Below are 57,671 nucleotides of genomic sequence, written 5' to 3' on the forward strand. Positions count from 1 at the left end.
GTCCATTGACCAAGGCGCGTTAACGTATTCGGCGGAGAACAAACCAAGCAGCGGGTCGCCGAACCAGGTATAAGAGAGAAACATCAAAATGACGGCCATCAAAAAATGCGGCGTTGCCATTCCGAGAAAGCTTAGCCCCGAGAAGAAGTAATCGCCTATCGAATATTGCTTGACCGCGCAGTAGATGCCGATCGGAATCGCCACAAGATATTGGAAGGCCATTGTCACCAACGACACGGTTAACGTCAGGCCCATATATTGCTCAATGACGTCTAGCACAGGCTTGTTATAGTTAAAGGAGAAGCCAAAATCCCCTTGCAATACGATATCCTTAACCCAAATGAAGTACTGCTCGTAAACGGGACGGTCAAGACCAAGGTCCTCTCTCATCGCAGCCATGTCTTCCTGCGTGAATACTTCTCCGGCAACTGAAGCTTCTGCCGCGTAATTGGACACGTAGTCGCCGGGCGGCAGCTGTATAATGTAGAACACGATAACGGAGATAAAAAACACGACCGGGATGGCCAATAAAATACGCTTCAACGTATACTGTAGCACCTGTTATCCTCCCTTCCCTTTGACCATTATGCGTCCGTCACTCGAAGCGGATGTCTTCCGAATGAACATGCCGCCGCAAGGGCAAGCTGCGACTCGCCCCTTGCGGCACGCTTTTATGAACTAAAGGTTACGGCTTTAAATAAAACTGTGCGGGGTGAGCCGCTCCAAGCGAACGGAACTCGTCAGCCCAAATCAGATCCTTCGGAATGTTGCCCATCTTATTCGAAGCGGCAATCAAGGTCGGCGTTGGGCCGGCATAACCGATTACCCATTGGTTTTTCATGTGCAACTTAACGATCTCATTGCTAAGCCGGTTAATCTCTTCGGGCGTTTTGGCCGCTTTGATCTGATCCCAGTACTCCAGAATTTTGGCAATGTCGCCTTCTGGTTTTACGCCCTCCTTGCCTCCAGACGAAACGTACAAGCCGTATTGTCCATACCACGGAGTCAAGACGCGAAGCGGAACAAGCGCATCGGGACGGTAAGCTACGTTTACGACCGAAATGTTCTCGATGCTGACCGGTACTTGATTGGAATACTTCAATTCCTGCAGCGTCGCTTGATCGACGAGCTTCACGTTCGTCTTAATGCCCATATCCTCGTAATACTTCTTGAGGAGCTCGGTGTAATTAGCGCTATCCTCCGAAGAATCCATAATGGTGAGGGTCACGTCCGAACCGTCCGGGAACAGCCGGAAATTGTTCTTGTCGCGCTTCGTTAATCCAATCTCGTCGAGCAGCGCGTTCGCCCGTTCTGGATCGAAGCTCGACCATTGATCGGCCCAGCCTTCCTGGTAACCGACAAGCCCTTCCTGAACGGAAGCTTGGATCGGGTCCGCGATGCCGTTCGTCACGATCTCCGTAATCTCGCTGCGATTAACGCCAATCGAAAGCGCTTCTCTAAAGCGGATATCCTGGAACAATTTGCGAAGATTAGGATCGTCTATGGTTTGGTTGAGTTGAATACCCGAAGTCATCCAAGCGGGCTGCTGCCAGGAGATAACACGGTAATCGCCCTTCTTCTCGTTTTCCTTCAATACGGTAAAATCCTGCGCTCCGAACGTAGACAAATTAAAGTCGCCTGCCAGCGTACCCAGAACCCGCTGACTCGGATCTTGGATTTTCGTTGCGACGATTCGGTCCATGTAAGGCAGCTGATTGCCTTCCGGATCCGTTTTCCAATAATACGGATTCCGTTCCATGATGAACTGATCGCTATTCGGATCGTTCTTGGCTACCCATGGCCGAAGCGTAGGAATTTGCGGATAAAGCCAGTAATAATAACCGGTTTCCTTCAGGAAAGCCGTCGTATCCTCGAAGCCCCACTGCTTGGCGATCTCCAGTGCTTTTTCCTCGCCGACAAGCTCCGGCAGAATCGTCTTGTGGAAATGGGCCGGTGCGAAAAACCATTTATTGTCGATAGCGACACGTTCTAAAAACTGAACGCTCGGATACTTATGAACGACCTTAAACGTATAATCGTCTACCTTTGTGACAGTAGCCAATGCCTTATCACCCGTAACCGGATCAACCGAGTAATAAGCATCGTAGATCGCCTTGCCAAAGGTTTCCTTCGTCAACATATGCTCCCAATAGAAAAGTACATCGTCCGCCGTAAAGGGCTCACCGTCGGACCACTTCATGCCCTCCCTGAGATGAATCGTAAACTCGGTTGAATCCTCATTGACTTCATAACTCTTGGCTACGTTTGGTTCGACGCCGCTGCCGTCCTTGTTGAAACGGAAAAGCGCCTCCTCCGTCGGCTGTCCGACGGACCACTTGTCACCCGGACCTGTCCAAGCCATCTTCCAATCGCCGCCGTATTGTCCGATTTCGTCAACCACTGGCTCCACCATGACGTCAGCCTGCACGGGGAGACGTTCCGACAACGGAGGAAGAGTACCACCTGCTACAAGCTTGGCAAGCATAGGGGCCTCCTTGGCCGCTGTTGTATCCGTACCACCGCCTCCGCCACCCTTGTCTTCATCCTTGTCCGTGCCCTTGTCGCTGCTAGGCTCTCCAGCCGCATTCGACGGCGCCGGCGAATTATTATTATTCGTACACCCTGCCGCAATAATAGAGATGATAACTAATAGAACAGCCAGTAGCTTCCGCTGTCTCCTCAAATGAACCCCTCCATTCGTGAACTTTGCTTCATGGACTATGCTGCGCTCCCCTTATTTCTTGCCTTAAGCCGATTCTCGGCTGCCCGGATGAAGTCAATATTCACCTCCGCAATGTTAATTTTTTGTAAATTGTATGCGCTTTATTTGAAAGAATGTCATCTTTTAAAGCGGTTTAAAATACGAATCCCAAAAAAATATAAAGCGCTTCACTTACATACCTGAACACTCGGTTTTACCCTATCCCTATAAAAAGGCGACACTTTGCAGTAAACGCCATGCCTTACTTGCGTGAGATTAAATTTCTCTTTCAAACAAAAAAACTCCCGGAAAGGGAGTTAAGATGCCAAATGCATAACCAGGATTATCCTTTGACTGCCCCTTCCGTAATGCCTTGAATGATCCACCGCTGGAAGAACGCGAAGATCAGGACAATCGGAATCGACGAAAGGATCAGGGATGCAAGAATAAGCGCCCAGTCCCGGCTGTATTTGCCGAAGAACATGTTGATCGTCAGAACAAGCGTATATTGACGGTAATCGTTCAAGAGCAGCACCGGCAGCAGGAAGTCATTCCACAGCCAAAGCAAGTTCAGCACAACAATCGTAAACGTAATGGGCAGGAGCAACGGGAAAATGATCAAGAAGAACCCTTTCCACTCGCCGCAGCCGTCCATGCTCGCGGATTCGTCCAGTTCCCGGGGGATGCCTTTAACGAAACCGTGATAGAGGAAAATCGCCATATTGACGCCGAGCCCGGCGCAGACGACTCCGAGGCCAAGGGGCGAACCCTGCAGCCCGAGATCGCGAGCCATCTTAGTCAGCGTAACCATGATCGTCTGGAACGGAATAAGCATGGACGCGACGAACAGCATGAAGATCCAGCTGCTCAGCCTACTTCTGGTGCGGGACAGCTTATAACCAGCCAGAGAGCTGCACGCAACGATGCCTACGATGCCCGTTACAGTTACGATGACGGTATTCCAGCCGCTTCGGAGCATGTTCGCTTTCTTGAATGCTTCCGTGTAATTATCGAATTTCAATGCAGACGGCAAGCCCAACACGGAGTTGTATACTTCGCCCTCCGACTTGAACGAATTGACGATAGCCATGTAGATCGGGAAAAGAAAGTATACCGCCAGAACGGCAAGCACGGCCCAGGCCAGAACGGAATAGATGCGTCTGCTCATGCTTCCACCTCGCGCTTCTTCATCATCGATACTTGGATCATGGTGATGACGAGAATGATCAGGAACAGGATGATTGCTTTGGCGCTGGCATAGCCGTACCGGTTATTGCCTTGGTATGCTTCCTCGAGAATATTCATCGTGATGACCTGAGTTCCCCGTCCCGGACCTCCCCCGGTTAAGGCATAGACCAGATCATATACCTTGAACGAGCTGTTTAAGGTTAGGAAGATACAGATCGTCAATGCGTGAGCGATCAGTGGCAGCGTGATGTACCGCAGCATGCGGAATGGCGTCGCCCCGTCGATGATTGCCGCTTCCTTCAGGTGTAAGGGAATTCCCTGGATGGCCGACATGTAAATCAGCATCAGCGTGCCGACCCCGCCCCATAAGGATACGAGCAGAATCGACCAGAACGACACCTGAGGATCGCCGAGCCAGGACAGATTGAGGAATTTGAATACGGCGTACTCGGACAGGGCCGGAATAACCTTCGAAAAGACGAATACCCACATAAACGTACTAATAATGACGCTCAGCATGTTCGGCATAAAGAAAATCGTCCGGAACAGCCCTTTGGCCCGCGTACGGGATTCAATGAGTATCGCCAGCAGCAGGGCGACCACGTTCTGGAAGACGACCGCGAAGATCACATACTTGGCGGTAAACCAAATGGCCGAACGGAAGTAACGGTCATCCCTCAGCGCCTCGACGAAATTTTGAATGCCGACGAAGCCGTAGGTCTTGTTCAGTCCGTTCCAATCCGTGAAGCTGTAGTACGAGCCTTGGAGCATCGGGATAACCAGAAAAAGCAGATAAAGCACGAAGGCGGGCAGCACGAACAAAATGAGCGAAAAAGTCGCTTTGTAGCGTCGGCTCGTCATGATTGCATTCACTCCTTAGGGAAGACATACCCCGCTCCCGCTTGCCCCAGAGAAGGCCTTGCGGAAGCAGGATACGCTCGTTTTGATCCGGGTTCGGGTTACTTGGCGGCTGCCGCGTTGGCTTCCTTCCATGTCTTGTCCAATTGCTTGATGACGTCTTCTTTGGACAGCTTCTTGTCGAAGTAGGATTGCAGCGCTTTGCCCGACTCGTCTTTAACCGCGGATGGAATCGCAGGGTCCCTGTAGGACTGGCCTTTGTTCACGTAAACGGCGGCGTCTTCTACCCAAGGGTAAGGCTTGAAGGTATGGTTCTTGGAAACCGGGTTGAATTTCAGGCTTTGGTACAGATCGTTCGACGCTTGGTCGTCGAGGATAAAGTTAAGCAGGTCGATCGCCACTTCCTTGTTCTTGCTTGTCGGAGGCACGGACAGAGCCGTAGATACCGATACGTTGATGCGCAGCGAAGCCGGGTCGTCGTTAATCGGCAGCGGAGCAACGCCGAATTCCGCCTTGTCGTTCATCTTCAGGATACTGTCCGCATCCCATGTACCTTGTACCCACATCGCCGCTTTGCCGTTCGCAAAGTCGGCCGCGCCATCGTCGTTGCCTTTCTCGAATGCGCGATCCGTGCCATTCGCGTTGACAAGATCGATAATGTCGAACATCTCCTTGATGTCCGCGAAGCTGCCTTGGTCGCTGTTCATTTTATCCAAGAAGTCCGGGTGACTGCTGTTAACGAGACCGCCTACCGTCAGCGGCAGGAATAATTGCGGAATCCAGCTTTCCTTGTAGCTGAGCAGGAACGGCGTCACTTTGTTGTCCTTCAGCTTCTGCACAACCGCTTTCATCTCGGTGAGCGTATTAGGCGGCGTGATGCCTAGATCGGCAAAAATCTTTTTGTTATACAGGTAGCCCCACGACAAACTTTCCATTGGCACTGCAACAACTTTGCCGTCCATGGAGACGAGGTCCTTGATGCCGTCGATCAACTTGCCCGCGAGCGGCTGGTCGGACAGGTCGGTCAGGTAGCCGGCTTTGTAGAAGGTAGGCATATCGTTTCCGGCATGCAGACTGAATACATCGGGTACGTCGCCCGTGGCGAGACGGGTTTTCAAAATCTGCGGTGCGTTATCCGCGCCCGGATATTCGGAGTTAAACGTGACTTCGATGTTTTTCTCGGCCTTCTCTTTCTCCGCGAATTTCTCGAAGTAGCCGTCGAACTGCTCGCGGAAACGGTCTAGGCCGCCGAGAAAGATCTTCAGCTCGACTTTCTTCGGCGCTCCCGAAGGTTTATTATCGGCCGACGTATTCGAAGGAGCATCGTTCGCCGTATTTCCGGCTCCCGCTCCGTTATTCGCGTTGCCTCCACCGGAGCAGGCCGCCGTTAGTCCCAGTATTGTAACCGCTGTCAAGATCGAAATCGTTTTTTTCATTTCAAGACCTCCCTAAGTATGGATAACGCTTACGTCATTGAGTATAACGGGAGGCAGCACCTTTGGCATTGGACCGCATTTGCGTGTTTTTATGGACGATATTGATATGATTCACTGCCCGGCCGATTCTTTTCTCGCCTGCGCGGGCGTTATACCCGTCACTTTCTTAAAAATGCGGTGAAAATAGGTGAGGTCGGAATAACCGACGGCTTCCGCCGCGTTTTTGATCGATACGGAGGATTGCAGCAGCCGGTTCGCCTCTTCCACCCGCTTCGTCACGATGTAGTCCATGACCGTCGAGCCCGTTGCCTGCTTGAATGTCCGCGACAGATGCTCTTTACTGACGAAGTAGAGGCTCGCGATCGACTCCAGCGTGATTGGCTCCGCGAACGAACGGTTGATAAATTGGCGGATATGCTCGATATCGATGCGATGCTTGCTTTGGCGCAGCTGAATCGTCTGTTCCAGCACCGTCCCGTACGAGGATCGGAGCATGCCGATCCACTGCTCGAGCGGCGTGAAGTCGGTCACGAAGAACGATGCTGCCTGCTCCGGAAGCGCTTTAGCGGAATCGATGCCGGCTTTCGCCATCAGCTCGTCCAGCAGCAGCATGAAGTGCTTATACAGTAAATGATGCAGACCCGGAGCGGTGTTTGCCTGCAATCGCAGCAGCGTTTCGAGCCTCGCGAACGACTCGCGAACGTCCTCGGCCCGCAGCTCCTGAAACTGCCGCGAGATTTGCTCCTTGTATTCCGTTACCACACTCATGAGATCCTTGTCCATGGGCTGCGCGGCATGAAGACCCCGCGCGATCCGCAGCTCCGATACAGCCTTCTCCAGCGCCCGGTTCAATTCTTCCGCTTGCACGGGTTTCAAGATATATTCATCCACTCTGGAGAGGATCGCCTGCTTCGTGTACGCGAAATCGTCGAAGCCGCTGATGACGATCTTCCGGATGAAGGGATAATCCTCCGTCAGCTTCTTCAGCAGCTCCGCGCCGTCCATTCCGCGCATGCGCATGTCCGTGATTACGATGTCCGGATGGATCTCGTTGATGATCCGCAGCCCGCTTAGCCCCTCTTCCGCTTCCTCCACTTGCTCGATCCCGAATCGCTCCCAATCCGCGAGTCGCTTGATGCTGTCGCGCGTCCAGAATTCATCGTCGATGATAACCGCCTTCATGTCTTCTCCCCCTCTTCTTGCGCGGGGATGAGCAGCTTCACCGTCGTTCCCGCATTCCACTCACTAGAGATGAATAGTCCGTATTCGTCTCCGAAAAGCAGCTTGATCCGCGCGTTGACGTTGCTTATGCCCATGCCCTCTCCGTTATCCTGCCCGTCCGCCGGCTGGCTGAGCTGACGACGGATTTCAGCCAGGCGCGCTTCATCAATGCCCATGCCGTTATCGGCGATATCGATTTCAATTTCGTCCAGCACCTTCTCTACACGAATGGATATCGTCCAGGCATCCATTTTCCCTTCCAGTCCGTGAAAGAAGCAATTCTCCACGATAGGCTGAAGCGAGAACTTCGGAATCCTGCAGCCCAGACATTCCTCATCCGCATCGATCCTAATCTCGATCATGCTCTGAAAGCGCAGCTTCTGAATCTGCAGGTAGTTCCGGGCATGCTCCAGCTCGTCCGCGATCGTGACCAGATCCGATTTCATTCGGATCGTATAACGGAACAGATCGCTAATCGCGCGAACATGGTCATTGATCTCCGGCACGTTCCGGGACAGTGCGATGCCTCCGATCGCCTGAAGCGCGTTGTGCAGAAAATGAGGATTAATCTGCGCCTGCATCGCCTTTACCTGGGCTGTCCGTTTCTCGATGGTGGCTTTGTACTCCGTCTGGATCAACTCCTTGATCCTGCTCAGCATGGAGTTGAACCGGCGCTCCAGCGTGCCGATCTCATCGCTTCTCGGCTCACGGATATCCACCTCAAAGTTTTGGATTTCGACCGCCTTCATTGACTGCGTCAGCCGGATGATTGGCCGTGTCGTCATATACGCGATGAACACGGAAGCCGCGATCGCCACGATCGCGAACGCCAGCGCCGTGATGAGACTGAAGTTCAGCGTCGAGGAGGCGCCTTCGGTCACGTATTCAATCGGAATGAACTTCACGACCCAGACTTGGCCAGATACGCTTGGCTGATAGAACAGGAAGCCCCGCTTCGACTCCGTATAGCCCTGTCCGTTCGGTTCGGCTAGTGCCGCCTTCACCATCTCCGGATCGGTCGTGATTCGCTCGGAATAAGGATTATACATAACGTTGCCGTCCGCATCCGCCACGAACACCTCGCTGTTCGATTCCGAGCGGATCATGTCAAGCACGCTGTTCATCATTTTCCACCGAACCTCGAGCCTGACGCCCCCGAGCACCTCCCTGTCCGGGAACCGGTTCATGCTCCTCACGATAGAGAAGGTGTTCTGCCCGTTGTTCAGCAGCAAATTCAAGCTTTCGTGAGACTGTCCGACAGCCCCCCAATCAACCTGCGGCGTGTTCAACTGATCGGTAGAAATACCCGCATCCTTGTCGACGACATAGAGGCGATTTTGCGATTTCAGATACAGCGCGACCTGCGCGATGTTCTTGTTATTGGCGCTGTATAACGACTTCAGCTTGTCGATCGTATATTGGTTCACGAACGACGGTGTGCCCTCACTCTGAATGGCACCGCCGGTCGCGTTCGGAAACAGCGTGCTGTCCAGAAGAAGCGAATAAGACACCGCCTGCAATTGATCGAATTTCTCGTCGAAATATTTGGCCGCCCATTCCATCCGGGATTCATTCGACCGGATAACCTCCGAAGCGAGCGAATGCTTGGTCGTCTTCGTCGCGAACAGCGTAACGAGAGACAGCGGCAGCACGGCGATCAGCACCATGAGCAGCATCAGCTTGTACCGAAGACTGATTTGAAACGGACGGACCATTCCCCGCAAAGCATTCCTGACCCACTTGATCTTCATCGGCATCCCCTCTTGTACGTATGATGGCATCTACAGTTTGACCTCGGGCCTGCCAAGTTGTCAACGCTTTCATTATTCCAGGCTTTGAGCTTATGAGACGAGTCGATTCATGGAAGATTCACTTGAACCGTTAGCAACTCCATTCCCCTTAATAACAAAATCCGCTGCAGCTGTAAGCCGAAGCGGATTTTGTTGCGTCCAACATGTATAAAAAAAGAATAGGTTCCGTACGTCAACCTTGCCGCTGTCTTCTCTTCACTCCGCTAGTTTCTCCTATCCATATGGAGCCTAGTAACAAGACAGCGCCGATAAGCTGCTGCAACGTCATCTTCTCTCCGATAACCAGAGCTGAGATTAGTAAAGAAGTCACGGGGTCGATGTAACTCAATACGGCGATGCTTTGGCCGTTTAGTCCTTTCATGCCGGCAAAGAAAAGATAGAAACCAATCCCGCCATGAACGACACCTAATACAAGGATCAAGATAACCGTGGCTCTGGTGACCGAAATAAGGTTGAAGCCTTCCGTAAACAGTACGAATGGAGATAGAATCATAACGGACAAGCCTAGCTGCAGAAGCGTATTGGCCAGCCCATCCAGATCCCGAATAAACTTGTTGACTAGTGTCAATGCGGTATAGAATCCCGCCGCGATGAGTCCGTAGCCGATACCAAGCAGTTGATGCCCGTTTGTTTCCACCCTGCCGTTTTGCAAAATAAAAAACAAACCCAGTAGAGCCATGCCGATACATAACGCCTTTTTGAGCGACAACTTTTCTTTCAGAACGAGAGGCGAGAGCATAACAACAAGAACAGGGGCAAAATAATAGCTTAATGCCGCATTGGCGATCGTTGTTTCTTTGTATGCCTGAAACAGAAAAATCCAATTACCGCTTAAAGCGATGCTTGCAACAAGCAAAGCGGCAGCATTCTTTTTTACGCTGCGCCACGATACTTTCTGCTTTGTCCACACAAAGACGACAAGCAGAAAAAGGGCACCGATCAGGCTCAGGAACAATGCAATTTTGCTAGAGGAAAGATCGATAAATTTTGCAAATACGCCAACTGCACCAAAGATGATCATAGACAAGACAAAATACATTTTTTCCTTCATTTTTTATCGCATCACTTTATCCTTTCGTTTGAGTTCTGCTGCAATGTAGTGTATCATCCCTTTTATCATTACAAAAGCGAATGTTTGTCATAGATTTAATGATAAAACCAGATGTATTGGATGTGAATTTTAACATGGATAAAAATATCCAGAAATTTTTAGCTTTAATCAAAACAGTCGAGTACGGGAGCTTTACTAAAGCAGCCGAGGCACTGAACTATTCACAATCAGGGATCAGCCGCATGATTAGCGACTTGGAAGCAGAGTGGAAAATATCTCTTCTTGAACGAGGACGATCCGGCGTACGTCTGACTTCAGAAGGTCTTAAAGTACTTCCTTACGCGAAAAATGTGTGTAATGAATATCAGAAATTGCAAACGCAAATTGACGAATTACACGGACTCCAATCAGGATTAATTCGAATTGGAACCTTTTCGAGTGTTGCTACCCACTGGCTTCCGAATATAATCAAAGCCTTTCAAAAGGAGTATCCGAATATTGACTATGAGCTTTTGCTTGGCGATTATACGGAAATTGAAAGCTGGATTGCGGAAGGGCGTGTAGATTGCGGCTTTCTAAGGCTTCCCACACGCACAGAACTGGATACGATTTTTTTGGAGCAGGACAAGCTGCTTGTAATCCTGCCTGAAAATCACCTGCTAGCCGATTGTGATCGTTTTCCTGTCACAGCATTAGGCGAAGACCCCTTTATGCTTTTAGAGAAAGGTGCAAAGGCTGAAATATCGGAAATATTTGAGCGATGCAATATTACACCTAAGGTACAGTTTACAACCTGGGATGATTATGCCATTATGTCGATGGTGGAAAGCGGGTTAGGTATCAGCATTTTACCGGAGCTTATTTTGAAGCGTATTCCCTACCGAATCGTAGTAAAAGAACTCGAAGCACCTGCCTATCGCGAGATTGGCCTTGCCATGAAAGACAAGGAATCCGCACCGCTCGCGGTCAAGCGATTTTTAGATTATTTGCAGTACAGGACTCGCGAGAAAATCTAGAGCAAGGTATCATTCTACTCCAACGAAAATGGCAACTGATCATCTGGATCAGCTGCCATTTTCGATGTTCTTAACTAGCGCGTTCATCTCTTCTTTCAAGCTTGTACGCCCAGCCGCGATCTACTCCACCGCCCGGTACTCCATCCAGTCAAAATGTGCCGGCGAAATAGAGCGTACCCCATTGCCTGTTGCGTACATGGCGATAAATACACCGGTGAACCCGCCGGCTACCTCCGTAGCCAGCATTCTGCACTCCCCTTGACCCATTCGGACAGGGTCTTCCACTTCGCTTCTGGCGAAGCCAAAAACATAATCGGCTCTATCCCCTCGAATGCTCAATACAACGGTGTCATGGGGCCACGGCATCTCGCTTTCCACCTTCCAGAGCGTGCCGAGCCTTCGGCGGAAAATCAGCTTGCGCGCGCCTGCTATTTGCGTGACCGCAAGCTCGTAATGGAAGCGTTCGTTCATATACACGGCGATACCCGCTTCTTCCCCATCCCGCTTTGGCGCAAAGGTGAGGTGAGTACTTGCCCGGAATGAAAAATGCTGCTGTCTGCGCCCGACAAAAGAAGGAACGCCCGTTTCGTTTAAGGTATCCCCGGAGCCGTATAACGTCAGGCTGCCTTTCTTCGCGGAAAGCGACCAATTGCTTGAATCCGGCGAACGCAGGAAATTCCAGCATGGGGCAAGCGACGCGTCTTCGAAGTTATCTCTAACCGCAGGCTCCGTCTTGGGCTGCAACGGAAGATTTCCCGCGGGCATAATTTCATCGGCTGTTCCGTTATCTCCAATGACTGGCCACGCATCCTCCGTCCAAGCAACGGGGGCCAAGAAGGTCTCCCTGCCCAGATAATGATGATTGGGATAACCGGCAGGGCGAATGCCGAGGAAAACGGCCCACCAGCTGCCATCCGGCCCATGAGTAAAGTCAGCATGCCCCGTTGCATGAATGGATTTTAATTGACTGCGATGGGTTAGGATCGGGTTGTGCGGATATCCCTCGTATGGACCGTCCGGCCTCTTGCTCCTCGCAACGGTGACCATGTGACCGTACTCCGTCCCTCCCTCCGAGATCAGGAGATAGTACCATTCGCCAATGCGGTAAACATGCGGGGCTTCCGGATATTGACCGCCGGTTCCCCTCCACAGCAAGCTTACCTCGGACAGGCGTTCCCCGGTTTGAATATCGATTTTGCTCTGATAGACGCCTTGCCCGTTGGCATCATGAGAAGTTGTGTAATAGACGGAGCCATCTTCGTCGAAAAACAAATCAGGGTCAATACCCGGCTGGTCTACAAAGACGGGATCCGACCACCTTCCTCTCGGGTCGTCTGCGTAGACGAAGAAATTCCCCCCGCCGGATACATTGGTCGTCGTCATGAAGAACGTTCCGTTGTTATAGCGTATGGTTGGCGCGTAAATTCCGCCCGAGCTTCCGGCCTTGCTTAAATCCAATTGTTCCGTACGCGTTAGAACATGTCCAATCTGCTCCCAATTAACGAGATCCCTGCTGTGAAATAAGGGAACGCCCGGAAAATATTCAAACGAGCTTGTCACCAAATAATAATCTTCTCCCGCCCGGCAGATGCTGGGATCCGGATGAAACCCGCTAATAACGGGATTGCAGTATGACTTCACTATTTTCTCTCTCCTAGGTCGAATTTCATTAAGGTCTATTCATTCCAAAGCTTGACGCGGTCCTGTACATACTTCGTAAAGCCTTTTTCCATTTTCTCGACTCCTGCATCCAGCAATTGCTTCTGGTAACTATCCCACATCTTATCGAAGTCTTCCGGCTTTGCCATCACCATTTGCGGAATCTGCTTCCATGTAATGTCTTTCATTTTATTGGCGAGGATGGTCACTTCGTCATCACCTGGTACCGCTATATTCCAAGCGGCTCCCCATGCTTTGACCGGGAACTCTTCCTCTTTCGGGAACAGGTCTTTCCAGGTTGTAGCGTTATAAGCCTTGAGCGTTTCCTTATCGGCGCTTGTATACGTGCTCACGATTTGCTCCGGGAAATTCTTCGTATAATAATTGCCCGTGGAATCCTTGACGCCGTCACCGTAATGCGCGCCAATATTAGAATAGAAGCCAATGCCGGATTCTTGGCTAAAAGCCGTATTATCGTTAATGATGCGCTTCTGAACATCTTCCGGAACTACGCGTTTACCATCCTGGATCGTATAATGCTTGCCTTCAATTCCCCAGTTGTTAAGTACCTGGGCTTGCTCCGATGCCAGATAATCCAGGAATTTAATCGCCCTTACCGGATCTTTGCAGGATGTTGTAATGCCTACTCCCCAGCCAGCCATAAAGCCCGTGGCTTGGAAGCGGTTATCTTTATAAGCGTCCGACAACATAACCGAGTAATGCCCGTAGGTTTGGTCAAGCTTGTTGTCAGCTTTCAGTGCTTTTTCGCCGTCCGCATAACCCCAATCCGCGTCGATCAAACCGATTACCCGACCGGAGGCAATCTTCGCCAGGTACTGGTCATTCTTCTCTACGAAGCTTTCTTTATCCAGCAGGCCGATGTTATACATATGGTTTAGCCACTGAAAATACTCTTTCTCGCCTTCCGTACGGTAATGATAGGTAGCTTCATTCGTTTTCGGATCAATATAATACTCGCCGTCGCCCGATTTGCCAGTCGTTTCGGCTGCCGGGTTGGTTACGGTAATATACGTATGCCAATCATCCCCGTTGAGAGTGAGTCCGATGTTTTTATTCCCGTTTTCATCCGTCGGGTGCTTCTCCAAGTAGGATTTGATTACATTCTCGTAATCCTGCAGGGTCTTGACCTGCGGGTAACCCGCTTCCTTCACCGCGCGGTGCTGCAGCTCGAATCCGCCTCCCGCTACAAACGTTTGTCCGTCAACAGCCGAATAGGTCGGAATCACGTAGATGGACGGATCGTCGTTGCTGTAGCGCAGCCGATTAATTTGATCGCCAAACAGCTTCTTCAGATTCGGGGCGTACTTCTCGATCAAATCCGTCAGATCAAGCATGGCTCCCGCATCGACCAATTTGTTCAAATCCCCTTTGGGGCTGATCAGATCGGGATAATCCCCGCTGGTCGCGATGAGGGCTACCTTCTGTGCAGGATCGCCAACCGCAAACTCGGCATCAAGCGTAACGCCTGTCTGCTTTGTAATTTCTTTGCCTACATCATCCTGCATATTTCTCCAATTCGGATTGCCATCCTCGCTGAAGAACGAGAAGGTAACCGGGGAGGTCTCATTTCCCTGCTCTTTTCCCGTGTTACCGCTTACAACATTGCCATTGCCGTTATTTCCCGCGCATCCGGCCAATACGCCTACCGCGAGCGTAAAGACCATGCCCAGCTTCGAGATTTCCCCTGCTTTTACCATCCTGTATACCCCCATTTAAATTAAGATTCGTATATCGTATAAACAGGTTACCCTGCCGATACCGCTGTCAGATCAATCAGCTTTTCACCGCGCCAAGCGTCATCCCCGTAACGAAATACCGCTGCAGAAACGGATAGACCAGAAGAATCGGAACCGTAACAATGATTGTGATTGCCATTTTGACCGATTCCGGAGAAATTCTGTTCATCACTTGATTCATGCTCGTCCCGTTAACCTCTTGACCGCTGCTGCCCACCTGGGTGCTCTGCAGCACTTTCATTAACTCGAACTGCAGCGTGGTCAAATGCTCCTTCGAGCCGTTGTACAAATACGTATCAAACCAGGAATTCCATTGGCCAACCGCCAGGAACAGCGCAACCGTGGCCAGTGCCGGCAGCAATAACGGAAGAATAACGCGCCAGTAGATCGTAAAATCATTGGCTCCATCCAATTTCGCCGATTCCTGAAGGGCATACGGCAGCCCGTCGATAAACGAGCGAATAATAAACACATTGAATGCGCTTACGAGTCCGGGCAGCACATACACCCAGAACGTTCCGATAAGATGCATATCGCGCATGAGAAGGTAGAAAGGGATGAGTCCGCCCGATACATACATCGTCAGAGCCAGGAATAGGGATAAAAATTTACGTCCGTCGAATTCCGTCCGGCTCAGCACGTAAGCCAGCATGGAAGAGCTGATAAGCCCCAATACCGTACCGGCCAAGGTCCGCAGCACCGAAATCTTGAGTCCCGTAAGCAGCCCTGCGAACGAGAAAATAAGCGAATAATTGTCAAACGTCAGGTGACGGGGAAAAACCGTAATGCCTCCCCTTACCGTGTCGGTTGAATCATTCAGGGATATAGCCAGCACATTCAGGAACGGGTAAAGGGTACAGACCGCTACCAGCGAAATAACGAGATAAACGATCACGTCAAAGAGCCGATCCGTCAGTGAGATGCGAACTTTCACTATTTCAAGCCCTCCTTACATAATGCTTTCTTTGGTGATCTTCTTGAAAATGCCGTTCGCGACGAATAGAAGGATCAGACTTACCACGGAGTTGAAAATGTTAATTGCGGTGCCGAAGGAATAACGCCCCATTCCCAGTCCGTAGTTAAGGGCATACAGGTCAAGTACTTCGGATTTCTCTTTTACCAGACTGTTCCCGAGGAGAAACTGCTTCTCGAACCCGATGCTTATCAGATGTCCGATTGACATAATCAGCAAAATAATAATCGTGGAACGAATACCCGGCAGCGTAATATGCCAAATCTGCTTCAACCTGCTTGCACCGTCAACACGGGCTGCCTCGTAGAGTTCCGGACCAATCCCGGCAATGGCGGCCAGATAGATAATGGCGTTCCAGCCGGTTTCCTTCCAAATATCCGCGCTCGTCACCAGGTACCAGAACAAATTTTCCTTGGCCATAAACTGAATCGGCTCATGAATGAGATGCAAGCCTACCAAGATTTGATTCACAACGCCATTCTCGGCTGAAAGCATCTTCGTCACAATCCCCGCAACAACCACCCAGGAGACAAAATGCGGCAGATAGGAAACCGTCTGTACGAAGCGTTTCAGAAACGAAATACGGACCTCGTTCAACAGAACGGCGAAGAGGATCGGAATCGTAAAGCTCGCAATGAGCCCCATAAAACTCATCGCCAAGGTGTTTCGCAGCGCATTAAAAAATTGATCATCCTGAAACAACATCCGGAAGTTATCAAAGCCGACCCACTTCTGGTCGAAGAAGGACTTCCCTACTCGAAATTGCTGAAAAGCCATCGTCCAGCCCCATAACGGCATATAACTGAATACAAAAACAAAAATGACAAAAGGGACCGACATGTAATAAAGATACCGCTGCCGGACAATGCGCTGCCAAATGCTTATGACGGACAAATCTGCACCACTCCTCTGCTGTTTTTCTTGTTCACTTAGCATTATAATGGAGCAAATTAGACCTAATCCTTGATTTTAGGGTCTTAAAATAGCATGATTAGGACATCAAACCAGCTTACGTCATGTTTTTGAGGGGAGTTTTAAGTCTTATGACAAGCGTCCATTTAAATTGGTTTACCTCCGACGAGCAATTTCTGTTCTATATCGGATATGGCGGGCATGACGAGGACATGTATCTTCACGATCACGTGGATTTTTCCGAGCTCGTTATCGTTTTGAACGGAAATGCTACTCATATCGTAAACACCGAAGCTTCGTTTATTAAGAAGGGGGATGTCTTTGTTATTGACGGCGCTGCCTCTCATGCCTACAAGGATCCCCATGATTTCCGGATCTGCAACATCATGTACCGTCCGGACATCCTTGCATCAGCCGGTCCCGATCTGCGATCCTCCAACGGCTTCCGGGCGTTGTTCGTCCTGGAACCGTTTTATCGGAATATCCAGTCCTTCAGCAGCAAACTCAGCTTGCCGATCCCGGGCCTGGAATACGTATCCTCCCTCGTCGCCTTTATGATTGAGGAATACGCGGACAAGCTTCAGGGCTATCAGACTATGCTGCGTTCACGTTTCATGGAGCTTGTCGTTTATTTGTCCAGGCAATATCAGACTCAGGGCCAGCAAGGAATCCAAGGAAATCTGATGCATTTGGCGAATGCGATTTCCTTTATGGAAGACCACTATCTTGAGCCGCTTACGCGTGAGCAGATTGCCGAGAAATCGGATATTTCGGTAAGGCACTTAAACCGGATTTTTCAGTCCTATTATCAAACGACGCCCTTTGCCTATCTTCTGCGCCTCCGCCTGGAGCATGCGTGCAATTTGCTTAAGACAACCCATGTCCCGATTACGGAAGTTTCGTATAAAAGCGGATTTAACGACAGCAACTATTTCACCCGACAGTTCACCAAGGTTTACGGGATGTCTCCGAAGGTGTACCGCAGGGAGCAGTTTAATTAACCCCACAAAAAAACACCGCGCTGCGTGCAGCGGACGGTGCTTCCGAAGGTTCACTTAAACATCGTGGAAATATATTTGGCGATGCGGACGCTAATCTCGGCGCGGGCCGCGTAGCTACAACAAACCCAGTACCGGAGCGGTACTGGGTTGTCTTGTCACGGAAACTCTATTCGCTGTGCAGGGCTCTCCTCAATGGACTCCGTTCTTTGCTGCACCAACCCTCCGAGTATATAACTTTCACTCCCATGTGCTGTTGTTCGCGAAATTCCATGTTCGCTCAGCTTCCCTGCCATTTACCGTATAAAAATAATTGGTCACCGTTCTGTTGTGGAACGATGCCACGCCAAGATTATGATCGCCCACGTACCTGGAATTGGCGGCGTTGTTCACGCGCTGCTTGAAGAGCCGAGCAGGCTTGACTTCTTCCCTCGTCTTCTTCACGACAACCTTCCGTCCTTCGGCTAGATCCCATTCGATCATTGCGAAACCGTCGGTATCCGGGTCGCCGGTCAGCATGCTTCCGTCTTCCGTCAGAATGGAGGCCGGATCCGACGTCGTCAGATTGGCTGGGATCTTGGTGAAGGTACTGCTTGCATAGTTCTTGAGGGCACTGCTCGTCAGTTGAAGGAACCGCGCAGACCACAACGGCTCGTAAGTTGGCGAGGTGCCCCGCGGCGTCTTTGGGAGCGCCGTTCCGGCCGGCAGCCATTTCATGATCTCCCTCAATGTGAAATCGTCGTATATGACGGTCTTCATCGTCGAGGTGAATGCGTAATGGACATCCCCCGATAGAATAACGACATCCCGATCAGCCATCAGATTAAGGAATAGCAAGAGATGCTGACGATTTGCCGACCAGCTCTCCAAATCCAAGAAATACGGCCCAGCCACCGCGGATACGGCGTTCTGCAGGTCCTCGATGAATTTGTAGCCGAACACGGGTGCTGCGATCACGAGAACAAGCGGCAGATCGCGATTCTGATGCTTCAATAAGACATCCAGCTTACCTTTTGTCGCCGACCAAGATTGCGGATTCTTCAGATAAGCAGGAGCGCCTTCGTTGCTGCCACGCAGTCCGTCCTTCATGCCACGCTGCGTCCGAGTGTCGAGAAAATAGATGAATGGATAGGTTGGCGTATGAAACTCCCAATCGCGCAGTTCCCAGAATAACGCTTCGGTGCGTTTGTACTGCTTGTGACGATCGCGTATCCGGTCCGCAATTTCGTAAAGCATCTCATCGCTGTACAGATCGGGCTGATTCCCATACCCTTGCATCAGCCAGAAGGCCATCAAGCCATTAGCGACAATCCGGTTGCCTAGCGGGGTTTTGCGGACCTCCTTTTGCCATCTGACGCATAAATTCCAATCATCTGTAATGTCGTGATCGTCAAAAATCATATAGGTCGGGATATTCGCCAGCAGTCGCCGCACATCCCCGAGCGTGCTCGTGAAGGAATAATGTTTTCCAAACGGAGTTTTCCAATTATTCACGTTCCACATCAGCCCGTACATGGCCAAATATTCGGCGAACGTGACCAGATGGTTTTCGCTTTCCCCGGATGTGAACTTGGCGTACCTGGAGACGAAATCTTTCCTCCCGCCGATCCCGGGCAGGCTCGCCGCGACGGGCAGTTTCTCGGGCTCCGCCCCTTCGATTCGCCTGGCCAGTGCCATGACTTCGTTCATAACGGCCGGATCCACGTCGTCGGCATAGATTTGGTCGCCGCCCAGACAAAGAATGGCGGGTCGTTTATCCAGATCGCCAGCGTTCGCGGCAATAAGTTTGTCGCCATTATGAAGCGCATCCAGCTTGCCGCCCTGCTCGTCATGGATTTTGCGGCAGGAACCATACATCACGTTCAGCTTCTGCGACGGGCTCTGCAGGAAGAACGTCGGAAGCTTGCGCTCTCCGTAAGCAAGGCCGAGCCCGTCCGTCGCCACGATCGTCTCGAATGGCTGGTAATCCGCCTGCTCATTAGGGTCCAGCACTCCGATGCTGTACTCGAGCAGCGTGCGCACGGGAAACAGCTTGCCTTGCTCGCTTGGGATCACGCGACCGAAATAAAAAAACAGCGAAGGCGAAACCTGGATAGGCACGGGTGTATCGTCATGTCCGAGCCAGTAGTCCTTGCCGTGCTCCCTGACCGAGAAGATCAGGTTGACCGGCTTGAAGACGGCCAGACAGATGACGACGAGATCCTGCTGGGCCCGCCGAAGCAAAGGACCTACAAAGATATCTTTTGCGTCCAATGGATTTCCCTCCCGTCAGAGCTGCCGCCCGGTCTTCGGATCGTACACGACCTCTACGGGCACAACTTGATCGGTGGGAAGCACCTCGATCCATTGATCGAAGATCTGGAAATGCCGGTCTGTATTGTTGGGATCAGGATTCTGGCTGTTCGGATCCGCGCGAAATCCCCCTTGCAGCGGATAGAAGCCATGCTCGAACACCTTTTCCACCGGGGTGGAATGGACTTTATTATCATCGTTTATTTCCGTGCTCGGATACGTCTTGACCGTGTTCGACTCCGTGTTCTTATCGGCAACTTCGAGGCAGAGAAAGTCAATGGCATGACGGATCGTGACGTCCGCGGCGGGATCCAATCCGAGTCTCGTGCGAATGGCGGTCAGTTCGTCATCCGTTGCGGCATAAGAGGCATCAAGTCCGTCGGAGCCTTCGACGTCGGCATTCTGCAGCCAATTGAGCGCGGCTTGCTCCTTCCCGGGACGGATCGGGATGACCGCTTTCACCCAAGGCGCGTTCAGAAACGCGTTGCGCAGGTTATCGCCGTCCAGTTGAAGCAGCCAGCCGAGCGAGCTGCCCATCGGAGCCGGCGCAGATTTTTCTGTTATAAGGTAATTGTCCTGACGCACAGTGCTGTCACTCCAGGTGACGATGCTGTCGGCCAACTGCGACTGGAGGTCCGGCAGATTGAGATGCTGATATGCACGGGGCTTCCACCATTCCGGGGCTACGAAATACAGCATCTTGTCGATGTCGAAGATCGACAGCAGCAGCTCGGAGAGGACATGCCGACTGCTGTCGCTAGCCGAATAATATTGAAAGCCGGTCATGAGCGAACTAATCAGTTTGCGGTAGACGGCGATCCGCTCCTCTTCCCGCAATTCTTCGTAATTTCGCTTTGTGATGCCGCGCGCCAGCTCGACGCGCTCTTTGGCGGATTTGACGAACGTTTCCTTGGTGATCCGGTTATTCTCGGCGGTAGCCGCTTCTCCCTTCAGCTTTTTCGCGGTATTCGCGGCGGTGATCTCCGCCCGTTTAGCCGCACTCGCGGTGCATTTCACGACGGTGCCGACCGCGAAATCGATCCGTTTGTCCCACTCGATGCCGCCAGATCCCGTAATGACGCCGATCTCGATTTGTCCGCTCCCGTTGAACCTCGCACCGAATGCCCAGACGCCCGTGAAGTCTTCGCCGGACGCAGAGAGCTGCGCGGCTTGAAAAACGCCCGCTTCCTTGACGATTTCAAATCCTTCCGGAGGTGCTGGAGGGTCCATGACCGCTACCGTGACAAATCCGGTTTTCCGTTTATCGCCAAAGTTCCAGACCGCATTTGTCTTGAGCGGGATGAATTGGTCGGCCGGCACGGGTATTTCGGTCTGATCTGGAACCGGCAGCAGATTGGACGGCTGCGCGATATGGATCAGATTGGCGAGACCGAGGCCTTCGCCCGGCTCGTCAACGTAAGCTTCCCAGCAAAGATAGGTGCCGACATCCTGGACCTGCACCCCGACCTGCCTCATCTTGCGGCGCAACTCGTAGTTGACCAGCTTCTCCGTGGTATTCGTCAGCACATAGCGCTTACTCGACGTATCCGTAACCTCCGTAATCGTCTTGAACGTCGATTTATAGTTTTCCCGGATTTCACTGGAGAGCTTCTCGCTCTGCTGCCGCATCTTCTTGTGAACCGTCTCTCTTGCTACCTGCTGCGTCTTGTCCATATTCAGGCTGGCGGTGGCTGATGCACTGCCCGTTCCCCATGATTGATTGACCGTAGAGGTAACGCCGAGCTTCAAATCTTCCTTGTTGTCCTCCTTGACCGCTTGGCTGATCTCATCCTGATCCGTCGTGCTCGTCTCCATCTTCTTCGTCGTCTCGAGGGAGGTCTCGACCGTCTTCTCAACGGTCGTCTTGCGGGTGCTGACTTCGATCAATTCGACAGTCGAGCCGGGACTTAGCCATACATGGCCGGTCGGCGTTCCAAGAAAGCTGTCCAGCTCGAAAAAATATTGCCGGTATAAATGAACGATGCCAAGCGGGGATAAGGAGACGTCCTTGACGTCCTTCTTTGGATCAAACGAGAGATACGGATCTGCAGCGAGATCAGGGGCAGTCTTCTCGAGCACGTCATAAAAGGCTTTTTTGGCATCGAAATCCGGGTTCGTGTAAAAGATTCGAGTCAACCCGTCCGCCCGTTCGTTGATAAAGAGCTCTTGAAGCACGCCAGCAATTTCGGTCTCGTTCTCGAGTGCGAGGCGAATGTCGGCTTTGCTTTGCTCGCGCAGGCGATTCGTCAACTCCGGATTGTTCGCATTAGTCCTGATGATCACCTTGCATTGGTTTATGGAAGTTTCGGAGTAATACTCGATGACCTGGTTGTTCAAAATGCCGCGCAGTTCATCCTCATTGACGAACTTCTTCCACTCTTCCACGCTTTTCGGCATCGCGCCATACTCGCGAAGATTATTACTGATCGTACGGAGCAGGATGGAATCCTGCTCCTTCAGCGTCGGACCGGCGAATCCTGCCGGCACGAGGTTCGGCGCCGTTACGTAGCAGTCAGCATTGATGTCGATTGGCGTCCGATTCGCCAGATATCGCTGCAGCCGCGGCAGCAAGCCGCTCTTTTCCAGCTTTATGCCCATTTGCAGCTTGTCGAGCACGCGTTTCGATTTCCAGCCGATCAGCGATTGATGCACACCGAACAGCTCACTCGCATACGGCAGCACGGACTGATAATCGACGAGATCGGTAATTCGTTTCACGTTCGTCATTGGGCGATTCTCCATTCGTTGGAATTTTATCGGAAAATGTATCCGCCGTGGGACTATGGCCCATGTGGCAAATAGAATATAGCACACGGTAGGACGAGTCGCATGCACCGCCAGTATGGAGTGGATTGTAACCTCGGACTTATTCCTTCCCTTCCATTCATCAATACCCGACATCGTTCGCCAGCCTGTATCCCTAGTCGGGTCAACAGCTGCAGCACGGTGCTTTTGCCTCCGCCCGCCCCCCGCGCCCGCTCCCAACTGTTTGAAATTACCTTTAAATATCCCTTGCATAGCGAACGTACATTCGGTATATAATAAGATACGAACATACTTTCGCATTTGTATTGGAGTGGGGATTATGGAACGTGTCATTATGCTGATTGACTGCCAGTCGTTCTACGCGTCCGTCGAGAAGGCCGCGCATCCCGAATATAAGAATGATCCGGTCGTTGTGGCCGGCGATCCTTCGAGGCGTTCGGGCATTATTCTGGCTGCTTGTCCGCTTGCGAAGCAGTACGGCGTCACAACGGCCGAGACTCTTGGCGAAGCGCTTGGCAAATGTCCGCAGCTCGTCATTATCAAACCGCGAATGCAAGCCTACATTGAAGTCTCGCTTATGATTACCGATATTTTTCGTTCGTTTACCGATCTGGTGGAGCCCTTCTCCATCGACGAACAGTTCCTGGACGTTACCGGCTCCTTGTCATATTTCGGCTCTGCCCAAGAGATTGCAACGCAGATCCAGACCAAGATCATGCTTTATACTGGCGTATGGGCGCGGGTTGGCATGAGCTCCAACAAGATTCTGGCCAAGATGGCGACCGATATTTGGGCGAAAAAGAACGATACGGGTCAGTTTACTCTTCCGAAGTCCGAGGTGAAATCTTTGTTATGGCCGCTGCCGGTGAGCAAAATGTTTGGCGTTGGCTCGCGCATGACCGCGCATTTTCAGCGAATGGGGATTACGACGATCGGGGAGCTGGGCAGCCTTCCCTTGCCGGAATTCAAGCGTCGGCTTCAGGCGCGGATGGGCCGCAACAGCGATATTCAGGCAGAGCTGTTCTGGCAGACGGCAAACGGCATTGACCCAAGCCCGGTCAAGCCAAGCACCCATGACGCGCAGCAAGCGGTCGGTCATCAGATGACGCTTCCCAGGGATTACAGCAAACCGCAGGAGATCGACGTTGTCCTGCTGGAATTAAGCGAGGAGGTTTGCCGCCGCAGCCGCGCGAAGGGCTATATGGGCTGCGTGGTTGCAGCAGGCGCGCAAGGTGCGGACTTCGAACGCCCAACCGGCTTTTTCCGTCAGATGACGGTACCTGATCCGACGAATATTACGAAGGAAGTATTTGCTGCGGCCCGCACGTTATTTTACGCCCATTGGGACCGGTTGCCCGTACGCAAGCTTGGTATCACCTTGTCTAAGTTGGTACCCGACGATCAATATCAGCTTACCCTGTTCGGCAACAGGGAGAAGGAAAGAAAACTGGATCGCGTCACGGACGCGATCCGCCATAAATTCGGAACGACCTCGATTCTCCGGGCGTCCTCGCTGCTCGAGTCAGCCCAGGCCCGTGAACGCAGCGTCAAAATTGGAGGACACTACAAATGAGCAAGAAATTGGAGGGAAACGGCCGCTGGGAATCCAGCCGCATGATGCTGCCTGAGCACCGGGAGCAATATTTGGAGCGGCGTGAGCCGGCGAAGGCCTCCGGCCCCGTCCCCGTTCCAACCAAAGAGGAACTTGAGCTAATTCGGGATTATGTGCTCCTCCCTATGATGCTGACGATCGTGGACAAGAACTGCAAGGACATTGAGTTATCCTTCTACTCCATGAGGCAGCTGTACATGAAAGCCTCGCGCGTCCTGATGGGGCATATACACACGGATCTGACCGCTGTTCGCAAAGCGCTTAAGGAGCGCAATATCCGGGTCTTCCTCGAGGAGAGCGACAGTGAGCACGGAGCGATTCATTACAAGTTCGTTTGCCGCGGCTACGAGGACCGCTTCTCCATGATTCGCGATGCGGCCCGCGCCGAGATCAGCGTGCGTATCGCCAAATATATCTCATTGATGTTTAAATAACCTTCCGAACACCGCGCCCGCTGGCAGCAGCGGGCGCGGTGTTTTTATCTGGTCCTCTGCTCCTCCTGCCTCAGCTGCTGGGCAGCAAGCACGGCAAGCTCAATTTTGTTCAGCAGCAGGCCGTATTCGTTCGTCAACTCGAAGCTGCGGGGGAGCTTCAGCTTTCGGAAATACGGCAGGATGCCGTCAGCCGAGCCGAACCAGTCTTCCCGCTTCGCGGTCTCGAGCTCCTGGTTCGCCCAGGCATCGCGAAGCTCCGGGCTGTAGAGAGGCGCGGCTCCCGGCAGAAGCTTGCCGCCTAACAATCGCTCCTTGTACAGCGCTGTGGGCGGCTCCCGGCGTACCCGGGCGAACAGATGCGGGGCATAGTCCGCCCTTGACCCGGTATGGCGCGCATTCGCCGCAAAAGCCAGCGCCCCTCCCCGTACCCGGGGTACGCCGAATAAAACGGCATACAACGATTTGCCGAATTCGATCCGTTCGGACAGATCGTCGAAGTCCTCCATAATTAATCCCGCCAGCCGCAACTCCCGCTCCCCTTCGGTATGATACGGGAACATCACCGCGTTCAGCTGCAGCAGCGACTGCATGCCGAAGAAAAGGGTGTCGAGCACGTTTTTGCGGAAGTAATCGTCCTGTACTACCCGCTGCTCAATGAAATGCTGCTCGTTCACAATAAGCGCCACCGTTAGAGGCACGGAATCGCGTCTTCGCCAGAATTGCTCCCATACCGGCTTCATAAACCGTGTTATCCCAAAAGCCGGAAGCAGATGAAACAACGGACGCTGCACGCGTACGCTTTCCTCGTAGAGCAGCAGCTGCGGATAAGCATCGCCAAAAATAAACGTATTCGCATGCTCTAGCAGCAAGAAGACCGACTGGCGCTTATCGCCCGGGAGCAGCTGCGGCAGCCATTCGCCTGCCAGATCCGTCATATTCCACCCGCCGTTACGGGATACGAGATGGGCCAGCATCGCCCAGTGCAGCTCCGGATGCCGTTGATACATCAACCGGTAGGCTTCCGTCCGCGTCACGTTATTGCGGTTCAGACGGGAGGTCTCCGCCCGAATCCGTTCGATAAGAATTTTCTCTTGCCCGCTCCATTCGCCGGTCACCTGCTCCGCCTGCTGCTCCTCCAGCTTCCGCCATTCTCCCTCCAGCTCGGCGACCGCATCCTCGGCAAGCTGCAGCGGAGCTGCTTCCGCGAGCATCTCATGCGAAGCCTCGAGGCCATGCCATTTGCCCACCGCATAATCCCATGCGGCGGCAGGCAAAGAAAAAAACTGTTTGATTTTGCGAAGCCGTAGTCCGAAGCGGCCGCGCCCTCTCCCCCTGCTTAACATCGACCGCCCTCCTCTATCCTGGTAACACAAGTATTTGCCGTCAGGCCGCCTGTTCATGCATAATAAAAAGCAAAGAACGGGCGTGAAGCATATGCTTTCCCAAAAAACGTTTTAGGAGGACTGGCTATGTGCGGAAGATATACCATCACCGTATCGCTCGAGGAGCTGATGATTCGTTATATGATCGGCGAGACGAAGGTGCCTTACCATCGTCCCAAATACAACGTGGCGCCTGGCCAGCAGGTGCTTGCCATTATTAATGACGGTCAGCGCAACCGGCTGGGCGAGCTGCAGTGGGGGCTTGTTCCGCCTTGGGCGGACGATCCGAAGATCGGCAATAAAATGCTCAATGCCCGCTCCGAGACAGCCGCCGAGAAGCCGGCCTTCAAGACGCCGCTTCGCCGCAAGCGCTGCCTGATCCCGGCAGACGGCTTCTACGAATGGAAAAAGACGGACGGCGGCAAGCAGCCGATGCGTATTGTCCGCAAGGACCGCTCCATCTTCAGCATGGCGGGTCTATACGAGTCGTGGCTTGCGCCGGACGGCACAACCACCGTTAGCACCTGTACCATTATGACGACCTCTCCCAACGAGCTGATGGCCCCGATCCACGACCGGATGCCCGTGATTTTGCGCCAGGAGGACGAGCCCTTCTGGCTCGACCGGACCGTGCAGGACCCGCAGGCCCTGCAGCGTCTTTTCCTGCCGTATGCGGCGGAAGAGCTCGAAGCCTATCCGGTATCCCCAGCGGTCGGGAGCGTCAAGAATGACACCGCCGAATGCATCGAACCGGTAAACCCGGGCGGCCAGCTGCATCTGTGGTAGATAGCTTTTAAATGCTACATTGGAATTCATGCAGCATATGACGGCAATCACCCCCTTGAATGGGATCTACATTGGATTGCGTACAGGATAATCAGCGCATTTCGGCGAAAAGAAGCCAAATCAAGAGATTTTACTGTAGATAATCCAACGTAGCATCAGAGTCTCTTCATTCCAGCCCGATTTTACTGTAAATAATCCAACCTAGCATCATCAAGCGAAAAAAAGGAACTCACCGGGTATTGAACACCGAATCGGAAAATAAAAAAAAAGCCGACCGCAAAGCGGTCAGCGGAACATCCCCCATAGCTTCAGCAAATGGAAGGTGTTGTTTGGATCTATTTTTTGCGCAAGGACAAAATCGATAATCTGTTCTTCCTGAATATCCGTCAGCGGTTCCTGTAAAATAGAAGTCGCTGATTTCACCAGCTTCCGCACCTTTACCCGGTCCTGCAGATCATACTTCGTGACATTGCCCAGCAACAGCCGTATCCGGTCCTTAACGACCGGATTTTTTAGTTTGAATTTGACGCGTTCGACCAATTGCGGCCGAATGCCGTACTTTTGGTAACTCACCAGCCTTACACCTCCATCCGGCATTCCGATGATTCGATCGTTTAACTATATGCCGTAAGAGGGAAGATATTGCTTAGTCGAGCTGTTCCCCTTGAAAAATTTGATCCTTCAGCAGTTGGACACGCATCCGTTCAAAGGTCGGATTCGTCCAGAAATCATCCCGTCCGGCGAGCTCCGCCGCATCGTCGCGGGCAAGCTCCAGCATCTCGTAATCCGCCGCCATATCCGCGATCTTGAACTCCGGCAGGCCGCTTTGCTTCGTCCCGAAGAAATCCCCCGGTCCCCGCAGCTCCAAATCCCGGCGAGACACCTCAAAGCCGTCGTTGGTCTCCGTCATCACCTTCATCCGCTCGCGTCCGTTCTCCGACTTCGGATCCGCCACGAGCACGCAGAACGATTGATGCTCCCCGCGCCCGACGCGCCCGCGCAGCTGATGCAGCTGGGAAAGCCCGAACCGCTCCGCGTCCATGATAATGATAAGCGTGGCGTTCGGAACGTCGACGCCAACCTCAACAACCGTTGTCGCAACAAGCAGCTGCGTCTCGTTGTCGCCAAACGCGCGCATCACTTCATCCTTCTCGGAAGCCGACAGCCGGCCATGCAGGAGCCCCACCTTCAAATCCGGAAAAGCCTGCTGCATTTGCACGTACAAATCAATCGCATTTTGCACATCCAGCTTGTCCGACTCCTCGATCAGCGGACAGATGACGTACGCCTGGCGTCCCTCTCCAACCTCGCGCCGGATAAAACCAAGAACGCGGTCCATCATGTCATGCTTGACCCAATACGTCTTAATGGCTTTGCGGCCATGCGGACGCTCCTTGATCGTGGACACATCCATATCCCCGAACGCCGTAATGGCCAGCGTTCTCGGGATTGGAGTGGCCGTCATCGTCAGCACATCGGGATTCAGCCCTTTGCGGCGCAGAATACTCCGCTGGTTCACCCCGAACCGGTGCTGCTCGTCCACCACAACTAGCCCCAGGCTGCGGAAAAAGACATCGTCCTGAATAAGCGCATGCGTACCCACCAGAATATCGATCATGCCCATCTGCAGCCCGGCAAGCACATCGCGGCGCTTCTTCTCCGTCAAGCTGCCCGTCAGGAGAGCGACCTCTATGCCCGTGTCCGCAAACAGCTTCTGCAGCGAGCGCAAATGCTGCTCGGCCAGAATCTCCGTCGGCACCATTAGAGCCCCCTGATGGCCGGCTTTGATCGTGCAATACAGCGCAATAGCCGCAACGACCGTTTTGCCGGATCCGACATCCCCTTGCAGCAGGCGGTTCATCGCCGCCGGTTGGCGCATATCCGACATAATCTCGTTAACAACCTTCTTCTGGCCGTCCGTCAGCTCGAAAGGAAGCGTAGCCGCAAAGTTGCGGATCGTCTCCCCGTTCACCTGATGAACAATGCCGTCCCCGCGTTTCCGCGTTAAAGAACGGTAAGCCTGAAGCTTCAGTTGAAAAAGAAACAGCTCCTCATAGACCATCCTCCGGCGGGCTTCGAGACCTTCCTTAACCTCTCCCGGATCGTGGATCCGCTGCACGGCATCCCGCCTTGCCATAAGCCCGTGGCGCTCGACAAGCTCATGCGGCAGCACCTCCTCAATCATGGCGCCGTATTGAAGAAGCGCCTGCTTGATCGTTTTGCGCATCCAGGCCTGCGTAATCCCTCCGCCCACGGAATAAACCGGCTGAAGCGTGCCCGACTTCACCATGCCTGTAGACTTGTCCGCAAATTCGGATTCCGACACGGTCATCTGCAGGCGCTGCTGCTCCCATTTGCCCGTCAGCATAATTTCTCTGCCCGGCGTCAGCTGATTTTGCAGAAAATGACGGTTGAACCAGACAGCCGTCACCAGCATATGGTTAACCTCGATTTTGCAAGTCAGGCGCGATTTGTTTTTGCCGTACCGCTGCAAAATCCCGTTTCCGCGAATCGTTCCCTGCACGGTCACCTTCTCGCCGTCTTTGATCTCGGCAAGCTCCCGGATGCGGTAATCTTCGTATCGAAATGGAAAATAATCCAGCAAATCGGCGACTGTCTGAACGCCAAAGGCGTGAAGCTCTTCTTCCTTCGGAGCGCTCACGCCTTTAATTTGCCGGACCGAATACTGTTCCAGCGTCATTGTTCTCTACCTCACACTCTGCGCATGAACACAGCCATCGTGCCGGGACCTACATGGGTTCCGATTACGGCACCGACGGTTGCGTATTCAACCCCTTGAACATTGAAGCGGGCTTTAATCAGCTCGAGGAATTCCAGAGCAGCTTCCTTATTCGTGTTCCAGGCGATTGTTACAATAACCGGATCCTGGCCGCAGGCATCGCCAAGCATATCCATAATCCGCGCCATTGCTTTTTTCGTACCGCGCATTTTATCTACGGCATACACGTAGCCTTCTTTGTCGAGCGACAGGATCGGCTTAATATTAAGAATAGATCCGATAAGAGCCGAAGCTTTGCCGATCCGTCCTCCTCTTTGCAAATATTCAAGCGTATCCACGAGAAAATACAGCTGCGTTTCCCGCTTCATCCGCTCGATTTCGGTCATAATCGCTTCTTTCGAAGCCCCTTCCCTGGCCATTTTGGCTGCTGCTACAACGCGCATGCCATAGGCGTAAGAAGCTGTTTTCGAATCGATAACCGTAATATCCGGGTCTCCGTCAATCATCGAGCTGGCGATAACGGCCGACTGGTAAGTTCCGCTGACCGCGCCAGACAAATGAATCGAAATAATCGTCGCCCCGGGATCCTCCCGCAATATGCGTTCGTATACCTCTTGATACTCCATCGGCGATGGCTGGGACGAAGTAGGCATTGCCGGCGATGCCGCTACCTTCTCGAAAAACTGATCCGTATCAATCGTAACGGCATCATAGTAAGTCTCTTCCCCGAACAGAATTTTCAGCGGAACCATCTCAATGCCAAGCTCTTGCCTCAGCGCGAGTGGAATGTCCGATGCGCTGTCGGTCACGATGCTTATGTTCCCCATACGTCCCCTCCCAACTTATTATGGCTATTCCATAGCGAACAAATATGGATATAAAGGCTGGCCGCCGGAATGAACCTCAAGCTCAATATCCGGGTATGCCTTCTCGATCCATTCGCATAGTTCGGCTGTATCGGATTCCTTCGCATCCTCGCCGGTCAGGATCGTCAGAAGCTCGCCGCCCTCTTCGGCCATCGCCGCCATCAGCAGCTGGCAAGCCTCAAGCAGGGTTGGCTTGGAGGAGACAATCGTCTTCTCTTTAATCCCCATATAGTCGCCTTCTTGGATGTCTACGCCGTCAATCGACGTATTCCGTACCGCCTGCGTCACTTGGCCGGATACGACCTGCTCCGCCGCGCTCTTCATCCATGCCGCGTTGCGCTCCGCCGATTCCTCTTCCTTGAAGGCAAGAATCGCGGCCAGGCCCTGCGGAATCGTTTTTGTCGGAATAACTGTTACCTGGCGTCCGCTCAGCTCCGCGGCTTGTTCTGCCGCGAGAATGATGTTGCTGTTATTAGGGAGCAGGTAGATATGCTCTGCCGGCAGTGATTCAATCGCGTTCACGAAATCCTCTGTGCTCGGATTCATTGTTTGTCCCCCGGACAATACGATATCCACCTCGTTGCCGAGGAAAATGTTCGCGATGCCTTCGCCAAGCGCAACCGCAACGATGCCAAATGGCGCAAGCTCATGCAGCTTCTCAGGCGCGACCACCTGCGCAGCCGGTCCTGCCAGCAGCTCCGTCGACGAAATGTCGCCGGTCAGCGCGTACTCGGGTACCGGTGCAAAAGGCTCAGCCGCCGCTTCATGCTCAAGCAGGTCGCGGTGCTGTTCCCGCATATTCAGAATATGGAAGTCCGTCAGCTCGCCGTAAGCCATGGCAAGATTCAATACATCTCCAGGCTTGCGGGAATGGACATGCACTTTGATAATATCGTCGTCGGCAATAACGAGAATCGAATCGCCGTCTTTTTCAAGCGCCTTCTTGAAAGCGTATTCATTAAAAAACACTGCAGGTTTCCCGCTGATTTTGCGATTAATAAAGAATTCCATATCATACAGGAACTCGATATCCTCTGTCGCCAGCTTCGATTGCGCGGATGCCGGTACGGACGGTTTTAGGGCGGCCGACGGTCTGTTCGCCGCAGCCGGTTGCGCCGCAGCCACTTCTTCCGGTGCTGCCGCTTCGGACGGGAATGCGAATACCTTCTCCTGAATGGTACCGCTATGCGTCAAATATTGAACAAAGCCCTCGTAAATAAAGACGAGACCTTGTCCGCCGGAATCAACGACGCCAACCTGCTTCAATACCGGCAGCAGATCCGGCGTGCGCTGAAGCGCTTCATTTGCCTTCGCATGAATCTCTTGCATCAGTTCAACGACATCACTCGTTCTGCGGGCATACTGAACGGCATGCTTGGCCGCTTCTCTTGCTACCGTAAGAATCGTTCCTTCGACTGGCTTCACGACTGCTTTATAAGCCATATCGACGCCGTTTTGAAAGGCAGCGGCAATCTGCAAAGTCCCGGCCTCTTCCAGGTTGGAGAGCGATTTGGCAAAGCCGCGGAATAACTGGGACAAAATAACCCCCGAGTTGCCCCTCGCCCCCATCAGAAGTCCTTTGGACAATGCTTCAGCTGCCTTTCCCAAATGGTCGGATGGCTTGTTCCGCAGTTCACGAACCCCCGAGACAATCGTTAGATTCATGTTCGTACCCGTATCTCCGTCTGGCACCGGAAACACATTTAATGCATTAACCCGGTCTACATTTCTTTCTAAATATTCCGCACCGAGCAGTGCCATGGCGGTAAAATCAGATCCGTTAATGGAGCGCTTACTCAACGACAATTCCCCTTCCTAAAAGAATTGCAATAGCAATTCTAACTTCGTAAGCATTGACTACGTAGATACCCTTACGTCTTGAACAAATATATGAACCTGGTCCACTTGAAGACCAATTACATCATTGAGGACGTATTTTACCTTGTTCTGTATATTATGCGCGACTTCGGAAATTTTCGTGCCGTAGCTTACGATAATATGCAATTCAATATGAAGCTGTTCGTTCTCCCGGCGTACCTCGACGCCCTTCGACATGTTCTCTCTGCCGAGCAGCTCGGCGATGCCGTCCTTAAGCTGTTTGCGGGAAGCCATCCCGACAAGCCCATAACAATCCATGGCTGCAGAGCCTGCAATCACTGCAATGCAGTCATCATTCACAATTATCTGTCCAAGCTCGTTCTTAATCTGCAGTGGTATGGGAATACACTCCTTTACCGTAAATAATATGGACTAAGGATTATTGTACTATAAACCGCTTGATTATAGAAGGGCGCAAGGCAAAAACGATGACAAAATCCATCATTTCATGTACATTTAAGTTGCTGATACACAACAATTGTGATACGATAGTCAAGTATGTTTATGTGCAGGCTTGACCCAGGTATTTTTTAATACAGCTTGTGCTAACAATGCAGCTAATGGCTCAAAAAGCAAACTCTAAGCGCATGCTTGCAGGAAAGCCTCGCTTTCTTGCGGCACAACCTTAAGGAGGTGTACTCATGTCCCGCAAATGTTTCATTACTGGTAAATCGCCTGGTACAGGCAACCATGTATCCCACGCAAACAACAAAAACCGTCGTTCTTGGGGTGTAAACGTGCAAAAGGTTCGCATCTTGGTAGACGGCAAACCGAAACGCGTTTATGTCAGCACACGTGCACTGAAATCCGGCAAAGTAACTCGCGTTTAATTGACGGATTCCAACCGAGCGGTCTAGCGCAAACGGCTGACGCCGTCATTCTGGCGGCGCAGCGAACGTTTCGCTATGAAATATAAGCGTCGTATACTTGTTTATACTTTCTTATATTTAGACAAAAAGCACCTGAGCTCAGGTGCTTTTTCTTTGTTCATTTCTCCGGAATGCAACCCGCCCTCTGACACGGAAATAGTGGAGCCGTTTCACTCTCCGGATCGGAACGCCTACCGCCTGCACTAAATGGCGGACCGTTCCGCCTTGAATTCTAAGGATCATAAGTTCACCTTTATCTCGCTTAGAATTCTACGGATCAGAACGCCTTTCGCCGCTTCTACAATGGCGGGACCGCTCTGCCTTGCCCACGATCGTTCGTTAAGCCGTGCATCGGACCTAATTTTTTTGGAAGGTATTCAATATTGCTTTTACGAATCCGCCCAGAAATTTCGGCAGTTTGATCGTGTAAAATTTCATGCCCATCCCTCCTCAGACACGCTCATCGAAATTGGATGTGTACCAATAATGAAAACGCAAAAATGGCTACACGAACCTTCGTTCATGTAACCATCCTATGCGATGCTAAGCTGTCCTATTCCAAAGCGCCGGCTAGTATTCTATTAGCCTGCCGGCATCGGATTATCCCGCATATAAACCACGATTGCGATGACAAGAGCCGTAGCGAAATAAACGATTATTGCGGAAACGATAAAGGAAATCCGCGGTCCCCAGGTAGAGAAGCGCTTAAAGCATTTAATGGCGATAAAAAGAGCCACCAGGGAGAATACGTACTTGATAGGCGAGCTGATGGCCGTAAAAAGCCCTAGCAGAACGCCTGCTGTTATCGCGTAAAAAGCAATCCAGAACAGTTTCTTCCAAATACTTTCCTCTAACTCGAAATCTTCATCCACACTCGTTACCGAAGCGCAGCAATCGCGGCCGCGCGATCCCTTTCCCCGAATACGGCGTTGCCTGCTACAAGCACGTTCGCACCGGCTTCTACAACCTGCTTGGCAGTAACGCTGTTAATACCGCCGTCCACTTGCACGTGAACATGGCCGAGGCCTCGTTCGTTAAGCGTTTTGCGAAGCTGGCGAAGTTTATTGAGCGATTCCTCGATAAAGGCCTGTCCCCCAAAACCAGGGTTAACCGTCATAATGAGGATCAGGTCAACATCCCCCAGAATATGTTCCAGAACCGACAATGGCGTGCTTGGATTAAGCGCAACGCCGGCAGGCAGACCCAAATCCTTAATCTGCTGGATTGTGCGGTGCAGGTGCACCGTTGCTTCGGCATGAACCGTAATCCGGTCAGCTCCCGCCGCTGCATAGCTCGGAATCGACAGCTCCGGGCGTTCGATCATCAGGTGCACGTCAAAAGGAAGCTTTGTAGCCGGACGTACGGCCGCGATAACCGGAGGACCGAAGGTTAGGTTCGGTACGAAATGACCGTCCATAACATCGACGTGAATCCAATCCGCTCCGGCCTCTTCGGCTGCTTTGATCTCTTCTCCAAGCCGTGCGAAATCCGCCGACAGGATAGATGGTGCGATAATTGCCATATGGTTTAGTACCTCCGCTTTCTCTCTTTCATTTCCGTCATAAACGTTAAATAATTCTGATGGCGGCTGGGCGCAACCGCGCCCTCCTCTACCGCCTTCAGCACTGCGCAACCCGGCTCGTGCACGTGGGTGCACGCCCGGAATTTGCAGTCCGGCGCAAGCTCGCGCATCTCGCGGAAGCAGTACCCCAGATCCTCAATGCCAAGCTCCGTGAAATCAAGCTGGCTGAAGCCTGGCGTATCCGCCACGTAACCGCCGCCTATCTCGACGAGTTCCACGTGGCGCGTCGTATGCTTGCCTCGGCCGAGTCTGTTGCTGATCTCGTTTGTCTCAAGCTCAAGGCCAGGTACAAGAGCATTCAGCAGCGAGGATTTGCCCACGCCCGATTGGCCCGCGAAGACCGCTACATGCCCTTTAAGTCGGCCATGCAGCTCCTCAACGCCTACGCCCTGGCGCGAGCTTGTGCCGTATACTTCATAGCCAATAGCCGTGTAAATCCGATTTACCGCTTCGGCAGCGGCTATGGCTTCTTCCGTCTCCTCGCCGTCCTGCTCCAAGTCCTGCTTGCTCAAGCAGAGCACCGCTTCAATACCGGAATGCTCGATGTGCACAAGGAATTTGTCAAGCAGCTGCAAATTCAAGGTAGGCTCCGTCACGGAGAAGACAAGGATAGCCAGGTCTACGTTAGCGACAGGCGGCCGGATCAACTCGGAAGAGCGGGGCAGGAGTTCCTCTACCGTGCCCTCGCCGTTCTCCGTTAAACTGTACACCACGTCATCGCCGACTAGCGGCGTTAAGCCTCTCTTCTTGAATACGCCGCGAGCACGGCATTGCACCGTCTGCTCCGGCGATTCCGCATCATGCGGCAATACGTAGTAATAACCGCTGAGCGCCTTGACGATTCTTCCCTTGGCTTCACTAGTGCTGCTCATCTGGAGTGCCTCCGTTGTCGTTGCTATCTGTCGGATCCGCATTTGCCGGCTGATCCGGATTTTTCGTTTTCTCTGTCGGGTCGGTGCTGGTCTCCGTATCCGTGTTGCCATTACCGTTATTGCCATTATTACCGTTATTACCGTTATTACCGTTATTGCCGTTGCCGGAACCCGGTATCGTAAGCGAAGAGGAGTTCGAGCCCTGAGCCAGCTCCTCGTAAGTGATCGTGCGCGTATCCACGAATTGACCGTCCCGGTAAACCGTCACTCTGGCCTCCGTATTTGGCGCCAAAATAACTTGCACGGGGAAGGATTGGGTATCTTGAATTTGGCGTTTGCCCCACTCGATGTCCTGACCGCGCGCATCGGAATACACAATGCGGATTTCGCTTGTTTTCCCCGCTTCGGCAGGCGAGATCGTTACGTTGAACGTATGGTTCTTCGCGTCCTTAGGAGGACCCGAGCTTACGGTAATCGTTATTTTCGATCCTTTAGGCACCGGATCGTTCGGCTTGAATTGATCCTGGTCAATGACGAATCCTTTGCCTTGCGTGTAGCTCGGCTCTTCCAGAATATCGTCATCCTGCAGGACCAGCCCGTTAGACTTTACGATATCTTTCGCTTCGGCAACGGTATGGCCGATCAGATTCGGCATCGGAATCGTTTCGCGGCCTTTGCTGACCATAAACTTGACGGTCGCCGTCTTCGGATCGAATTCCGAGCCAAACTCCGGCGTCTGGCTTATGATCGTGCCTGGATCCTGGTCGCTGAATACTTGCTCCGCAGAAATCTGATCTTCAGGCACGCCGAGCGCTATCAGATCATCCTTAGCCTCCTGCAGCTGCTTGCCCTTATAGTCGGTTATCTTCTCCAGCACAGCACCGTCGCTGACGGACAGCTGAATCCAAGAGCCTTCCTTCACCCGCATATTGGCCTTATCCTGCGCAAAGACCTCGCCGGCAGGCACATCGCCCATAAACTCGTGAATAACGGGCTCCTTGACCCTAAGCCCTTTTTCCTCAAGCATCGTCCGAGCCACATCCTCCTGTTTGCCGACCACAAAAGGCACGTCCACTTCCGGCACGTCAAGCTTGTTCAACAAAGCAAAGAAGCCCCAAATAATCAAACCCAAGATGACGAGGGTTACCGCTACAATCGTTGTGGGACGCTTCCAGCCTTTAGGCTTTCCGCTTGCTTTCTCGTCTTTCCATTCCGGTTCCGTCTGACTTGAGGCAGCCGTCGCCTTGTTTGCCCGTTCAAGAGGAACGGAGGCTTCGACAGGCGGAACAGGCGTTAATTCGTACTGCGGCGCGGAATTGAGCATATCGCCCCGTATCGCAGGCATCACGCGGGTCTCATCGAGATCGCTGCCGCTCGTGAACGTCGCCTTCGGTTCGCTCAAGCGGCTTGGCTTGAGGCAAGTATCCAGGTCGTTAAGCATCTCGCGGGCCGACTGATAGCGTTCATTCGGATTTTTGCGCATCGCGCGCAATATAACGTTTTCCACGCTCTGCGGGATATGAGGGTTCACCTTCCTAGGCTCCTCGAACTCCTCCTGCAGATGCTTAAGCGCAACGCTGATCGGGCTTTCCCCGAAGAACGGAAGCTTTCCCGTCAGCATCTGATAGAGCACGATCCCTAGGGAGTACAGGTCGGATTTCTCCCCCGTACTTATCCCTTTGGCATGCTCGGGCGAGAAATAATGCACCGAACCGACAACCGATCCGGTCTGCGTAATCGTAGAGGAAGTTACGGCACGGGCAATCCCGAAATCCGTTACCTTCACTCTTCCGTTTTTGCCGATCAAGATGTTATGAGGCTTAATATCGCGATGAATAATATGATTCTGATGGGCGTGCTCCAGCGCATCGCCAATCTGCACGGCAATCCGCACCGCTTCGTCGGCCTGCAGCGGCGCACGCTCATGAATGATTTCGTTAAGATTATGACCCTCGATATATTCCATTACGATGTAATGGGTATCCTCTTCCTGCCCTACATCGTAAATGCTGACGACATTAGGATGGGATAGAGCGGCAGCCGACTGCGCTTCCCTGCGGAATCTCCGAATAAATTCCTCGTCATGGACGAATTGCTGTCTTAGCACCTTTACCGCGACGTTACGGTTCAGCAGGATATCATGCGCTTTATAGACAAGCGCCATCCCGCCTCCGCCGATTCTCGTTAAAATTTCATAGCGTCCACCTAGTTGATGTCCGATCATCCGTTGTCACCTCCTCGATAAGCAGCGCTTTCCTCCTGAAGAAGCACGACCGTAACATTGTCGTCTCCTCCGGCTTGCAGCGCCAATTGAATGAGGCGATCCGCTTTATCATCCAATCCCAGCCCTTCCTCACGAACCGTCTGCAGCATCTCTTCGTCGCTGACCATATTGGTCAGACCGTCGCTGCACAGCAGCAATACATCGTTATCGGACAAGGCTGCGGTATAAATATCTACCTCGACTTGCGCGTCCGTACCGACGGCACGCGTAATAACATTGCGGCGCGGGTGATGCGCCGCTTCTTCCAGGCTGATCTGGCCCGATTTGACCAGTTCGTTGACGAGGGTATGATCCTCCGTCAGTTGCGCAATTCCATCTGCGGTAATGAGATAGGCGCGGCTGTCCCCGATATGCCCGATAATCAATTGCTGTTCCCTGTACAGGGCAGCTACGATTGTCGTTCCCATATTGTAGTACTGCTCGTTGCGTGATGCCATATCGTAGACGACGTCATTAGCCATGACAAGCGCCTGGCGAATCAGCATTTTCCCCTCTTGCATCGATAAATCCGCCTTCGACGCGCTCTTCTCAAGCATGTCTCTGAACGTATTAACCGCCAGCTGGCTCGCTACATCCCCGGCTTGATGGCCGCCCATTCCGTCGGCGACAATCGCTAAAGTAATGCCGTTATCCAGCTGTCCTACCCACGAACGATCTTCGTTAATATGACGAATTCGTCCGACATCGCTTCGGTTTGCCGTAATCAACCGTGATCACCTCGTCGTGGACTCCATATGTTTCGCCCTCAATTGGCCGCATGCAGCCGCAATATCATGGCCTTGCTCCCTGCGGATCGTGCAATTGATTTTGTTCTTTTCCAGAATGCGCTGGAATTCGAAAATGTCATTGCGCGGCGTGCGTACATAGTTCCGCTCCGGCACGTGGTTAACCGGGATCAGGTTGACATGGCACAACATGCCTTGAAGCACGTCGGCAAGCTCCTGCGCATGCTCGGCCTGGTCGTTAACGCCGCCGATCAAGGCGTATTCAAACGTGATGCGGCGGCCGGTCTTCGCAATATGATTGCGGCAGGCTGCCATTACATCCTCAAACGGGAAGCGGCGGTTAACCGGCATCAGCTTGGATCTGAGCTTGTCATTAGGCGCATGGATCGAGATGGCCAGGTTGATCTGCGTATTCTCTTCCGTGAATTTATACATGCTTGGTACGATACCGCTTGTCGAGACGGTAATATGGCGCTGGCCGATATTCAGACCCTTCTCATGAATCATAATACGCAGGAAGGTCATCGTGGCGTCATAATTCTCGAATGGTTCGCCGGAGCCCATAATAACGATGCTTGATACGCGTTCTCCGGTTGCATCCAGCATCTGCTGGGCCGTTACCACTTGCGCAACGATCTCGCCCGCGGTCAGATTGCGTTTCAGGCCGCCAAGCGTCGAAGCGCAGAAGGTACAGCCGATCCGGCAGCCGACCTGCGTCGTTACGCAGATGCTGTTTCCGTAATCATGGCGCATGATAACGGTCTCGATCGCGTGGTTGTCATGCAGGCCGAACAGGAATTTGACCGTGCCGTCCTTCGACTCGAATCTCGTGATTTCCGACAGCGTCACGAACTGGAAAGACTCCTCCAGCTTCTCGCGAAGCGGCTTCGGCAGATTGGACATGTCCTCAAAGCTCTTCACGCGCTTCACGTACAGCCAATCGAACAGCTGTCCGCCGCGGAAAGCCGGCTCGCCGTTCTCTTTCATCCAGTCTTGAAGCTGATCTAGGTTATAGTCATAAATTATTGGTTTCATCTTCTTATTATCACACCTGACTCTGAAATAGCGCGCCGTTATGCCGGCGCTGATGATTTATTTTACCACAAACGCCCATGCCGAGCCACAAGGGGCCCTACGGGCGCCTGCGGAGACGGGCAATGAAGAAGCCGTCGCTGCCGTAATGATGCGGAAGCAGCTGCGCTTGTCCGTCAAAAGAACGGTCGACAATGCCTTTCTCGCGTAGGGGCGCGAGAGCTTCCTCCGGCCATTCCGCGTCAAGCTGGAATTCGGGATGCTCCGTCAGGAAAGCCGCCACCTGTTCTTCGTTCTCCGCGCTCTCGATCGTGCAGGTGCTGTACACCAGCGTTCCGCCAGGCTTAACCAGCCCTGCAACAGCCCCGAGCAGCCTGCGCTGAATTGCCGCGATCTCGGCGACATCGCCCGCTGTTTTGGTCCATTTGATTTCCGGCTTGCGGCGGATAACGCCAAATCCCGAGCATGGCGCATCCAGCAGCACCGCATCCATCGAAGCCGGAGCAAACCGCTCGCCGAGCTTGCCGGCGTCTTCGGTAATCGCCTCGATATTTTGAAGGCCGAGACGTACCGCCTGATCGACAATAAGCTGGCGCTTATGCGGATGAAGGTCGTTGGCATAGACCTTGCCTTTGCCGCCCATTAGCTCCGCCATATGGGTTGTTTTCCCGCCCGGCGCAGCGCAGCAATCCAGCACCTGCATGCCTGCCTTAGGCGCGACCACTTCGGCGACCAGCATGGAGCTTTCGTCCTGCATCGTCCAGAGGCCGTCGCGGAAGCCTTCCGTATCGGCCAGATTGCCTCCGCGCCTCACCACGATACCGGCAGGCGCAAGTCTTGAGGCCTCGGCATCGCCGCCCTGCTCGGTCAACAGGCTCAGCACCTCGTTTCGCGATGAGCGGAGCGGATTGACGCGAACGCTGGCATGCGGCGGCTCATTGCCCGAAGCGCAGATCGCTTCCGCCGTTTCCGCGCCGTACGCTTTGACCCAGCGTTCAACCAGCCACTCCGGATAAGAATGCCTGACGGAGATCCGCACGACGGGATTCTTGTCCACGATGGCATCAACCGTCAGCTCCGCGCGGTTCCGGTCAATGCTGCGAAGAATGCCGTTCACCATTCCTGAAATTCCTTGATGTCCTCTGCGCTTTGCAATGGTAACCGCCTCGTTCACCGCAGCATGGGCCGGAATACGGTCAAGATACAGCAATTGATAAGCGCTCATGCGCAATAGCTGATGCACCCAAGGCTCCAGCTTGTGCAGCCCTTTGGCCGCGAATTTGCCAAGCCAATGATCCAGCGTCAGCTGGCGCTGAATCGTTCCGTATACCAGCTCGGTTACAAGAGCAGCGTCCGCGCGCTGCAGCTGTGCATCCTGAAGGACACGGTTGAGCTGCAGGTTGCTGTACGCACCGGTCTCCGCCACCTTCACCAGCGTATCAAGCGCAAGCTCGCGCGGCGTACGGACGCGTGCCGGACGCTGTTCCTTGCGCCCCTCCGGTCCGGGCCCACGGCCTTGGCCTTTTCCGCCTGGCTTCCGCTTTGGCTGCGGTTTTAAAGATTCCCGTTCGCTCATGCTTCGCCACCGCCAAATACGGCGCCGGAAGACAATCTTGCACCCGGCAGCCAGTCCGCAATCGTCATAACCCGCTTGCCTGCAGGCTGCACTTCAAGCAGGCGAAGCAGCCCGTCACCGGTCTGCACGTCAATGCCGGAGGTGCTTGCCGCAACCACGGTACCCGGAGCAGCTGTTCCGTTGCCCGCCTTGCCGTCAGGCTTCGCGCATGCCCATACTTTAAACACTTCGCCGTTCAGGTATGTAAAAGCGCCTGCCATCGGAGACAATCCGCGCACCTGGTTGTAAATGCTGCGCGCCGGCTTGCTCCAGTCGATCCGCTCGTCCTCGCGCGTTAAGTTTGGCGCGTACGTAGCCAGCTCGTTATCCTGGGGCTCGGCCTTCAGTTCGCCTGCAATCAGGGCAGGAAGCGTCCGTCCCAGCAATTCGGCGCCGGCAGCGCTCAGCTTCTCGAACAAAGTACCCGAAGTATCCTCATCCGTAATCGGAACTTCAACCTTGCTGATCATATCGCCGGTATCGAGTCCTTCCGCCATGTACATAATCGTTACGCCGGTAACCGTCTCGCCGTTAATAATCGAGCGCTGAATCGGAGCGCCGCCGCGGTAGCGCGGCAGCAGCGAGCCATGCACGTTGATGCAGCCAAGCCGCGGGATGTCAAGCAGCGCCTTCGGCAAAATTTGCCCGTAAGCGGCCGTGACAATCAGATCCGGCTGAAGCTCGGCAATGGCCGCAACCGCTTCGGGGCTGCGCATCCGCTCCGGCTGAAGAACCGGCAGGCCAAGCGCAAGAGCCGCTTCCTTCAGAGGAGGCGGCGTCAATACGCGTTTGCGTCCTTTCGGGCGGTCCGGCTGCGACACGGCAGCGACTACGTCGTAGCCCTGCTCGATCAGAAGCCGCAGAGAAGGAACGGCGAATTCCGGCGTTCCCATAAATACGATACGCATTCCTTTACTCGCCGCCTTTTCTTTGTCTTGCCGTAATGTCGTATACATTTTGCGCAATATCCGTGAACAGAATGCCATTCAGATGATCAATCTCATGCTGGAACGCAACCGCAAGGAAGCCGCTTGCCTCCACCGTAAACGGATTGCCTTCCCCGTCCTGCCCGTTTATGACGATGCGCTCGTAACGTTTCACGTCGCCGTTCAGGTTAGGGATGCTGAGGCAGCCTTCCGGACCAACCTGCTCGCCTTCTTTTTCAACGATAACGGGATTAACCATCGAGATGAGCCCCGTCTCGTCGCCGATATCCACAACGATGACGCGTTTCGAGATGCCGATCTGCGGAGCCGCAAGCCCAACGCCGTCCGCGTCGTACATGGTCTCTGCCATATCCTTCAGAAGCTTCTGAAGATTGGAGTTGAATTTCGTTACTTCCTTTGCCGTCTCGCGGAGCACCGGATCGGGTTCTTTCACAATAATACGAATGGCCATGGCCGTTACCTTCCTTTACAATCGTTATCTATTTTATAAAATGACTTGTGGGTCGACATCGATGCTGAACTGCGCCTGCTTTGCCGGCGAGCCCTCCACAAAAGGCGCCATTGCATGCCTTAGCAGCGCGGGTACGTCGATGTTTCCACGATATTTTATCACACATTGAAAACGGTAGCGATCTTTCATTCTGGAAATGGGCGATGCCACGGGCCCAAGAATATCCATTGCCCTCGGTAGACCGCCTTCAAGCGGGCCAAGAACCCCCTCATCCGCCGCTAATCCCCTAAGCCGCTCGGCAAACTGTTCGCTGACCGAAGACAGCAAAGGCAGCTGCTCATGCGACATCGTCACCAGAACCAGCCTGCAAAAAGGCGGATAGCCCATCACGCTCCGGTGCTTCAGCTCTTCCCGCACAAATGCGGCGTAATCATGATGCTGGGCGGTAAGGATAGCGTAATGCTCGGGAGAATACGTCTGGATGATAACCTCCCCGGGAAGATGATGGCGCCCGGCGCGCCCGGCTACCTGCGTCAGCAGCTGGAATGTCCGCTCCGCCGAACGGAAGTCCGGCAGATTGAGCGACGTATCCGCGGCTATTACGCCAACCAGCGTAACGTACGGAAAATCGAGCCCCTTCGCGACCATCTGCGTGCCCAGCAGCACATCGGCTTTCCGCTCGCCGAATTGCTTCAGCAGCTTCTCGTGGGAATGCTTCTCGGAGGTTGTATCCACATCCATCCGGATCACCCGAATTCCCGGGAACAGCTTCGCGAGCTCTTCCTCTACCCGCTGCGTCCCTGTCCCGAAATAGCGGATATGCTCGCTGCTGCAGGACGGGCATTCCTTCGGAGCCAGCTCGGCATGCCCGCAATAATGACAGCGCAGCGCCCGCGATTTCTGATGAAAAGTGAGCGATATGTCGCAATGCGGGCAAGCAGCCGTATACCCGCAGGAGCGGCACATCACAAAGGTGGAGTAGCCCCGCCGGTTAAGCAGAAGCACCGACTGCTCGCCGCGTTCGAGTCTATCGGCAAGCGCGGCATGCAGCTTCCGGCTGAACATCGACCGGTTGCCGTCCTGCAGCTCGCCGCGCATGTCAATGACTTGCACCGGCGGCATCGGACGGCTGCCGACCCGCTCCGGCATCGGCAGCAGCGCCGATTCCTTGCCGGGCGCAGGCTGCCGGCTGGCGGCCGCGAACGATTCCAGCGACGGCGTCGCGGAGCCAAGCACAACCGCTGCACCATGCTGCCGAGCCCGCCTTACCGCGACATCCCGCGCATGGTATTTCGGGCTCTCCTCCTGCTTGTAAGAGGATTCATGCTCTTCATCAATAATAATAAGCCCAATCCGTTCAAAAGGTGCAAAGATCGCCGAGCGCGCCCCGATAGCGACCTGGACGCGGCGGCTCCGGATTTTGCGCCACTCGTCATAACGCTCGCCGTTGGACAGCCGGCTGTGCAGCACGGCGACGGCTTCGCCGAAGCGTCCCTTGAACCGCTCCACCATCTGCGGCGTAAGCGAAATCTCCGGCACCAGCACGATCGCTTGCTTCCCTAACTCCAGACAATGCTGGATCGACTGCATATAGACCTCGGTCTTGCCGCTTCCCGTGACGCCGTGAAGCAGCAACACCTGCGGTTCGCCGCGGCTTACCGTGCCGGCAATCCGCTCATACACGTCCTGCTGGCCGGGCATAAGCGGCAGAGGTACGGTCCGCTGGAAATCCCTGCCTGCGTACGGATCCCGTTCCTGCTCGACCTCATGAAGGCCAAGCAGGCCCTTGTCCGCAAGCGCCCGGACGCTGGCGGGCGAACCGCCTGCTTCCGCCAGCAGCGCCTGCAGCGTCATTGCCTCCCCTCGCTCCAGCATAAAAGCGAGCAGCTCCCGCTGCTTCCCGGCCCGGGCAGGGAAGCTCTCCAGCGCTTCGCGCGCCGCAGCTTCATCATCCGGCGGGAATACGGTCAGTACCTTGCGGATCGCCAGACGGTCTCGGATCGAAGTCTGCTCCTGAAGCAGCCCATCGCGGAGCGCTTCTTTTATCGCCGCAGAGTGCTCCGGATACCGCTGCTGCAGCGTCCCCAGCTTAAGCTGCTTCTGCCTGCCGATCCACGTCAGCATCTCCTCCGGCAGCAGCGCCGTCAGGCCATAGTCGTCCGCCGTATAATCCGGATCATCGTTCAGGCTGATATAGCGTTCCGCTTTCCCTTTCAGCGCGGCCGGAATCATGGCCTGCAGGGCGGTCGTCCAAGAGCAGCAATATTTGTCGCTCATCCATTTGGCCAGCTCGATCAGATCGGGCAGCAGCGGCGGAACCGGATCAAGCAGCTCGGATACGGCCTTAAGCTTCATGGGATCCACATCCGCCGTCTCCGCGAGCTCAATGACAAAACCTTGGAGCACCCTGGGGCCAAAAGGAACGCCTACCCGGCTGCCGACCTCAATCCAGCTCTCCATGCCGGGCGGTACTTTATAATCAAACGGCCGGTCCGTCTGGCGGCTCGGCACGTCCACGATCACTTTGGCAATCATTCTTCGCCCCGACCTCCGCTTTGGGCCGCTACCTCCGTAAGGCGCTGTGCCGCAATCGTCAGAATGCGTTGCGCCGTCTCGCGCTTGGACAGCAGCGGCATCGCCTCGATTAATCCGCTTGGACCGTACAGCTGTACGATGTTCGTATCCCCATTGAAGCCTGCGCCTTCCTGGCTGACGTCATTGCCCACGATCAGATCGGCATTTTTGCGCTTCAGCTTGTCCATGGCGTATTTCTCCAGATGCTCCGTCTCCGCCGCGAATCCGATCAAGAGCTGATGCGTCTTCCGCTCGCCAAGCGTCTGCAAAATATCCGTCGTTTTCTCCAGCTCAAGCGTTAAGGTTTCCCCGGACTTCTTAATCTTCTGGCCGTGTCTGGTCACCGGACGGTAATCCGCCACGGCCGCCGATTTAACCACGATATCCGATTCTTCGAACCGTTCCAGCACGGCATCAAGCATCTGCTGCGCCGATTCTACCCGAATCACCTTCACGCCGGCCGGCGGATCAACGGATGTTCTGCCCGCGATAACCGTAACCTCGGCGCCCATCACCTTGGCGGCCTCCGCGATGGCAAAGCCCATTTTGCCGGAAGAATCGTTCGTTAAATATCGGACCGGATCGAGACGCTCCATCGTGCCTCCCGCCGTTACCAGCACGCGCTTGCCCGCAAGCGTTCCTTGCTCCTTCGCTTTCAGCAGGGAGTGAACCGCTATGACGATATCCTCAGGTTCCGCAAGACGGCCTTTGGCTACGTAGCCGCAAGCCAGCTGACCCGTTCCCGGCTCCACAAACATGACGCCTCGGGATGCCAGCAGCTCCAGATTGCGGATAACCGCCGGATGTTCATACATATGCACGTTCATGGCCGGAGCGATCAGAACCGGGCTTGTCGCGGCGAGCAGCGTAGTGCTCAGCATGTCGTCGGCCAGGCCGTTAGCCGCTTTTCCTATAATATTCGCGGTTGCCGGCGCAATTACGACCAGATCGGCACGGTCCGCCAAGTCAATGTGAGTAACGACCGAAGGGTCCTTCTCGTCGAACGTATCGATGTGCACCGGATGCCGGGACAAGGTTTGCAGCGTCAGCGGCGTAATAAACTTGGTTGCCGACTCCGTCATAATGACGTGCACCTCCGCTCCCGCCTGCACAAGCTTGCTGCAGAGCGCCGCGCCTTTATAGGCAGCAATACCGCCGGTAATGCCTAATACTATCGTTTTTCCTCTCAACATACTGTTTCCCCCGATTTATGCTGTTAATCTATGTATTGACCGTTTAGGTGAGACCCATTCGCGCTTTTTCCTATCATACCATAGGTCATCCCAATTTGTAGCCTGCACCGTTCCCAGATGGAGGAATGGAAATCTTCTATTCAAATCCGTATACTAGAGAGTAGCTATTATTTTTTTCTAATCCTAACAGAGGTGAGAGCAGCTCCATGGACGAACTGAAACGAGCTTACGAAACGATGGGTCTTCCTGAAAACGCTTCGAAAGAAGAGGTCGATAAGCGTTACACCACCTTAATGCGACAAGCTCGGGCGAGACAAAGAGAGAACCCGGAAGGAACCGATCAGGCCGACTTTGAAGAAGTCACGCGCGCTTACCGGTATATTCTGGACGAGGACAACCGGAAAGCCAATGAAGCATTCAACCAGCAAGAATACGGCAAGTACAAGAAAATGGCCGGCTCCGCGGAGAAAGTAGACCATTTCTGGCGCTACTACAAGTTCCATGTGCTTGGCGGCATTATTGCCCTCATTCTTGTTATCGTCGGCATTAACAGCTATCTGGACCATCGGGCTGAGCAGGAGCGTCTGGCCAAGCTTCCGCCGGTGGATCTGTCCATCATGTTCCTCGGCGAATATTATATGAGCGACAGCGCGGGCAAGCAGACCGAAGAGGCCGATATTGAAGAAGCGCTCATTAAGCAGTTCCCGGAATTCAAGCGGTTTAAAGTCAACTTCACGTACGTACCGCTGGATGCGAAGGATCAAATGGACATTGCTTCCCAGCAAAAAGCGATGGTCGTACTCGCCACGGAGCGCCCGGACATCTATATTACGGATACGGCTGCGTTTAACTGGGTTGGCACGCAAGGCGCGTTTATGAATCTGGATTCGCAGACGGCTATTACTAAGCTGCTTAAGCCGGAGGACAGCTTCAAGCAAAAGACGGAAGAGGATCAGTCCGAGCATACGTACGGCGTAAAAATCTCCGGCAGCCCGATCATCGGAAATATTCCGATGCAAGCCAAGGACAATTATATCGCCAGCGTTCGCGAAGGCTCCAAAAACACCGAAAAAGCACTTCAGTTCATCGAGAAATTCCTCGAAACCAAATAATAGGAAAAGTAAAAGCAGCAGGTTCCCATGGGAGCCTGCTGCTTTTATATGGCAAGAAACCGGTTGACCCGATTCACCCAATCCCCCTGCTCGTCGGCGAGTACATTCGTCCAGCCGCGCAGCTCGGGTTCCTTGAAGTTTTTTTCCTGATCGTCCACAAACAAGACGGATGCCCTTGATTCGAAATGCTGCTCAACCAGTTCGTAGATGGGTGCATTGGGCTTACAGCAGCCAGCCGTACTGGAGATCGTGATACTGCGCAAATACGGACGCAGCGGCTCAACGATCGGCTCCAGCCATTCCGAGCGGTGGTTGCTGAGCAGATGGATATGGGCATGCTCGCTCCAGCGCGGAATTTGGTCCGCGGCAGGCAACGGCGTAATCTGGGACAACAGCCGTATTCTGGCTTCATCCCTGTCCATTGCCGGAAACCGGCTGCAAATCTCGTCCCAGAATTCATCTTCAGATATAACGCCCGTCCACAAACTCACGCGGATCTCCTGTTTGAATTGGGCCAGCTTGTCGTAGGGCAGCCCATACCGCCATACAAGCTCCTGCCAAAACCGCGGCGAAAAATTCGTCACAATCACGCCCGCCGCGTCTAGCACGAGCTCCGGTTTCAATTTCACAGGCAGCGCCTCCTCCTCACGGATAATCTCATTGCTTTCTCCTACTAATTCAAGCCAGTTCAGTCTTTTCCTGCTCTACAGCCATACTTGAAACGCTTATCGAGGAACATCCTAAAGCGTTTCAAGTATGAGTTTAATCCGTTGGCCAGGCTTAACGATGTGTCACATCGCCAAGGAGTCCCTAAGAGGGGAAAAAGAGAGGCTTAACGATGTGTCACATCGTTAAGCAATGTGAAAATCAGACGAAAACGGAAAAAATGGCTGATTTGACGCTCCTTAACGATACGTCACATCGCTAAGGAATCTCTAAAGGGTGAAAAGAAGAGGCTTAACGATGCCCCGCATCGTTAAGCCTTGTAAAAATCGCCGGGATCGCCGGGATCGTAGTAATGATTGATTTGGTGTCCCTACACGAGGTGACTGCCGTTGCAAAAAGCCCTCAAACTCTAATCCGGCGCAGAAGCGCCAGCCCGTGCTTGAGGGCATGCACAAATTCAACCGATCAGCAAAGCATGAACTACGCCGGGTCCGTGAACGCCGATCGTCAGATCATTCTCGATATCGGCCGAACGGCTTGGTCCGGAAATAAAATGAATCCCGGCCGGCAGCTGCTCGCGCCCCGCTTCATCGAAACGGATCAGGATCTCGCCAAGCCGCGTCTTCAAACGCTCCAGCGGGATCAGAACAAACAATACGGTCGGCAGCAAGCTCACCGAGCGGCCTTTATCCTTCGAGGATAAGACGGTAACGGAGCCGGTATAAGCGGCTGCATAGTCGGCGATTACAATACCGAAGTCCGATTCCGCCGCGCGCGCTCTCCAGTTCTCCTCCGCCTCGCTGTTCCATACGCGCACTTCCGCCCCGGACGCGGCAAGCGTCTCCTCGAGGCCAAGCCCGTTTAACTCCGGCTGATTTTGCCGGATGACGTATTTGGCGCCAAGCGCTTCCGCCTTCTCCGCGATAAACAGCTTAGCCGCCTCCATGTCGGCAACCCGCTCCACATGCCCGCCGGCTGCCTTGAAGTTCGCCTCGAACCGGTCCACGCGTTCCTCAAGCGGCCATTCGAACGCTTGCCAGAAATCCGGCGCCCCGCGGAACGGGTGCTCCGGCGCCGATGTCACCCGGGGACGTCTCAGCTTCTGGGCAATCCCGTTCATGAACGCCTCCTGCTTCCGCTTCGACTCTTCCGCCAGCTGCTTCAGCCATTCCTCATGGGAATCCGCCTGCTTAGCCATGACCGTTGCCTCCCTTGCTGTCTCTGCCTTGCACAATGGCTTCCATCCGGCTGCGCACGTCGGGAGCAACTTCCTTCAATCCATGTCGCAGCTCCTGCTCAAGCGTCCCCCATTGGTCGCGGAACGACTTCTTCGGCAGGCTTGGCGTTACCCGGTACGTATTCCAGCCTTTAAGCGGGCCTAGCTTCAGACGGATTCCTCCGTCCCTTACGACAAGCTTTTGCCCCAGCTTGCCCAGCTTCACAAGTCCGGCATAACGCTTCGAGCTGCCCATGACGGCGGCAAAGCCCTTCATCCCGACCGACTCCGCCGCATTGCCATGCCCTTGCTCCTGCTTGCGCCGGCGCAAATAAATCAGCATTTCGTGAAGCGGAATTTTGACCGGACAGGCCTCGTAGCAGGCGCCGCACAAGCTTGAAGCGTTGGCGATATCATCCCACTCCGCTACGTTTTTCTGCAAAGCAGGCGTCAGCACGGCACCGATAGGACCGCTGTAAGTACCGCCGTATGCGTGTCCGCCGATGTGACGGTATACCGGACAAGCGTTTAGACAAGCGCCGCAGCGGATACAGTTCAGGAGCTCCTGGAACTCCGGATCGCCCAGCTGCAGGGATCGTCCGTTATCGACGATAATAATATGCATCTCATCCGGTCCGTCCGCGTCAACTTCGCGTCTTGGGCCGGTAATGCCGGACATGTAAACCGTCAGCTTCTGTCCTGTCGCCGAACGCGGCAGCAGCGTAGCCATAACCTCCAGATCCGCCCAGGACGGAATAATCCGTTCCATCCCCATCAGCGTAATCTGCGTCTTCGGAACGGTTGTGACCATCCGCGCGTTTCCTTCGTTCTCGAAAAGCACCATCGAGCCTGTCTCAGCAATCGCAAAATTGCAGCCGGTCATCCCGATATCCGCCTCCAGAAACTTCTCCCGAAGCTTTTTGCGCACAAAGCCTGCAAGAATGGACGTATCCGGAGCTAGCGTCTCCCCCGCTTCCCGGGACAAAAGATCAGCCACCTGATAACGGTTCTTGTGAATAGCCGGGATAATAATATGGGAAGGCGTCTCGCCGGCAAGCTGAATGATATATTCGCCAAGATCCGTTTCAATGGCCTCAACGCCAATGGACTCAAGCTCATGATTCAAATGCAGCTCTTCCGTAACCATCGATTTCGATTTTACAACCGACTTCGCCTGCTTGCGCTCCGCAATCTCGAGAGACAGCTTTACCGCTTCCGCAGACGTTTCGGCAAAATGCACATGCACGCCGTTAGCGCGCGCCTGATTCGCAAACATATTCAAGTAGTAATCCAAATGAGCGATCGTATGAAGCCGGATTTGCCGTCCTCGCTCCCGCCAGTCATCCCAATTGCCATGCTCGGCGGAAGCTTGTTTCTTGCCGTTCCGAAGCCGTTCCGTCGTGAACTTGACCGCTTTGCGCAGAAATTCGTCGTTCAGCGCCAGCTCCGCGCGTTCTTTTACCGTTGATGCATTTCCAGCCGTACTCATGCCTGCTTCACCCCTTCATACAAGAGCTCTGCCAAATGCATCACCTTTACCGGCTGATTGCGGTACCGCAGGTTGCCGGCAATATTCATCAGGCAAGCCAGATCGAGTCCTACCAGCACTTCGGCTTCCGTCTCCAGCACATGGTCCACCTTCTCGGTTACCATGGCGCCGGAAATATCGGCCATCTTTACCGCAAACGTGCCGCCAAAGCCGCAGCAGTCCTCCGCAAACGGAAGCGGCACAAGCTCAAGCCCCCGCACATGGCGCATAAGCTCCATCGGCTCCTCTTTAATGCCAAGCAGCCTGCTGCCGTGACAGGAAGGATGGTACGTCACTTTGTGCGGGAATACCGCGCCGACGTCTTTTACGCCAAGCACCTGAACAAGAAATTGCGTGAATTCGTAGGATTTGCGTTGAAGCTTCAATGCCCGCTCATGCATAACCGGATCCGCTTCAAACAGCTTGGGATAGTGATGAACCATGCCCGTGCACGAGCCGGAAGGAGAAATTACGAAATCCGAATCCTCGAACGCATCCAGAATCGTCTTCGCGCTCTCCCGCGCCTCCTTCCAATAACCGCTGTTGAAGGCGGGTTGGCCGCAGCAGGTTTGCACCGTTGGAAAATGCAGCTGAATTCCGTACTTGGCCAACAGTCTGACCATTGCCTCGCCCACTCGGGGATATATCGTGTCGCTAAGACAGGTGATAAATAATGAGACCTTCACCTCGTCACCTCACAAACGTATCGATTCGTTAAACCATCGTAACCGGTATTGAACGCTCGGATAGTCCGGCTGCGGCTTCCTGGGAAAGCCGGCGGTCCGTGATAATGGCGTCAACTTCCGCCAGATCGCCTACATGGGTAAACGCCTGAACGCCGAATTTGCTGGAATCCGCAAGCAGGATAACCTGCTCCGCAATGCCGAGCATTTTATGCTTAATGCGTGCCTGCAGCTCATTCGATTCGCTGATGCCACGCTCCAGATGCACGCCCTTGCAGGATAAAAACAGCTTGTTTACATGATAGGATTCGAGTGAACGTTCCGCTAGCGGCCCTACATAAGATAAAGAACGCGAAGCCAAAATGCCGCCGGTCGAGATCACTTCAATCTTCTCCTTATTGCTTAGGGCGACGGCAACTTTAATCGAATTGGTCAAAACCGTGAGCGGAATATCCGGCAGGATCGATGCCATATACCATGCCGTGGAACTGGCGTCCAGCAAAATCCGGTCGTTCGGCTTGATCAGCTTGACCGCTTCTTCCGCAATACGTCGTTTCTCGTCTGCATGCATAATTTCCCGTTCCGCTACCGGAGTCTCCGGCTGCGTATCCTTCACGCTGACCGCGCCGCCATGCGAGCGGCGAAGCCGTCCCGCCTGTTCCAGGCGGTCCAGATCGCGGCGGATCGTCTCCTCCGTGACCTGACAAAGCTCGCTCAGCTCCGATACCCGGATGCTGCCCCGCTCATTCACCAATCGAACTATCGTTTCGTACCTTTCCGCAACCAGCATAGCCTACCTCTTTCTCTTTCTTCTCAATTTTTCCATACCTATCGATATTTTAAGGCCAAGCTATCTATTATACAACGAAGGATCGGAACCAGAAGGACAACATGCCGGGTTAACAGGAATCCCATAACTTGCGAGCCATTTTGTTTTCCCTCCGATTAGATTTGTTTTTGTTTGTTTATATGTTAACATGTTTGTTTATTTTTGAAAACTGTTATTTCAAACAAAAACGGACATGGCCGGAAACGAAAAAAGCAAAAAAAATAGGATGGAGCTGATCAGCTCCATCCTATTTTCAAGAAATCTTATTGTTGTTGTTTGTCCGCTGTTTGTTCAACTTGCACGATGTCGTGGAAAATTTCTTCCAGTGCAACGCCAACAAATTTGCGGGATTTCGGGCTGCGAAGCTCGGATTTTTCACCGTTGCGCAGCATGCGTGCGCGTCTGGAAGCCGCAACTACAAGCGAATATTTGCTGTCTACTTTTTTCACCATTTCATCAATCGATGGATACAACATTGTTCTTCACCTCTCGCTCAGACTTTCTCGGTAGCAGCCGGCAGCTCTGCCAAATGGGAATAATACCGGTCTCTGCGGCAATGCTCAGCCACAATAATGCTTTGGATACGATGGCATGCGGCATCAATCTGATCGTTAACAACCGCATAATCATAATGACGGATTAAGCTCATTTCTTCAACCGCTACCGTCATCCGGTTATTAATCGTATCCTGGGTTTCCGTTCCCCTGCCCGTAATGCGGGACTTCAGTTCGTCAAGCGATGGAGGAAGCAAGAAGACAAACACGCCTTCCGGGAACTTCTCTTTCACCTTCAACGCGCCTTGAACTTCAATTTCCAGAATGACGTCCTTGCCGCTGGCAAGCGTACTCTCGACGAAGTCGCGCGGAGTACCGTAGCAGTTGCCTACATACTCGGCATGCTCGAGCAGCGCGTCTTTGACAATCATCTCCTGGAATTGCTCTCTCGTCTTGAAGAAATAATTAATGCCATCGATTTCGCCTTGTCTCGGCTTCCGCGTCGTGGCCGATACGGAATAGACAAGCTCAGGCACCTTTTGGCGAAGGACGGAACACACGGTTCCTTTACCTACGCCTGAAGGTCCGGACAATACAATCAACAATCCCTTATCCATATTACTCCCCGTATTATTCGTCGTTATCGTCATCCTTGGTCGACAAGCGATGAGCAACCGTCTCCGGCTGCACCGCCGATAAAATGACATGGTCGCTGTCCGTAATGATAACAGCGCGCGTGCGTCTTCCGTAAGTCGCGTCAATCAGCATGTGTCTGTCGCGTGCTTCTTGAATAATCCGTTTAATTGGTGCCGACTCCGGACTAACAATTGAAATAATGCGATTGGCCGAAACAATATTGCCGAAGCCGATATTAATAAGTTTAATAGCCAAGTCAGGTTCCCCCTCCGGTCTTCCTCGTGCAACTCCCGTATAAATCATATATTAGTATAAATGTATTGGACCCTGATGAATTGCTCCACCCTGCCAAATAACGACAGAACCATTGCACTATTGTTGACGAAAAAAGTCCGGAGCATACGTTCCGCGCCGCGCCTCCATGCCTGTTCCCGCTATTCCGGGGACACTGCCTGTCCCGGGAAAGATGCAGCCGGTTAAAAAGGCAGCCCGATCCATTGTTATATAGTTTAAAGGATTTTGGGGAAACGAACAAGAGAAAACAAGAGAAATTGCGAAAACGGACTATTTTAGCGTTTTTGCATCCCCGTTTTCGCCCATACGTAGTCCGTCAGCTCGACCGCCATTTCGTAGAACATAAACGGTGTCATGAAGTAAATGCCCTTGAAATGACGGATAGCGGTATCCAGCAGCTCTTGGGAGATTCGAACGCCTTCCGCGCGCCCCGCCGCGCCTTCGAGTCCCGCCATCCGTTTCCGCACTTCATCGGATAATTGGATGCCCGGAACCTCGTTATGCAGGTATTCGGCATTGCGCCCGCTCGCAAGCGGCATAATGCCGAGAAACAACGGAACGGATAAATGCTTTGTCGCATCCGCGATTTTCTCGATGAGCGCCGGATCATAGACCGGCTGGGTCATAATATAATCCGCGCCGGAAGCGATCTTTTTCTCCAGCCGCTGCACTGCCTTGTCCAGATGCTTGACGTTCGGATTAAACGCCGCGCCAACAACAAAGTTGGCCTTCTGCTTCAGCGGCTTGCCGGAGAAGGCGATGCCGTCGTTAAGCTGCTTGGTCATCCGGATCATCTCGAAGGAGGTCAGGTCATACACCGAGCTGGAATCCGGCAAATCGCCGAAACGCGCCGGATCGCCGGTAACCGCCAGCACATGGTCGATTCCGAGTGCGTCCAGCCCCATCAGATGCGACTGCGTTCCGATCAGATTGCGGTCCCTGCAGGCGATATGAACGAGCGGACGCAAGCCGATTCGGTCCTTCACCAGCGCGGCAAGCGCCAGGTTGCTCATACGGGTCACCGCCAGCGAGTTGTCGGCCATCGTAATGGCATCCGCTCCGCAGGCTTTGATGGCAGCTGCGCCGGCCATAAATTTCGTGATATCCAGATCGCGCGGAGGATCCAGCTCAACGATAACCGTATGCCTTACTTTTACGGTGTCCACCAGCGATGGTTCCGAAATAATCGGCGTGTCCGCCCGCTCCCCGGAAGCATTTTTCACCACTTCGGCAGGTTCCGCCCCGATTACGATAACCTCCGCCTCCGGGGAGTCGGCATTCGCAACGGCTGTTGCACCGCTTAGCGGAACATAATCCTTCAATGCTTTCGCCATGGCCGCAATATGCTCCGGCGTTGTTCCGCAGCATCCGCCGATAATCCGCGCGCCGCGGTCCGCGAATTGCAGAGCGGTCTCGGCAAAATACTCCGGTCCGGCCGAATACTTGTATTTGCCGTCAACGTAATCGGGAATACCCGCGTTGGGGAAGATGGACAGCGGCAGCTCTACCGGTCCGCTTATCGACTCAACCGCCCGCATGATTCCGTTCGGGCCGCTCCGGCAGTTGAAACCGACGACATCCGCTCCCTCATCCTTCAATAAAGTGAAGGCATCCAGCAAGCCGGTACCGTCCTGCGTCCGTCCGACATCCTGAACGGCAAACTGGCAAATGACAGGCAGCTGGGTTAGCTTGCGGGCAAGCCCCAGTGCCAGGCGCATTTCGTCAAAATCATAAAACGTTTCAAACAGAATTCCGTCCACGCCTTCGGCAAGCAAAACGTCGAGCTGACGCTCAAATGCCTGGCTGACCTCGGATGTCCGCACATCCTTCAGCTTGCCCGCGCGGATCGAGCCAACAGCGCCAACCACGTAGGCATCCTCGCCTGCTGCCGCTTTCGCAATCCGCACCCCGGCGCGGTTAATCGCTTCCATATCCGGCTCCAGGCCGTATTTGGACAGCTTGACCAGATTGGCAGAGAAGGTATTGGTCTCGATTACGCGCGCCCCTGCCTCATAGTACCGGCGGTGGACGCCTTCAATGACATCCGGGCGGGTCATATTCAATTCTTCGTAAGAAACGCCGACAGGGAACCCCATCTGATACAGATAGGTTCCCATCGCGCCGTCCCCGGTCAAGATACGCTGCTTAAGCTTCGTTCTTAAATCGGGCTTCATATTCATTTCTCCCTATTCCCATTCGCCGCGGTAGACTTCGGCTGCAGGTCCAGTCATATAAACATGGTTATCCGCTTCGTTCCATTCAATCGTCAGGTCGCCGCCCTTGAGCGTTACGACCGCCGTGCGGTCCGTTAAGCCGTTCAATACGGAGGAAACGACCGTTGCGCATGCGCCGGTGCCGCAGGCCAGCGTTGGTCCCGCGCCGCGTTCCCAGACGCGCATTTCCGCGTGTTCGCGGGAAGTTACGGTAACGAACTCCACATTGATTTTGCGCGGGAACATCGGATGCGTCTCGAGCTTGGGTCCCCAAGTCGCAAGATCAAAGTTTGCGGCATCGTTCACGTAGATCACGCAATGCGGATTGCCCATCGATACGGCCGTGAATCGGAATTCGCGGCCGTCCACTTCAATCGGATGCTCGATTACGCGTTCTTCGTCAACCGTAGTAGGCACCTGCAGACCGTTTAGAATCGGCTCTCCCATATCGACGCGAACCTGCTGCACTTTGCCGTCCGCTACTTCCAGTTGAACCGTCTGCGCGCCGGCGCCAAGCGTTTCGATCGTTAATTCCTCTTTATCCGTAAGGCCGTTATCGTAAATGTATTTCGCCGCGCAGCGAATCGCGTTGCCGCATTGCTCGGCCTCCGAGCCGTCGGAGTTGATGATGCGCATGCGGAAATCCGCCACTTCCGAAGGAAGGATGTACACCAGCCCATCAGCGCCGATACCGAAAAACCGGTTGCAGCGGTCTATAGCCAGCTCCGCTACATTGCCAGGCAGTTGCCGCTCGCCGGCGATAACGATAAAATCATTCCCCAAACCATGCATTTTTGTAAACTTCATCATGGTGTTCCCCCTTTACTGCAGCCAATGGATAAAATAAGCTATCATTTTTCCTTAGCATACCGCAAAGCAAAGGGAAACGCTATTCATAATTCCGATCATCATTTGTACTTCGTTACACATTTTTGAACGCCATTTTTGCCGGCTTGCTTTTAGGCTTGCTTGTTCCAAGCACGCTGCCGATACCCATCAGGAAGGTAGGAATGCCGGCGGCTACGAATACCAGGCACCATTCGCGGAAGTTGAGCGGCACCGTCTTGAAGATCGGCTGAAGCATCGGAATGTAGAGCACCCCGATCATCAGGACCAAGGACGATAGAACGGCAAGCACCAGGTAACGGTTCTGGAACAAGTTGCGGTGGAAGATAGAACGCGAGCTGCGGCAGTCAAAGACGTGAATGAGCTGGGCCAATACCAACGTGGCAAAAGCGACCGTCTGCGCCTTGGTAAGCTGCTCTGCGGCCGTACCCGGAGCAAGCTTTAACGTAATCCAGAAGGCGCCTAGCGTACATACCCCGATCAATACGCCGCGGCTGATGATTTTCCAGCCAAGCCGTCTTGCAAATACGCTTTCCTTGGCCGAGCGCGGCTTCTGCTGCATCAGATCCTTCTCCGCCTGGTCAACCCCAAGCGCCATCGCCGGCAGACCGTCCGTCACAAGGTTCACCCACAAAATCTGAATCGGCACGAGCGGAAGCGGAAGACCCGCCAT

Annotated in this window: 50 protein-coding genes (2 of these 50 cut by a window edge); 7 read left to right on the forward strand and 43 right to left on the reverse strand. The window is 53.5% G+C overall.

All coding sequences use genetic code 11. The features are described 5' to 3' along the window. From ACR9FF_RS18230 to ACR9FF_RS18265, 8 genes are all read right to left on the reverse strand, one after another. On the reverse strand, nucleotides 1–558 hold the 5' portion of the coding sequence (locus tag ACR9FF_RS18230) for an ABC transporter permease (RefSeq protein ID WP_435163537.1). Its footprint begins 441 nt before the window's first position; the window shows 558 of its 999 coding nt (coding positions 1–558); its start codon is at nucleotides 556–558; the stop codon falls past the left edge of the window. Nucleotides 559–685: 127 nt separating this feature from the next. Continuing rightward, nucleotides 686–2,683 (reverse strand): ABC transporter substrate-binding protein, encoded by a 1,998-nt coding sequence (locus ACR9FF_RS18235; protein ID WP_248757618.1) that lies wholly within the window; start codon nucleotides 2,681–2,683, stop codon nucleotides 686–688. Nucleotides 2,684–3,044: 361 nt separating this feature from the next. Further along, nucleotides 3,045–3,869 (reverse strand): carbohydrate ABC transporter permease, encoded by an 825-nt coding sequence (locus ACR9FF_RS18240; protein WP_127493372.1) that lies wholly within the window; start codon nucleotides 3,867–3,869, stop codon nucleotides 3,045–3,047. Then, entirely contained in the window at nucleotides 3,866–4,750 is an 885-nt protein-coding gene (locus ACR9FF_RS18245; RefSeq protein ID WP_127493374.1) for a carbohydrate ABC transporter permease, read from the reverse strand. Before ACR9FF_RS18245 ends, ACR9FF_RS18240 begins: the two co-directional genes overlap by 4 nt. A 98-nt stretch (nucleotides 4,751–4,848) precedes the next feature. Further along, complete coding sequence (locus ACR9FF_RS18250; RefSeq protein WP_201001091.1) at nucleotides 4,849–6,183, reverse strand: ABC transporter substrate-binding protein; 1,335 nt, start codon at nucleotides 6,181–6,183, stop codon at nucleotides 4,849–4,851. A 111-nt stretch (nucleotides 6,184–6,294) separates the two neighbouring features. Beyond that, nucleotides 6,295–7,365, reverse strand: a complete 1,071-nt coding sequence (locus tag ACR9FF_RS18255; protein WP_435163541.1) for a response regulator transcription factor — start codon at nucleotides 7,363–7,365, stop codon at nucleotides 6,295–6,297. Then, complete coding sequence (locus tag ACR9FF_RS18260; protein ID WP_435163543.1) at nucleotides 7,362–9,155, reverse strand: histidine kinase; 1,794 nt, start codon at nucleotides 9,153–9,155, stop codon at nucleotides 7,362–7,364. Before ACR9FF_RS18260 ends, ACR9FF_RS18255 begins: the two co-directional genes overlap by 4 nt. A gap of 232 nt (nucleotides 9,156–9,387) precedes the next feature. Further along, the gene (locus ACR9FF_RS18265; protein ID WP_435163545.1) at nucleotides 9,388–10,266 is read right to left on the reverse strand and encodes a DMT family transporter; all 879 of its coding nucleotides are present in this window, start codon (nucleotides 10,264–10,266) and stop codon (nucleotides 9,388–9,390) included. 134 nt (nucleotides 10,267–10,400) lie between these two features. Here ACR9FF_RS18265 and ACR9FF_RS18270 point away from each other — a divergent pair, with 134 nt between their 5' ends. Then, the gene (locus tag ACR9FF_RS18270; protein ID WP_435163547.1) at nucleotides 10,401–11,282 is read left to right on the forward strand and encodes a LysR family transcriptional regulator; all 882 of its coding nucleotides are present in this window, start codon (nucleotides 10,401–10,403) and stop codon (nucleotides 11,280–11,282) included. Between the two features lie 120 nt (nucleotides 11,283–11,402). Here ACR9FF_RS18270 and ACR9FF_RS18275 read toward each other — a convergent pair whose 3' ends face one another. From ACR9FF_RS18275 to ACR9FF_RS18290, 4 genes are all read right to left on the reverse strand, one after another. Continuing rightward, nucleotides 11,403–12,923, reverse strand: coding sequence for a glycoside hydrolase family 43 protein (locus tag ACR9FF_RS18275; RefSeq protein ID WP_435163549.1), 1,521 nt, complete (start codon nucleotides 12,921–12,923; stop codon nucleotides 11,403–11,405). A 35-nt stretch (nucleotides 12,924–12,958) separates the two neighbouring features. Further along, a complete protein-coding gene (locus tag ACR9FF_RS18280) occupies nucleotides 12,959–14,659 on the reverse strand; it encodes an ABC transporter substrate-binding protein (protein WP_435163551.1) in 1,701 nt (566 codons plus the stop codon). A gap of 76 nt (nucleotides 14,660–14,735) precedes the next feature. Beyond that, nucleotides 14,736–15,632, reverse strand: a complete 897-nt coding sequence (locus tag ACR9FF_RS18285; RefSeq protein WP_435163553.1) for a carbohydrate ABC transporter permease — start codon at nucleotides 15,630–15,632, stop codon at nucleotides 14,736–14,738. 15 nt (nucleotides 15,633–15,647) lie between these two features. Continuing rightward, complete coding sequence (locus ACR9FF_RS18290; RefSeq protein WP_236013223.1) at nucleotides 15,648–16,511, reverse strand: ABC transporter permease; 864 nt, start codon at nucleotides 16,509–16,511, stop codon at nucleotides 15,648–15,650. Nucleotides 16,512–16,714: 203 nt separating this feature from the next. On the opposite strand from ACR9FF_RS18290, the gene ACR9FF_RS18295 reads away from it, so the two are divergent. Then, entirely contained in the window at nucleotides 16,715–17,584 is an 870-nt protein-coding gene (locus tag ACR9FF_RS18295) for a helix-turn-helix domain-containing protein (protein ID WP_201001101.1), read from the forward strand. A 237-nt stretch (nucleotides 17,585–17,821) separates the two neighbouring features. On the opposite strand, the gene ACR9FF_RS18300 is transcribed toward ACR9FF_RS18295, so the two are convergent. Further along, nucleotides 17,822–19,834: a hypothetical protein gene (locus ACR9FF_RS18300; protein ID WP_435163556.1), complete on the reverse strand. Its 2,013-nt coding sequence runs from the start codon at nucleotides 19,832–19,834 to the stop codon at nucleotides 17,822–17,824. Nucleotides 19,835–19,849: 15 nt separating this feature from the next. After that, nucleotides 19,850–22,600 (reverse strand): peptidoglycan-binding protein, encoded by a 2,751-nt coding sequence (locus ACR9FF_RS18305; protein WP_435163558.1) that lies wholly within the window; start codon nucleotides 22,598–22,600, stop codon nucleotides 19,850–19,852. 358 nt (nucleotides 22,601–22,958) lie between these two features. Here ACR9FF_RS18305 and ACR9FF_RS18310 point away from each other — a divergent pair, with 358 nt between their 5' ends. Together ACR9FF_RS18310 and ACR9FF_RS18315 are read left to right on the forward strand one after the other, a co-directional pair. Then, the gene (locus ACR9FF_RS18310; RefSeq protein ID WP_435163560.1) at nucleotides 22,959–24,212 is read left to right on the forward strand and encodes a DNA polymerase IV; all 1,254 of its coding nucleotides are present in this window, start codon (nucleotides 22,959–22,961) and stop codon (nucleotides 24,210–24,212) included. After that, a complete protein-coding gene (locus ACR9FF_RS18315; RefSeq protein WP_435163562.1) occupies nucleotides 24,209–24,685 on the forward strand; it encodes a hypothetical protein in 477 nt (158 codons plus the stop codon). The genes ACR9FF_RS18310 and ACR9FF_RS18315 overlap by 4 nt, the downstream gene beginning before the upstream one ends. Nucleotides 24,686–24,729: 44 nt before the next feature. Here the strand turns inward: ACR9FF_RS18315 and ACR9FF_RS18320 are convergent, their stop codons facing one another. Then, entirely contained in the window at nucleotides 24,730–26,028 is a 1,299-nt protein-coding gene (locus ACR9FF_RS18320) for a DUF2515 domain-containing protein (protein ID WP_435163564.1), read from the reverse strand. Between the two features lie 126 nt (nucleotides 26,029–26,154). On the opposite strand from ACR9FF_RS18320, the gene ACR9FF_RS18325 reads away from it, so the two are divergent. Continuing rightward, a complete protein-coding gene (locus tag ACR9FF_RS18325; RefSeq protein WP_435163566.1) occupies nucleotides 26,155–26,853 on the forward strand; it encodes an SOS response-associated peptidase in 699 nt (232 codons plus the stop codon). A gap of 285 nt (nucleotides 26,854–27,138) precedes the next feature. Here ACR9FF_RS18325 and ACR9FF_RS18330 read toward each other — a convergent pair whose 3' ends face one another. The 5 genes from ACR9FF_RS18330 to ACR9FF_RS18350 form a co-directional block, all read right to left on the reverse strand. Further along, nucleotides 27,139–27,426: a stage VI sporulation protein F gene (locus tag ACR9FF_RS18330; RefSeq protein WP_127493404.1), complete on the reverse strand. Its 288-nt coding sequence runs from the start codon at nucleotides 27,424–27,426 to the stop codon at nucleotides 27,139–27,141. Nucleotides 27,427–27,499: 73 nt separating this feature from the next. Further along, nucleotides 27,500–29,554: an ATP-dependent DNA helicase RecG gene (recG, locus tag ACR9FF_RS18335; protein WP_435163568.1), complete on the reverse strand. Its 2,055-nt coding sequence runs from the start codon at nucleotides 29,552–29,554 to the stop codon at nucleotides 27,500–27,502. An 11-nt stretch (nucleotides 29,555–29,565) separates the two neighbouring features. Then, nucleotides 29,566–30,420 carry a DegV family protein gene (locus ACR9FF_RS18340; protein ID WP_435163570.1) on the reverse strand — a complete coding sequence of 285 codons (855 nt, stop codon included), beginning with the start codon at nucleotides 30,418–30,420 and terminating at the stop codon, nucleotides 29,566–29,568. 24 nt (nucleotides 30,421–30,444) lie between these two features. Next, the gene (locus tag ACR9FF_RS18345; RefSeq protein WP_435163572.1) at nucleotides 30,445–32,259 is read right to left on the reverse strand and encodes a DAK2 domain-containing protein; all 1,815 of its coding nucleotides are present in this window, start codon (nucleotides 32,257–32,259) and stop codon (nucleotides 30,445–30,447) included. 57 nt (nucleotides 32,260–32,316) lie between these two features. Then, nucleotides 32,317–32,676: an Asp23/Gls24 family envelope stress response protein gene (locus ACR9FF_RS18350; RefSeq protein WP_015845316.1), complete on the reverse strand. Its 360-nt coding sequence runs from the start codon at nucleotides 32,674–32,676 to the stop codon at nucleotides 32,317–32,319. Nucleotides 32,677–32,978: 302 nt separating this feature from the next. Between ACR9FF_RS18350 and rpmB the strand changes: the two genes are divergently transcribed. Next, nucleotides 32,979–33,167, forward strand: a complete 189-nt coding sequence (gene rpmB, locus ACR9FF_RS18355; protein ID WP_015845317.1) for a 50S ribosomal protein L28 — start codon at nucleotides 32,979–32,981, stop codon at nucleotides 33,165–33,167. Between the two features lie 396 nt (nucleotides 33,168–33,563). On the opposite strand, the gene spoVM is transcribed toward rpmB, so the two are convergent. The 12 genes from spoVM to coaBC all read right to left on the reverse strand — a co-directional run bounded on the left by spoVM (nucleotide 33,564) and on the right by coaBC (nucleotide 46,481). Further along, entirely contained in the window at nucleotides 33,564–33,644 is an 81-nt protein-coding gene (spoVM, locus tag ACR9FF_RS18360) for a stage V sporulation protein SpoVM (protein WP_010345573.1), read from the reverse strand. Nucleotides 33,645–33,787: 143 nt separating this feature from the next. After that, complete coding sequence (locus ACR9FF_RS18365; protein ID WP_127493412.1) at nucleotides 33,788–34,078, reverse strand: hypothetical protein; 291 nt, start codon at nucleotides 34,076–34,078, stop codon at nucleotides 33,788–33,790. 5 nt (nucleotides 34,079–34,083) lie between these two features. After that, entirely contained in the window at nucleotides 34,084–34,728 is a 645-nt protein-coding gene (rpe, locus tag ACR9FF_RS18370) for a ribulose-phosphate 3-epimerase (RefSeq protein WP_127493415.1), read from the reverse strand. A 5-nt stretch (nucleotides 34,729–34,733) separates the two neighbouring features. After that, nucleotides 34,734–35,660: a ribosome small subunit-dependent GTPase A gene (gene rsgA / locus ACR9FF_RS18375; protein WP_127493417.1), complete on the reverse strand. Its 927-nt coding sequence runs from the start codon at nucleotides 35,658–35,660 to the stop codon at nucleotides 34,734–34,736. Continuing rightward, nucleotides 35,647–37,884 carry a Stk1 family PASTA domain-containing Ser/Thr kinase gene (gene pknB, locus ACR9FF_RS18380; protein WP_435163575.1) on the reverse strand — a complete coding sequence of 746 codons (2,238 nt, stop codon included), beginning with the start codon at nucleotides 37,882–37,884 and terminating at the stop codon, nucleotides 35,647–35,649. The genes rsgA and pknB overlap by 14 nt, the downstream gene beginning before the upstream one ends. Then, nucleotides 37,881–38,651: a Stp1/IreP family PP2C-type Ser/Thr phosphatase gene (locus ACR9FF_RS18385; RefSeq protein ID WP_127493421.1), complete on the reverse strand. Its 771-nt coding sequence runs from the start codon at nucleotides 38,649–38,651 to the stop codon at nucleotides 37,881–37,883. The genes pknB and ACR9FF_RS18385 overlap by 4 nt, the downstream gene beginning before the upstream one ends. 6 nt (nucleotides 38,652–38,657) lie before the next feature. Next, on the reverse strand, nucleotides 38,658–39,704 hold the full coding sequence (rlmN, locus tag ACR9FF_RS18390) for a 23S rRNA (adenine(2503)-C(2))-methyltransferase RlmN (RefSeq protein ID WP_127493423.1): 1,047 nt from the start codon (nucleotides 39,702–39,704) through the stop codon (nucleotides 38,658–38,660). A gap of 97 nt (nucleotides 39,705–39,801) precedes the next feature. Next, nucleotides 39,802–41,277, reverse strand: a complete 1,476-nt coding sequence (gene rsmB, locus ACR9FF_RS18395; RefSeq protein ID WP_435163578.1) for a 16S rRNA (cytosine(967)-C(5))-methyltransferase RsmB — start codon at nucleotides 41,275–41,277, stop codon at nucleotides 39,802–39,804. Next, nucleotides 41,274–42,224, reverse strand: coding sequence for a methionyl-tRNA formyltransferase (gene fmt / locus ACR9FF_RS18400; RefSeq protein ID WP_201001131.1), 951 nt, complete (start codon nucleotides 42,222–42,224; stop codon nucleotides 41,274–41,276). The genes rsmB and fmt overlap by 4 nt, the downstream gene beginning before the upstream one ends. Before the next feature lie 4 nt (nucleotides 42,225–42,228). Then, on the reverse strand, nucleotides 42,229–42,714 hold the full coding sequence (def, locus tag ACR9FF_RS18405; protein ID WP_201001133.1) for a peptide deformylase: 486 nt from the start codon (nucleotides 42,712–42,714) through the stop codon (nucleotides 42,229–42,231). Between the two features lie 33 nt (nucleotides 42,715–42,747). Next, entirely contained in the window at nucleotides 42,748–45,249 is a 2,502-nt protein-coding gene (gene priA / locus ACR9FF_RS18410) for a primosomal protein N' (protein ID WP_435163581.1), read from the reverse strand. Then, a complete protein-coding gene (coaBC, locus tag ACR9FF_RS18415) occupies nucleotides 45,246–46,481 on the reverse strand; it encodes a bifunctional phosphopantothenoylcysteine decarboxylase/phosphopantothenate--cysteine ligase CoaBC (protein ID WP_127493433.1) in 1,236 nt (411 codons plus the stop codon). The genes priA and coaBC overlap by 4 nt, the downstream gene beginning before the upstream one ends. Nucleotides 46,482–46,687: 206 nt before the next feature. On the opposite strand from coaBC, the gene ACR9FF_RS18420 reads away from it, so the two are divergent. Continuing rightward, nucleotides 46,688–47,593 carry a DnaJ domain-containing protein gene (locus ACR9FF_RS18420; protein ID WP_435163583.1) on the forward strand — a complete coding sequence of 302 codons (906 nt, stop codon included), beginning with the start codon at nucleotides 46,688–46,690 and terminating at the stop codon, nucleotides 47,591–47,593. A gap of 44 nt (nucleotides 47,594–47,637) precedes the next feature. Here ACR9FF_RS18420 and ACR9FF_RS18425 read toward each other — a convergent pair whose 3' ends face one another. The 11 genes from ACR9FF_RS18425 to ACR9FF_RS18475 all read right to left on the reverse strand — a co-directional run. After that, nucleotides 47,638–48,222 carry an HAD family hydrolase gene (locus ACR9FF_RS18425; protein WP_435163585.1) on the reverse strand — a complete coding sequence of 195 codons (585 nt, stop codon included), beginning with the start codon at nucleotides 48,220–48,222 and terminating at the stop codon, nucleotides 47,638–47,640. A gap of 494 nt (nucleotides 48,223–48,716) precedes the next feature. After that, nucleotides 48,717–49,457, reverse strand: a complete 741-nt coding sequence (locus ACR9FF_RS18430) for a LutC/YkgG family protein (RefSeq protein ID WP_435163587.1) — start codon at nucleotides 49,455–49,457, stop codon at nucleotides 48,717–48,719. Further along, nucleotides 49,450–50,964, reverse strand: coding sequence for a LutB/LldF family L-lactate oxidation iron-sulfur protein (locus tag ACR9FF_RS18435; protein ID WP_435163589.1), 1,515 nt, complete (start codon nucleotides 50,962–50,964; stop codon nucleotides 49,450–49,452). The genes ACR9FF_RS18430 and ACR9FF_RS18435 overlap by 8 nt, the downstream gene beginning before the upstream one ends. Continuing rightward, on the reverse strand, nucleotides 50,961–51,689 hold the full coding sequence (locus tag ACR9FF_RS18440; RefSeq protein WP_435163591.1) for a (Fe-S)-binding protein: 729 nt from the start codon (nucleotides 51,687–51,689) through the stop codon (nucleotides 50,961–50,963). The genes ACR9FF_RS18435 and ACR9FF_RS18440 overlap by 4 nt, the downstream gene beginning before the upstream one ends. Before the next feature lie 28 nt (nucleotides 51,690–51,717). After that, nucleotides 51,718–52,476: a DeoR/GlpR family DNA-binding transcription regulator gene (locus tag ACR9FF_RS18445; protein WP_127493446.1), complete on the reverse strand. Its 759-nt coding sequence runs from the start codon at nucleotides 52,474–52,476 to the stop codon at nucleotides 51,718–51,720. 302 nt (nucleotides 52,477–52,778) lie between these two features. Further along, nucleotides 52,779–52,991 carry a DNA-directed RNA polymerase subunit omega gene (rpoZ, locus tag ACR9FF_RS18450; RefSeq protein WP_201001151.1) on the reverse strand — a complete coding sequence of 71 codons (213 nt, stop codon included), beginning with the start codon at nucleotides 52,989–52,991 and terminating at the stop codon, nucleotides 52,779–52,781. Between the two features lie 17 nt (nucleotides 52,992–53,008). Continuing rightward, nucleotides 53,009–53,626, reverse strand: a complete 618-nt coding sequence (gmk, locus tag ACR9FF_RS18455; RefSeq protein ID WP_435163594.1) for a guanylate kinase — start codon at nucleotides 53,624–53,626, stop codon at nucleotides 53,009–53,011. Between the two features lie 13 nt (nucleotides 53,627–53,639). Next, nucleotides 53,640–53,900 carry an extracellular matrix/biofilm regulator RemA gene (remA, locus tag ACR9FF_RS18460; RefSeq protein WP_005548256.1) on the reverse strand — a complete coding sequence of 87 codons (261 nt, stop codon included), beginning with the start codon at nucleotides 53,898–53,900 and terminating at the stop codon, nucleotides 53,640–53,642. Between the two features lie 314 nt (nucleotides 53,901–54,214). After that, nucleotides 54,215–56,113 (reverse strand): bifunctional homocysteine S-methyltransferase/methylenetetrahydrofolate reductase, encoded by a 1,899-nt coding sequence (locus tag ACR9FF_RS18465; protein WP_435163597.1) that lies wholly within the window; start codon nucleotides 56,111–56,113, stop codon nucleotides 54,215–54,217. Between the two features lie 12 nt (nucleotides 56,114–56,125). Then, nucleotides 56,126–56,959: a diaminopimelate epimerase gene (dapF, locus tag ACR9FF_RS18470; RefSeq protein ID WP_435172161.1), complete on the reverse strand. Its 834-nt coding sequence runs from the start codon at nucleotides 56,957–56,959 to the stop codon at nucleotides 56,126–56,128. A 115-nt stretch (nucleotides 56,960–57,074) separates the two neighbouring features. Next, nucleotides 57,075–57,671 carry the end of a calcium-translocating P-type ATPase, SERCA-type gene (locus ACR9FF_RS18475; protein ID WP_435163599.1) on the reverse strand. It continues 2,178 nt past the right edge of the window, so only the last 597 of its 2,775 coding nucleotides appear in the window; its start codon lies off the right edge, out of view; its stop codon occupies nucleotides 57,075–57,077.

The organism is Paenibacillus glycanilyticus (assembly GCF_051200795.1).
Lineage (GTDB): Bacteria > Bacillota > Bacilli > Paenibacillales > Paenibacillaceae > Pristimantibacillus > Pristimantibacillus glycanilyticus.

Bases quoted from the DNA above. Each gene is read 5' to 3' on its own strand.
- pknB (WP_435163575.1), bottom strand. From the start codon at position 37,884: ATGATCGGACATCAACTAGGTGGACGCTATGAAATTTTAACGAGAATC.
- ACR9FF_RS18245 (WP_127493374.1), bottom strand. From the start codon at position 4,750: ATGACGAGCCGACGCTACAAAGCGACTTTTTCGCTCATTTTGTTCGTG.
- rlmN (WP_127493423.1), bottom strand. From the start codon at position 39,704: ATGAAACCAATAATTTATGACTATAACCTAGATCAGCTTCAAGACTGG.
- ACR9FF_RS18310 (WP_435163560.1), top strand. From the start codon at position 22,959: ATGGAACGTGTCATTATGCTGATTGACTGCCAGTCGTTCTACGCGTCC.
- ACR9FF_RS18240 (WP_127493372.1), bottom strand. From the start codon at position 3,869: ATGAGCAGACGCATCTATTCCGTTCTGGCCTGGGCCGTGCTTGCCGTT.
- ACR9FF_RS18290 (WP_236013223.1), bottom strand. From the start codon at position 16,511: ATGTCGGTCCCTTTTGTCATTTTTGTTTTTGTATTCAGTTATATGCCG.
- ACR9FF_RS18265 (WP_435163545.1), bottom strand. From the start codon at position 10,266: ATGAAGGAAAAAATGTATTTTGTCTTGTCTATGATCATCTTTGGTGCA.
- ACR9FF_RS18340 (WP_435163570.1), bottom strand. From the start codon at position 30,420: ATGGGGAACATAAGCATCGTGACCGACAGCGCATCGGACATTCCACTC.
- rpe (WP_127493415.1), bottom strand. From the start codon at position 34,728: ATGGCAATTATCGCACCATCTATCCTGTCGGCGGATTTCGCACGGCTT.
- ACR9FF_RS18320 (WP_435163564.1), bottom strand. From the start codon at position 26,028: ATGTTAAGCAGGGGGAGAGGGCGCGGCCGCTTCGGACTACGGCTTCGC.
- ACR9FF_RS18445 (WP_127493446.1), bottom strand. From the start codon at position 52,476: ATGCTGGTTGCGGAAAGGTACGAAACGATAGTTCGATTGGTGAATGAG.
- priA (WP_435163581.1), bottom strand. From the start codon at position 45,249: ATGATTGCCAAAGTGATCGTGGACGTGCCGAGCCGCCAGACGGACCGG.
- ACR9FF_RS18270 (WP_435163547.1), top strand. From the start codon at position 10,401: ATGGATAAAAATATCCAGAAATTTTTAGCTTTAATCAAAACAGTCGAG.
- ACR9FF_RS18435 (WP_435163589.1), bottom strand. From the start codon at position 50,964: ATGAGTACGGCTGGAAATGCATCAACGGTAAAAGAACGCGCGGAGCTG.
- ACR9FF_RS18305 (WP_435163558.1), bottom strand. From the start codon at position 22,600: ATGACGAACGTGAAACGAATTACCGATCTCGTCGATTATCAGTCCGTG.
- ACR9FF_RS18315 (WP_435163562.1), top strand. From the start codon at position 24,209: ATGAGCAAGAAATTGGAGGGAAACGGCCGCTGGGAATCCAGCCGCATG.
- ACR9FF_RS18295 (WP_201001101.1), top strand. From the start codon at position 16,715: ATGACAAGCGTCCATTTAAATTGGTTTACCTCCGACGAGCAATTTCTG.
- ACR9FF_RS18420 (WP_435163583.1), top strand. From the start codon at position 46,688: ATGGACGAACTGAAACGAGCTTACGAAACGATGGGTCTTCCTGAAAAC.
- ACR9FF_RS18325 (WP_435163566.1), top strand. From the start codon at position 26,155: ATGTGCGGAAGATATACCATCACCGTATCGCTCGAGGAGCTGATGATT.
- spoVM (WP_010345573.1), bottom strand. From the start codon at position 33,644: ATGAAATTTTACACGATCAAACTGCCGAAATTTCTGGGCGGATTCGTA.
- ACR9FF_RS18465 (WP_435163597.1), bottom strand. From the start codon at position 56,113: ATGAAGCCCGATTTAAGAACGAAGCTTAAGCAGCGTATCTTGACCGGG.
- def (WP_201001133.1), bottom strand. From the start codon at position 42,714: ATGGCCATTCGTATTATTGTGAAAGAACCCGATCCGGTGCTCCGCGAG.
- rpoZ (WP_201001151.1), bottom strand. From the start codon at position 52,991: ATGTTGTATCCATCGATTGATGAAATGGTGAAAAAAGTAGACAGCAAA.
- ACR9FF_RS18430 (WP_435163587.1), bottom strand. From the start codon at position 49,457: ATGGCTAAGCAGGCGGATTCCCATGAGGAATGGCTGAAGCAGCTGGCG.
- rsmB (WP_435163578.1), bottom strand. From the start codon at position 41,277: ATGAGCGAACGGGAATCTTTAAAACCGCAGCCAAAGCGGAAGCCAGGC.
- dapF (WP_435172161.1), bottom strand. From the start codon at position 56,959: ATGAAGTTTACAAAAATGCATGGTTTGGGGAATGATTTTATCGTTATC.
- ACR9FF_RS18250 (WP_201001091.1), bottom strand. From the start codon at position 6,183: ATGAAAAAAACGATTTCGATCTTGACAGCGGTTACAATACTGGGACTA.
- gmk (WP_435163594.1), bottom strand. From the start codon at position 53,626: ATGGATAAGGGATTGTTGATTGTATTGTCCGGACCTTCAGGCGTAGGT.
- ACR9FF_RS18280 (WP_435163551.1), bottom strand. From the start codon at position 14,659: ATGGTAAAAGCAGGGGAAATCTCGAAGCTGGGCATGGTCTTTACGCTC.
- recG (WP_435163568.1), bottom strand. From the start codon at position 29,554: ATGACGCTGGAACAGTATTCGGTCCGGCAAATTAAAGGCGTGAGCGCT.
- ACR9FF_RS18255 (WP_435163541.1), bottom strand. From the start codon at position 7,365: ATGAAGGCGGTTATCATCGACGATGAATTCTGGACGCGCGACAGCATC.
- fmt (WP_201001131.1), bottom strand. From the start codon at position 42,224: ATGCGTATCGTATTTATGGGAACGCCGGAATTCGCCGTTCCTTCTCTG.
- rsgA (WP_127493417.1), bottom strand. From the start codon at position 35,660: ATGAGCAGCACTAGTGAAGCCAAGGGAAGAATCGTCAAGGCGCTCAGC.
- coaBC (WP_127493433.1), bottom strand. From the start codon at position 46,481: ATGTTGAGAGGAAAAACGATAGTATTAGGCATTACCGGCGGTATTGCT.
- rpmB (WP_015845317.1), top strand. From the start codon at position 32,979: ATGTCCCGCAAATGTTTCATTACTGGTAAATCGCCTGGTACAGGCAAC.
- ACR9FF_RS18260 (WP_435163543.1), bottom strand. From the start codon at position 9,155: ATGAAGATCAAGTGGGTCAGGAATGCTTTGCGGGGAATGGTCCGTCCG.